The following is a 57,671-nucleotide window of genomic DNA, read 5'->3' as shown; positions in this document are numbered from 1 at the left end:
TTATCTCCACAGGCACGCATTCGTAGTGCGTCAGACCCAATTTCTCTCTATTAACTTCCTTCTCAGGACACAGGCAGCTTTTACCTACTTCGCAGTCAATTTTTTCTCCATCTAATTGTTTGCCGTGATATTTTTCTAATTTTTGTCGCTTCTGTTTCATACCATCCAAAACAAGAGCTACGTTGCTGTTTTCCAGGTAAACAACTGCTTGCAAGCCGTTTTCATCATCCAAAACCTTAAGCAGCTTCTCTGTTTGCTGCGCTTCGTAATAAGCTTCTTCGCAGCGTTTGGGGCGCGGTTCTCCAGGTTTTACCACTGAGTTAATAATGGATTGGCAGATCGGATCTTTAGCTAGATCCAACTTCGCATTCTCCTTCTTAGAAGGTTTCAAATCGAAGATAACGCCGGATACGGGAGCCTTCATAATTTGAGTATCGCGAACTTGCTGCGCTTTTTCTAGCTGAGCATTTACTTCGGACAGCTTTTTCAGGTTTTCCACTTTGAAGCGGCTGAGTTGAGAATCGCTGCTGGCAATTTGTTTCTGGTTTTCAGCAATTTTGGTGTAAAGTTCTTTTGCCCAGGCATCCTTGGTATTTTTCAACTGTTCTTGGGCGCGGGCGATCGACTCTTGAATGCGCGCTTGCTCTCCTTGCTGGCGCTGTACTTCAGCGGTTATTTTTTGGATGTCACCTTGACGCGCGTTAATTTCGCCTCGGCGGGTATTGATCTCACCTCTGCGGGTATTGATTTCGCCTCTACGGGCGTTGATTTCACCCTCGCGCTGCTTGATTTGATCTTGCTGTTTCAGAACGTCGCCTTGCCCTCTGAAAACATCTTGTTCCTGCTTTTCTCTTTGTAGTTCAGCGATCGCTCCTTGCTCCACCAGCGGGCCTAATCTGCCCAAAATGCCTTGATTTGACTTCAATACTTGTTGAGATTTGGCTAACTGTTCTTCGGCCAACTCTTTTTGAGCTAGAGCTGATTTGACTTGCTCTTGGGAAGAGGCTAACTGCTGCTGAGAGTAATTTAATTGGTTCTGAGCAAAACCCAATTGTTGCTGCGCTACCGTCATTTGATCGCCGGCGGCTTTCTCAGCATTCTCGGCTTGCTTGAGTTGTTTGTCCAACTCCTGAACTTGTCCTTGGGCGGCGGCTACCCGAGACAGATATTCCGATCGATAATTAACATACAGTCCTTGCTGGGCTGCATCAAAATTTCCGCTGGCTCCCCGGTTAAGGTATAGCTCGTCAATCAAAGCTTGCAGCACTTGATTTTGTGCTGCGAGGCTCTGTCTGTCTTTGATTGTCGATTCTAGGTTGGAAGGAATAGGGCCTTGAACTTTGCCACTAACGACATCTTCGTAAAATTTATTTTCTTTTTCCAGCGCTTCTTTCGTTTTCTTAATCGATGTTAAATCGGCACTGGGTGCAAGGGGGTTGAAAGTGAGCAGGGGCTGGTTTTTTTCGACCCGATCGCCATTTTCGACGTGCAGCCTCACCACAGCGCCCGTAGCAGGCGCTTGGATGTCTCTAGCACCATCTTTGAGTTCCAATTGGCCGACAGCGGGGACAGCTTGCTCTACGCTAGCAAAATAAGCCCAAACTACGGCAGAAGTGGTCATCAGCATGATCATCCACAAAAACAAGCGCGACCAAATCGCTGGTTTTTCCAGAATGACTGCTTGTTCAGAAAGGATTACCGATTTCATAGCCATTTGTTAGGTGTTAGTTGTTAGTTGTTAGTTGTTATTTGTTATTTGGGCATTGGGCATTGGGCATTGGGCGGAGCGTAGCGGAGGGATTGGGCATTGAGCATTTATTATTATAAAAGCTATTAACAAGCGATCGCTAACCACTAAGTATTACCAGAAAGAATTGGTTGAAAGCCGGAACCCTTTGAGGGAGAAATTAAAATCAGACGATTCATTACTCCAATCAGACGATTCATTACTCCAATCCTCTTCCTTAAGGATAGAGGTCGCTCTCAAACTGTCAACTGTCAACTGTCAACTGTCAACTGTTGAACGATGCCCCATGCCCCATCATTAGGTGTTCGATGACTCTTGTTGTTGGAAGAGACAGTAGTAACGCCCTTTAAGAGCCATTAATTCTTTATGCGTTCCCTGCTCGACTACAGAACCTTGATCCATCATAATAATGACATCAGCATTTTGGATTGTAGTCAGGCGGTGAGTGATGAAAAACACCGTGCGACCGGCGAACGCTTCGGCTAAGTTATTGCAAACTTGGCGTTCGGAATGGTAGTCCAGGGCGCTTGTAGCTTCGTCCAAAATCAGCAGTTTCGGGTTTTGCAAAATCGTCCGGGCGATCGCCAAACGCTGCCGTTGACCCCCAGAAAGCGATGAACCGCGTTCTCCCACCACCGTATTGTAACCAGCGGGCAAGCCCATGATAAAATCGTGAGCTACGGCTAATTTCGCTGCTCGCACAATTTCATCCGTACTCGCATCAGGATTGCTCAGAGCAATATTTTCTTGGACTGTACAGTTAAACAGCAAAGTATCTTGCAACACCACCCCAAGCTGAGCGCGGAGCGAATATAATTCCACTTTGGAAATGTCATAGCCGTCAATAAAAATGCGGCCCGACAGTGGCGGATAAAGACGCTGCAACAGCTTCATCGCCGTACTTTTTCCGGAACCGCTTCCCCCCACAATTCCCACAAAACTGCCAGCGGGAAAATCCAAGTTCACATTCGCCAATTGCAGGGCTCCACTCTCCAGGAATCGGAAGGAAACCTCTTCATAGGAAACCTGCCCTTGAATTGCCGGCAGCGGGATATTGCTCCGGTCTTCCTCGCTGGTTTCCGTGGGTTTATCGATGATATCCTTGAGCATATCGATCGACATCGAGACCTCTTGGAAACTCTGCCACACGCTCACAAACCTGAGGAGCGAACCAGTCACGTTACCGGAAATAATTCGGAAAGCAATCAACTGACCCAAAGTAATGTCATTGCTAAGTACCAAATAAGCTCCCACCCACAACTGAGCTAAGTTACCCACCTGGTTTAAAAAGCTGCTAATCGTACCTGCCGTAGTCCCGGTCAGAATTGTTTTAAAACTGGCTGTAATATATTTTGCGTAACGGCTAGACCACTCCCAGCGGGATTTCAATTCAATATTTTGAGCCTTAACAGTTTGAATTCCGCTGACTACTTCCACTAGATAGGATTGAGAGTCAGCAAAACGCATATTTCTTTGTTTGATCAGGCGCAGTACCAGCGGATTGATCAGAACAATCATCAGCGCCAGCACTGGTACGACTGCCAAAGATACGAAGGTTAGCTTCACGCTGTAGGAAAGCATCACGGCGACGTAAACCACCGAAAATACTGCATCAAGAACCACTGTTAAAGCGGTACCTGTCATGAATTCCCGAATCTGGCCCATCATGCTGAATTTGTAGACCAGATCTCCGACGCGCCGGTTGTCAAAGTAATTCTGAGGCAGCCGGAGCAAGTGGTCGATTACTTCCGCACTCAATTTGACATCGATGCGGTTGGAAGTATCTACAAATAAGAAGGTTCGTAAACCGTTGAGCAATCCTTCAAACAGGGCAACACCTAACAGAAACGCACCCAAAATATCCAAGGTGTCGATGCTGCGCTGACCTAATACTTTATCAATAATTACTTGGCTGATTAAAGGGTTGGCAAGACCAAATAGTTGCACAAAAAACGAGGCGAGCAATACCTCAATAAATACTGTTTTGTGTTCCATCAGCGCCGGCACAAACCACCAGAAGCTGAACTGCTCTTTTTGTTCGACTTGCGGCTCTTGGAGCAGCAGGACTTCTCCCTGTTCTCCCCAGTCTTCTCTAAACTGAGGTACCCGCATCCGCATCAGCCCCTTTTCTGGGCTGGCTAGTACCAATTCTTGCTCGGTGATGCTGTAAACAATGGCAAAGCTATCTAGGAATTTAATCATGACCGGAGCTTTGATCCGGTTGATCGCATCTGCTGGGACTTGCGCCAATTGAGGCGTCAGGCCGATGCTTTGGGCGATCGCCCCGCAGGCTTGCAGATTGATAACACCAGCGGTTTTTAACTGATTTTCTAGAACTTTGCGGATGATATCCCGACGAAATTTGATGCCGAAATACTTGCTCAACATTTGGAAGCAAGCTAGCGGGGCATCTATTTGCCCTTTGGCGCGGAAAACTGGATATTTCCCCGCCTCTGGTGTTGGGATTGGGTTTGGGGGGCGCTCGGGGGCGGGGGGTACATCGCCAAAAATGATGGGTGGCTTTTTCCCTAAGCCTCCTGTTCCTGTGGCTGTCGGGTCAGTTAAGGGATCTTCTAGCTCTGTTGGTGATGCTGAGGGTTCCCGGAAGCCGACCAAGCGGGCGCCGGCGCTGCCTTCTACTTTTAAGGATTTGGCTGCATTTTCAACAGAGAAGCGACTGCCGGTGGGAAACTCGCCCAAGACGCCGCTGCTGACTAGCCAAATTCGATCGGCATCTAGTTCGTTAGCGAGGTCTTGAGTTTTTTTGTTACCCTTTGGGACGTTGACAACTGTCGCGTCTTCCCAAGCTTGCCGAGTTAGCTCCTTGAGATCCGAAGTGCCGTCGGCTTGGCGCTGCAATTCCAGGCTCAACAGCTCAAACACTTCGCTCAAGGAAGAGTGAGCGTGAAAAGCTTCTCCAAATGTCGGCTGTTTTTCCAGTAAGTTCAGGAAATCTTCAGCAGGTAGGACGATCGCGATTACATCTGTAGAGGCGATCGCAGTTTCGCAGGGAACTCCTCTGAGCAAGCCAGCCCAGCCGAGAATTTCCTGCGACTGCACCAACCGCAAACTGACGTGGCGTTGCGATCGTTGGTCAAAGCCCAGCAGCCGGGCCTGACCTTGATAGATAATTGCCACCTGAGTCGGCATTTTTTCGCGTTCAAACAGGGGTTGCCCCGTCCGGTAGCCCAGGAGTTGGCATTTAGCCACCAAGGCTGTTAGATCCGTTTCTGACAGTCGGTCAAAGGGAGGTGTTTGAGCTAAGAAATCCTGAATTTGGGTGAGGGAAACAGCGGAAGAAGTCATGATATTGAAGACACCGAAGAGAGGGGCTGTAGCGGGCCAATTTGCGATATTTGTTCGGCGAGCCAGCTTTCAAAGAGTTCGTTAATCAGGTGCAGCCGCATCGATTCGTCGAGCTGGGCCGGCATGAACTTTTCTAGTCGAATAATTACCATCCATTCTGCCAGAGGACGCGGCGTCCAGAGTTGATTTGGCTGGCTGACTGATAAAAGTTTACTAATTGCCGGGTGAGGCTGACTGAGGGGTACTGGGCCCAACAGGCCGCCCGACTTTGACTCTGGGCCTTCTGAGAAGTCGCGAGCTACTTCAGCGAAGGTTTGTTCTCCTTCGAGGATGCGGAAGTAAAGTTCGTTTGCCAGTGCTGGATTTTTGGTGCGTACCAGGGAGTAGACTACGTGGTCTAGACTGGCTTTGCGGGTTAAAAAATAATTATCTACTTTAGGTCTCCAAGTCTCTTGCTTAAATTTTTCGATCAGCAAGGGCCTGACGGCCATCTCTTGAAGTTCTTCTTCTGTCATATTTTGACTCCGCAGCCAAGCTTCTCTGGCGTCGGGGGCTGTCAGTTGGTGCTGTACCAGAAAGTTCTCGACTGCTGATTGGCGTTCTTCGTCGCTGCAACTAAAGGATGCGATCGCTTGGTCGATGATTACACCCCGCAAGAATTGGGGCATCAACTGGTAACGCTTCAGGAGCGATGGCATATCCTGAGCTTGCAGTAATTTATCGCCTATTTGAAAAAGTCCTGTCATTTTTTAATCTCCAACTGACTTGCGCTTCCCCTTTTAATTTAGCTGTGGCAGGAAAAGAGCGACAACCACTAACCCCTCAATCTCCCGATGATAGCAGAGCGTTAAGAAACCTAGCGCTATTGCTGTCTAATTCTTGACGCTTTGCATCCAGACGGGGTTCCTTTCAAATAGTTTGCCTATTTGATGGGAGTAAGCGCGACTGTCAAGAATTTTGGGGTTGGCCGCCATTGTTTGCTGGATTCGATCCCGATAGCGCCGGCGCATTTCTGGGTTTGTTCCCAGTGCTGTACTCAGTTCTATATAAGAGTTCTCGCTATGTGCTACCAGTTCCGGAAGTTGTAGTTCTTCGAGGACTGCTGCAAATTGTCCCGATCGAGTTTTTTGCCCTTTTCTTGCCACTACAGGCAACCCGGCCAACAGCGGTTCTGCAAAGGGGCCGGCATCGCTGTATGGATAGGAGTCTAAATATATATCAGCCAATTCCAGACATTTTATGCAATCTGCACGATTTGATAGCGCTCGTATCACAACTAGCCGCTTTTTGTCAATTCCAAATTCCCCGAAGGTCGATCGAATTTGGTGGTAAAAAGGTACGGTCGGATAGTTTTCAGCGCGGGAACGAAAGGGATACAAAACTAAAATAGAATTCGGTACGCCGGCAATAATTTTTGCCCAAGTTTCTCGCAATTCTGGGATAATTGTCCCAGCCCGAGCACAGGACATGAACACTACAGATTGGTTGGTGGCTCCCCAACTGCTGCGAGTCGGTTCAACGGTGGCAGGAGCTAACTCTACAGGATAGCTGAAACAAACTCCCGAGCCTTCTAAGGTAATTAATTTTTCGCGATACTCTGCTGCATCTGCCGGCAATGCCAAATCTCCGACAATCAAACAATCGATATTGCGGGCTGCGGTAGTGGCGGGAGTGGATGCAGCGGTAGCAATTTGCACCCGCGCCAGTCGGTGCAAGCACAACAGCGCGCTGGGCCCGGAAGTGTCGGCGATATTGGTGCTAATTAGCAGAATATCTAAATCGTGCGATCGAATTTCCTGCACCTGCTGTGGCAAATTTGGCGGCAGTCGCACCAGCTTGTCAGCGCAACTTTCGCAATATTTCCCCAGTTGCTCGTCTTCTACCTGAAAACTGTACGCGATAACTTCAAATTTATCTCTATCTAAATATTCAAAACTCGGAATAGCAGCCCAAGTTTCCGATTCCGCACTAATTTTGTCGAGCAAAATCCCCAATCTAACTTTAATTGGCTTCGATACTCTTGGAGCAAAATCCCAGTTTATTTCACAGCCAATTTTTTCTAAATAAAATTCTAGAATATCAGCTCGCTGGCTCAAGACATTCAGCAAATTTGCATCGCTCAAGTACAAAGCTTTGAAGCTAACATTCTTCGCAATAAATCCGGCCACATAATACCAAACTTCCGCATCCGGAAAACTGGCGATATTCGCAGCAACATACTCGATCAAATCCTGGAAATATTCAGAATATCTTTCAACATCTCCCATTTGTTGAAAACAATTCGGAGACTGAAATAGAAATTTCAGAAAATCATCAAAAAACCACTGGGGAATCGCTGAATCTTTATACTCTAACGGCAACTGATAAGCCTCGCGGTACAGCATAGCTGCCAGACAATATGGCATCTTATCGGCAATTGTCCCTGCTGAGCCAAGTTTCGAGTATAACTGGCGGACAAAACTTTGTTCCGACTCGGTTAAAAGTTCATGTTTGAGGTGGCCCTCTAGTAGCAATTTATGAGCTTTCCCCGCTGCTTGCGAGTAAGCACTTTCTATTTTATCGACGGGACAATTTAGCCAAGCTTCAGCTAGTTGTTGGCGGCGTTGCCGCATTTGGAGCAAAATTGACTGGTTTGATGGCAATTTTTTGTACTTTTCAACCAGTGCTGACAAGTCAGATATATTAGGCTGGGTTCTCGATGCCAACTTTTGCCGGATTGTCTGTTTGATTTGTTGATTCAGGAAACTGTAATCAGGACTATTTAGAAGTTTCTTGTAAAATCTGACGACATCTTTATGATTTTCCCCAGCAGCGAAGTTTTTCCAGGTTTGTTGTTCGGGATGAATCCGCAGTGACGACAGTTTTTCGTCTACAAACCCGACGTGATAGTTTCCCATGATCCGCCACCACATATCTAAGTCTACATACTGAGATAATCCTGAATCAAACAATCCGATTTCGCCAAAAACTCGCGAGGCAATTAATACGGTACTCGGTTCGCCAATTTTGTTGATGGGGTTGTTCAAGCAGTTAGCATCTGCTAGCAAGTCTTTTCCGGGCTGAATTGATTTTAAATTCGACCAACTTTTGTGCAAATCTTTGATTGATTGGGAAGCTTTCCGCAAAATTGGGTGAGATTCATCTTCAGCGATGGTGATGCCGCGGGGGGAGAAAATCATACCTATGTCTGGGTTTTGTTGGGCGAGGGCGACCATTTTGGCGATACATTCCGGTGCGAGCAAGTCGTCTTGAAACAGAAATTTGATGTATTCACCTTTGGCTTGAGAGATGCAGAAGTTCCAGTTTTGCGATAAGCCGTAGTTGCGGTGCAGGATGATGCGGAAGTCGGCGGATGTTTGCGATAGGAAGGATTGGGCGATCGCAATTGTGCGGTCTGTGGAGCCGTCGTCGGATACAATCAGTTCTATATTAGGGTAAGTTTGGGCGATCGCGCTTTTGATTGTTTCCTCAATAAAAGCTTCTCCGTTGTACGTCGGAATGCAAATGCTCACCAAAGGCTGCCAGTTTCCCAGTTCTACTTTTGATTGAGTTTGTCGGTTTGACTGTGGGAATTCATGCTTAATTTTTGCAGACTCTGCTTTGGCAGTTCTTGACAGAGGCAAATTTTGAAAATTATCGGTAATCTCGGCAATATATTCGAGACGTTTCCTAATTTTACTTCCTGTAACTTCCGGGTTGAGTAAAGTCTGAATTTCCGCAGCAGCTACAACTCCAATTTTTTGAGATTCTTGGTAATTATTAAAAACATAGCCCATTAAATCAGCAGCGTGTCCGACATCCGGTTCGGCCCAAACATTGCCTTTTTTATAAGGCCCGCAATCTTCCTCGATTGGAACCAACTTATACTTCACTAAAAAGCTATTACCGACATTCATAAATTCTGTATTTGATGAATAACCGGTGGCAATTACAGGCTTGCCGTAAAACATCGCTTCAGCCATTGTCAAGCCGAATCCTTCGCAGCGGTGCAGCGACACGTAACAATCGGAATTATAAAGCAAACCGTTGATTTCATCTTTGGATAAATACCCGTCTTGATGTCTGATATTTGCAGAATCATCTATGGCAAAATTCAACAATTCTAAATCTTTAAGATTTTTGTCTGAGTTGGAAGATTTGATTACCAATAATACGCGGTCATCGTCACCAAAAGCTGTTTTAAATGCTTGGATAACTGCCAAAGGATTTTTGCGTTCGATGCGGCTGCAAAAGTCGAAGACAAACAGAAAAATAAATTTATCTTTAGGTAAATGCAGTTCTTCTCTGCTGAGGGAAGGTGCAGGTAAAAAAATACTGGGCATGATTTTGATGACGGGAATTGGCGAAACTTGAGAAATTGCTTCGGCACAAGAATTGCTGTAAGTCCAGATTTCGTGAAAGTGGTTAAATGCTGCCTGCCATTGAGGGGGAAATCCGGGAAGTTCCCAGGCCCAAAAGCCGATATTATATTTTTTATCAAAATAGCTGGAACCTCTATCTTTGATAAAAGTGTCAACTTCGTCGGCGTTGACTTGAATTAAATTTACCGGATGGGGATTGTCTGGGCTAAAGTTTTGATATGTGGTGTCTTTTTTACGGTGGGGACTGCGGGTAAAATTGTTGATAGCCAAGGTGATTCCGGCGGCTTCGGCGGCTCTGATGTTGGCTCTTACTCCTTCTCCTATGCCAAATTCGCCGTTGATGTAGCCGGCAATGTTTATTCCTAGATTAGGATTCATAATTTATAATGTATTTAGTACAGTGCTGTGTTTATTTTTGGGGTACGTTGTTGGGCTTGGGCCCTCTTATTCTAAGTGGTTATATAAGCTGTCAGTCATACCTCATTTTTTTGAGAACCGCTATATATCAATCTTTACACGATTGGTGAATAAGGTTTAATTGAAACGCAGAGTACGCAGAGTACGCAGAGTGAGAGAAGAGAGGGAAGAGAAAGAGTTGGTAACTGAAAATTTAGTCCTTGACAAATGTGCCGATCGCCATTGTATAATTGCATCGCCATGCTAACCTTCGGCTGGCTGTGGGTCGGCATGGGTTGTTCAGTTTTATTTTACAATAAACTAATCAGGAATTTTAGAGAAAGTGATCGATCGCGCCAACCACGACCTCTTCAAGCTGCTACCGCCGGATGCTAAAGTCATTGTTGAAATTGGCTGCGGTACTGGTTCTAGGGGCGAACACTACAAGCTGATCAATCCCCACTGTCAGTATATTGGCATTGAATGCGATCGCGAAAAAGCGAAAATTGCAGTCGATCGGCTAAACTGGGTGGCGGTAGCCGATATTGAAGAAATTGCGATCGCCAGTCTCGACATCGAACCCGAAACTGTCGATTGCTTGATTTTTGGCGACTTGTTACCCTATCTCAAAAACCCCTGGGAGATACTACAGCAGTACAGTGCTTTGCTCAAGCCGGAGGGGCAAGTTTTCGCCACAATTCCCAACGTTCAATACTGGCGGCGCATTGTCAATCTGTTGCGGGGACATTGGGAAAATCCCGACAGCAAGATGCAGCACTGGTTTACCCTGGAAAGTATTAAATCATTATTTGCTGGAGCCGGATTGCAGGTTTACGAATTGCAAGGGAAGGGACACAAAACCGAAAATTTTGCCCAATTCCAACAATTGCTGCATCCAATGGTGAAGGCTTTAGAGCTAAAATCCAGCGATTTTGCTACGGAAACTGGTGCTGAATATTATATTGTGCGATCGACCAAATCGACCGTACAGCCCCGCAGACTGCTGATCCAAACCATTATTATGGCTCCTACAGGGTGCGATCGCGTGCGAGTTCTGGAACCGGACAAATTTAGCGCCACAATTCCCGGTGTCCGCACCGTATCGGGAGTGAAAACAGCAGCATTAATTACCGAGTTTCCGGGAGAAGAAAAAGTCTTCGTCTGGCAACGGACAATCATGCAATATCCGGCTTACATTCCCAAACTCAAAGAACTACTAAAACAAGACTATTTAATAGTAGCCGAAATTGACGACAATCCCGTCCGCCGCCGCGAATACGCAGACAATAATTACCTCAGCTATCGCGGCTGTCACTGCGTTCAAACTACAACAGAACCGCTAGCCAAAATTTTGCGGCACTACAATCATAATGTTGCCGTATTTCCCAATCAACTAGCCTATCTACCACCGCCGCGAATCTATCCAGCAGAACATGCAGTCACAATATTTTTTGGCGCGCTCAACCGCGAAAATGATTGGCAGCCAATTATGGCAGCACTGAATCGAGTTTTAGTTGCACACAAACACCGAATTAGAGTTAAAGTTATCCACGACCGCAGATTTTTTGATTCCTTAGAAATACAGCAAAAGGAATTTGAATCATTTTGCACTTACGAACGGTATCAAGAAATCATGTACAGTTGCGATATAGCTTTGCTGCCGCTCGTTGCCAACCCGGTTAACGAAATGAAATCTGACTTAAAATTCATTGAATGTGCGGCGCGAGGAGTAGCGGTACTGGCGAGTCCAACCGTCTACGAACATTCGATAGTCGAAGGTGAAACCGGATTGATTTACAAACACGAAAAAGAGTTTGAAATCAAGCTAAATTCGCTGATTTCAGATACTTCTATGCGCCAAGAAATAGCCGCGAATGCTTACGAATGGGTGCGCGACAACCGCTTGCTGTGCGGACACTACCGGCAGCGCCGAGACTGGTACTTGCAAATGCGGGACGAGTTGCCGCGTTTAAATGCTGAGTTGCGATCGCGATTGCCCGAGTTGTTTGCAGACTGAATGCGGTAAGATTGATAGGGGTTTTTGTACAATACGGTTGGGAGCAGATAAGACGGCGGTTGAAACCGCGTCTACACAAACAATGTCTGCCTCCGCAGACTCAAGAATGAAGATTTGACCTAAGGTTGGAACCGATTGCTCTTCAACCTGCGGAGGCAGGTTTTGTCTGTATAGACGCGGTTTCAACCGCCCAGTCTTCCGTTTTATTGTTTAATTTTTAATTGTTGATACACACAAATGCGAATCCTATTCACTATTGCTCACTTCTACAATCCTAGCGGTGACGGGAAACACGCTTCCCAACGAAACGATCCCCAACCGCGCATCAATGCTTTAACTGCTTGCGTGACTTCGCTGCAAGCTTTGTATGGCCAATCTCAGTGCATGATTGACATTAGTGAATGTGCCACTATCCCAGCCAATAAATCTCAAAAGCACGAAATCGATATTGTTGTTTGCACTACTCAAGGTTATCACCTTTTGCCTCAACTGCCTGTCCAGCCGAGGTCTTTTATGCACCACGCTACTAAATGCGAACCGCTGCTGTTGGGGTTTGAGTGTCAGGCTGTTTTGCGTTCTTGCCTTAACAAATACGATTACTTCTGTTATTTGGAAGATGATTTAGTTCTCCACGATCCGTGGTTTTTTAGTAAATTAAATTGGTTTACGCATCATGGTGGACATGGAAATTTGTTGCAACCCAATCGCTATGAAGTATCGCCTCAAGGGGCTGTTTTTAAAGCATATATTGATGGTGATTTAGTGGCCGGAGCTACTGCTAAATTTCAAAATGTGGAGGAGCAGCCGCAGTTAGTAGGAAAAATTATGGAACAGCCAATCTCTTTTGAGCGGACTTTGAATCCTCATTCCGGTTGCTATTTTTTGAGTGCGGAACAGATGGCTCACTGGGCTAAGCAGTCTCATTTTTTGGACAGAGATACTAGCTTTGTTGGCCCGCTGGAAAGTGCGGCAACTTTGGGAATTATGCGGACTTTTAGAGTTTATAAGTCAACTCCTGCTTATGCTAATTTTTTGGAAATTCAACATTTTGGAGTGAGTTTTCTGAAGTTGATTGGTAATAAGGTGCGGATTTCGGAGGAAGTTGTAGACGGCGGTTGAAACCGCACCTACACAAACGAATTCCGCCTCCGCGGAATGAAGAGAAGATCAAACGACGGTTGAAGCCACCCCGTTTTCTTCAACCCGCGGAGGCGGGTTTTGTCTGTATAGACGCGGTTTCAACCGCCCGGTTTTCTAGGAATTCAATTTATCGCCGATGCTAACTGTACCGCTGTTGAGGATTTTGGCTAAAACTCCTGTTTGTGCGTGACCGAATTCTTGTTGCAGTAAACTGAGTAGGGCTATATCTCGATCGCCCGTTTGTGGATTTACTTCTACGTTGACACAGCGACCAATTCGTGCTGTAACTTCGATCCGTGCCGCACCTAATTGAAACTTTTTTCCGATTAACTCAAATTCCGACCAAGCTGAAATGCCCTCTAGCACAACGTTTGGGCGAAATCTGCCTACATCTATATTTTGCTGGGCGACTTCGGTTAATCGATCGAGTGTAGCTTGACTGAGGAGAGAAATATGTACCGGTTCTCGATCGGGATAACGAGTTTCCCCACTACTGTTACCGATTAACCGCAAAGGTGCAAGCTGCGGGTGTCTCGCTTCTTTTGTTGGTTGAATCGCCGCCAGATAGTCGGTAAAAAAAGTGCTGATGCGATCGCGCCCCGCTGCTGTGTTCGTTTCTGCCGATAATACTGCAACTCCTTGACGCTTGACTGTTAAAACAGCCGTTTCCGGTTGATAATGGCATTCCAAAGCTGCTAGCAGAGGCCAATCGTTTTGAACCGCCAAATATTTTTTGCTAATCCAAGACGCGCTATCGGCGGGCATCTTTGCACCTTCAAGATAATCTGTAAATAGCAGCGCAAAAGCGCGATCGCCCTTAATACCGTGTCCTTTCGTTAAAGCAAACTCCGACATTGCTTGCGGTGTTAGTCCTTTAATTGGATAAGTAAATAACTGTTTGACTGTTGCTACTATCATAAAAATCTCGGAAATTGCTACAATTTTAACTTGAGATCTTCTTCCACCTTTATTAAGGTTATGCAGGCTAGTTTGATTGTCATGCTTAAGGTATGTAGTTGCGCTTCAGCGCTCTTTATAATATTAGGAAAGAGGGCTAAAGTCCAACAACGTACCTATTTCTCTTTAATCAAGGTATGTAGTTGCGCTTCAGCGCTCTTTCCTAATATTATGAAAGAGGGCTAAAGCCCAACTACGTACCTGTTTCCATGATAACAATAAAACCACCGCAGACATTAATTTAACTCAACCTAAAAACCAATTAAGCTAGCAATTCATAGCGGCGAATATCTGGAGGTGCAACTGCTAAACCGTCTAATTTCTTCACGGCGGCTTGAATGTGAGTAGAAGCGAGATGCTGTTCGAGCAAAGCTGCACTTTCCCACTCTTCAACGAAGGTAAAATCTGTAGGATCAACTTTATTTTGGAGAAGTTCGTATTTGATGCAGCCTTCTTCTTGCCGAGTTGGCTCCATAATGCTCAGCAGTAGAGATTTAAGTTCTGCTACTTTGTCGGGAAAGGCTACGAGGCGTGCGACTACTCGCAAGTTTGGTGTGGACATAGGAGAAAAAATCAACAGATATGGCGATCGAATTTACCGAATATTTATCGGGCAAACTCTATTAAACACGATTTTATATCATGTCTGCGGTGACCACAACAATTAAATAGGTTCGTAGTGAGGACTTCAGTCCTCATCCAAGAAAGGACTGAAGTCCTCACTACAAACCTTTTTTCTTGGTGTATTCTACCTTCTTCCCTCTACCTTCTTCCCTCTACCTTCTTCCCTCTACCTTCTTCCTTCTACCTTCTTCTCAATCTTTGGGATAAAATCGCTTGTTGTCTGTAGAATATTCCCAGGCGATCGCCTCCGGGTCTTTTTCGCTACTCCACTGAGCAAACTCTGGCTTAACTTTCCATTTGCCGATCGTACTTGCATGAACCTTGAACCTGCGGGAAAGTTCCGTTTGGGTAAAAGAGATTTTGGGCTTTTGAGGAGTCTTGGTTTGAGCAATCGGAAATAAATTTGGTTTTTTATCTTGTGCTTTTTCCCGATTTGTGGGAGGCTCTTGAACAGCTACTGTTGCATTAGGTATTTCGCTTTGAGTGACAGTTGGAGCTATTTGAAAATAATACAAAATTCCGCCTTCTTCGGTTACTTGAAAATCGGCGGCAAACTCAAGAGCCCGTTCGTCGAGATATTCTTGAACCTTGTCTCCGGGGAGTTTCGCATTCATCGCCAAATCCAAGGCCGTAACTCGCCCTTGATTTTCCTTGATCAACCTGTAGAAAACCGAGTCTAAATGAGCGAGTCTGTGTTTTTGCTGCTGCTGGTAAAGCTTGTAAGCCCAAGCAATGCCCGCTGTGGTGGCGATCGCCCAAAACATCGTTCCCGACTCGAAACTGGCAACCGCCGTCAAGCAAATAGGCAAAAGCAGGGTAAGATATCCCCAAATGCTGCCCTTCTGTTGGTTATTGCTGTTTTTGACCATAGTTCCTAAACGGCTACGTAGTTTAGTTTAGCAGAGCGTGTCTGAAAGCCGCAGGAGTGTTTTGACACTGGATATCTCGATCGCCCTTGCCAAAAAACGGATACCGTCCAACGTACTCCTGTCAAGCGATCGCTTCCAATTTTACAGCCCAGTTCAAGCCCCCAGATTCAGATCGAGGAGTAAATCTCAAATCTAAAAATGGAAAATCGACTGAAACACTCTACTACAACATCCTATAATTTACTTTTTGCAACCGAGGATTCATGTACTTTTTTCGCAAACAGATTGCCATCCTGTTCGTAGTTTTTGCTTGCTGTACGCTGACGATTAGTTGCAGCGGCGATAACCGAACTGTCCAGTGTACCAAACTTATTGCAATTGTCACCAAAGGCAGCGCTCTCATCAATTTTAAGAACGGCACCTACGATGCTGCAACGAGCAAGAACTTAGCTAAAGATTTGAACCAGACAGCTAAAGAAATTGAAGCTTTGCGAATCACAGATGCAACCCTCAAAGAAATTCAGGGGCCGTCGGTTAAATATTTCCGGGACATGGGTCAAGGACTCGGCGATATAGGTAAAGCTCTTGAGGCAGGAAATCGGGCTTCTACAAGTATAGAAGGTCGAGAGCAAATCAAAACAGCTCAAGCAGATATTATCCAAGCCGGACAGCGGGCAAATCAAGCAGCCAAAAGTCAAGATGTTTTGACTGCCAAACTGATTAATTATTGTAAGAGCGATCGCTAATTCAACAGTTGACAGTTGACAGTTGACAGTTGACAGTTGTAGAGCGACCTCTACCTATAAGTCAGAGGATTGAAACAGTGAATAATTTTGTTTTATTTCCCCCTCGAAGGAGGAGGCTTTAAACAGTTGACAGTTGACAGTTGACAGTTGACCATGGGAAAGCGATCTCTACCTAAAAGTCAGAGTATTGGAGTAATGAATAGTCCGATCGTAATTTCTACGCCCAAGGGAGAGGCTTTCAATCAATTCTTTCTGGTAAACCCATTCTTCTTGGTAAGTAATTACAAAAACAAGCAGAACATCAATTAGACTACCCAGCAAGATGTTATTGTTTTTGGCGATCGCCTACATCACAACCAATCACCAATGACAAAATTCAATGATGAATTTCTAGATTCAAAATATAGGAACCGAGTTGTACTTTTTCCGACCACAACTCATATTCTAACCGCAGGTGTTCCGGTTCCGGCTTGCCTGTCAGGGTCAAGTTGCGGGTGAAGTTTCGGAGGCGCAACTGTTCGGGAGTCGCCAGCGATTCGCCCTGAAGCCAATAACGGCTCAAGCCGTACATTCCGCGTTCCCAGCAGTGGCGGTAACTGTACTTGCCGTTTCCTTGCATCGTCATAATCACTCGATAGGGCGAAACTTCCAGCCACAGCAACCGGGGTTTTGTAGTTGTGGGCAATATAGCGACTTGCTCGGCAGAGTCGTCGGATTCGTCGGCAACTTGGCGATCGAGTATTGCTGGTTCGTGCAACAACAAGTGAAAGCGATCGCGGTCTTTTTGATACAGGGTACCAGCGGTTTCAACAACTGACCACAAAGGTAAATCTGTGGATACCAGCGATAAACTTACGGGCTTGCGATGGTGCGTCAGCATAAATAAAAGTGTACGAGTTATTGTGGTTCGGGCAGTTTGAGATTTGAGATTTTAGAGTTTTGATTTTAGATTCTAGATTTTCTCGGCTCCAAATTCCGGAACTTTTGATTAAAAAACATACAAAATCTACAACTCGCAGTCAGAAACATAAATTTTTTCAGTCCAAAGTCAATTATCCGATCGATAACTCAGAGCTGAACCTGAAATCTCAGCAGATATACGGACTGTAATTGTGAAATTAAGGTAAAATCCATGCAGTGGTATCTCCTCTCCCCTGTAGCCCATCGCAGTTTTAGCAAATAATGGAACTGTATCCACCTGCTCCCAACCCTTATGCAGTCTGTCATTCCCCAATCTAAAATTTAAAATCTAAAATCTAAAATGGTATGACTTAGGACTGGGAAAAGGTTAGGATAGCTAACGCCGTCCCATCCTAGTCTATCTCATGCAAGCTGCCATTATAACTACTTCGCCCCAGAGCGAAAGTCAAACTTTAAGCATTCAAAAACCTGCCTCGGGCTTGTCGCTGCGAGGCAGGATTCGAGTTCCGGGCGATAAGTCGATTTCTCACCGCGCTTTGATGTTGGGTGCGATCGCCCGCGGTGAAACTACAATTGAGGGACTGCTGCTAGGAGAAGACCCCCGCAGCACTGCTAAATGTTTCTCCCTTCTGGGAGCATCGGTTTCGGAACTCAACGAGGAACGGGTGACTGTCCGGGGCGTTGGAATTGGTGAGTTACAGGAGCCTCTGGAAGTCTTGGACGCGGGTAATTCCGGCACGACGATGCGGTTGATGTTGGGAATTTTAGCCTCTCATCCGGGGCATTTTTATGCGGTAACGGGTGACAGTTCTTTGCGATCGCGCCCCATGTCACGGGTAATTAAGCCGCTGCAACAAATGGGCGCGCAAATTTGGGGTAGAAAGAGCAATTCTTTAGCTCCTTTAGGGATACTCGGACAGCAATTAAAGGGGATTCACTACCATTCTCCGATCGCCTCAGCTCAAGTTAAATCCTGCATTTTGCTAGCCGGTTTGATGGCCCATGGAGATACTACAGTCACAGAACCCTCTCTTTCGCGGGATCACAGCGAGCGGATGCTGCGGGCGTTTGGAGCTAAATTAACCGTCGATCCAGAAACTTGTAGCGTGACAGTCAGTGGCGGAGCGCAACTGCAAGGACAGAATGTAATTGTACCGGGAGATATTAGTTCGGCGGCATTTTGGCTAGTTGCTGGGGCGATCGTCCCAGGTTCCGAACTCGTAGTCGAAAACGTCGGCGTCAACCCAACTCGTACAGGTATTTTGGAAGCTTTGGAAATGATGGGCGCCGACATTGAACTGCAAAATCAGCGAGATGCTGCGGGGGAACCGGTAGCAGATATCTTGGTTCGCTTTTCCCCACAGTTGCGGGGATGCACCATTGCTGGCGACTTAATTCCCCGACTGATTGACGAAATCCCGATTTTGGCAGTAGCCGCAGCCTTTGCGTCGGGTACTACCATCATTCGAGATGCGGCCGAGTTGCGAGTCAAAGAGAGCGATCGGCTGGCCGTGACTGCTGCGGAACTCAACCGCATGGGAGCCAAAATTACCGAGTTACCAGACGGTTTGGAAATTACCGGGGGAACTCCGTTAACTGGCGCGGATGTTGACAGCTACACCGATCACAGAATAGCAATGAGTTTGGCGATCGCAGCCCTCAGCGCCACAGGCGTTACTAACATTCACCGGGCCGAAGCCGCTGCCATTTCCTACCCTGACTTTACCGCCACTTTGCAACAAGTTTGCCATCCTAATTGATAGTGGGCATTGGGCATTGGGCGGAGCGTAGCGGAGGGATTGGGCATTGGTTGCTGGTTACTTGTTATCGGTTATTGGTATACCCTCACAAATAACCACTGACTAATGCACTGATGACTAATGACTGATGACTTCGTCTAAGAATCTCGACCGACAACTTGTTCTTTTAAAGAATCAATTTCCGTTAACAACTCTTTGCGGCTAGTAGCATTGAGCAAATAGCGGTAGACAAACCAACCCGTATATCCGATACCAATCAACTCAAAAAAGGGAGCTACCAAAGGGACATCATTAAGAGCATCTAAAACTCCCAGCGTTACCTTAATACTAATAGCGCCTGCCAGGATTAAACCAATAGTTACCAGAGGTTTTTGATATTCAACAAAAAAGGTTGAGAGATAAGCTGGAAGCTCGGACAAAATTGTGAGAATTTGATCTTTAATATCTTGGGAGTGGCTCCCTGGAGTTTCTGAGGTCATTGTAGTAATGACCCCCGGCTGGTCACTCACTAGGTCTACTGTCACAACTTCAGTGATAGTTTGCGTGTCGTCAGAAAAGTTAGCTTGGGTCATGGGATAGTTCCTCCGTTGTCAAGTAAGATTGCACGCTTTGAGTTGCTGCCAATATAATTATCTGGCAATTAGCACAGCATTCAGGCTGCTGGGGCTAATTGATGAGATTAAGGCAGAGCTTCACCAATTGCAAGCAAAAATAACGATATGGGTTGATTTTAAACAATTCCCCCCGTTGAAAAATCGCTCTTTTGACTCATTTTTTGACTTCCCTGAGGTCGATTTGATTGGCACAAGTGCGTCCTTGTTCAAAATCGGTGATATTGCCGATCGTGGTTTCAGCGATATTTTGCAACGCTTCCTCGGTGAAAAAAGCTTGATGTCCGGTAATCAGGACGTTGGGGAAAGTCAGCAAGCGCTGAAATACATCGTCTTGAATCACCTGATTTGACAAATCCTCAAAAAACAGATCCGTCTCTTGTTCGTAAACATCTAAGCCGAGGTAGCCAATTCTACCAGACTTCAGTCCTTTGGTAACAGCTTTAGTGTCGATCAACTGACCGCGACTGGTATTGATCAACATCATCCCCGGTTTCATTTGCCCGATCGCCTCTGCACCGATTAAATGATAAGTTTCTGGTATCAGCGGACAGTGGAGGCTGACAATATCAGAGTTGGCGAACAGTTGGGCCAGCGCCACGTATTCCATCCCCAAGGCTAAGCAATCAGGGTTTGGGGAAACATCGTATCCCAGCAAGCGACAGCCGAATCCGTGCAGAATTTTGGCAGTTAGCGCCCCTATTTTGCCAGTTCCGACGATTCCCACCGTTTTACCGTGGAGGTCAAAGCCCAACAAGCCGTCTAGGGCAAAATTCCCTTCGCGGACTCGGTTGTAGGCGCGGTGGATTTTGCGGTTGAGGGACAAAATCATTGCGACTGCGTGTTCGGCGACGGCGTAGGGAGAATAAGCGGGAACTCGGAGAAGAGTTAAGCCTAAATCGCGGGCTGCTGCTAAATCGACGTGATTGAATCCGGCCGATCGCAAAGCCAACAACCGAACGCCATTTTGGGCGATCGCCCGGAGCGTTTTTGCGTCCAAAGAGTCGTTAACGAAGGCGCAGACTGCCGGAAATCCAGCAGTCAGAACGCTAGTTTCCAAGTTCAGGCGCGGTTCAAAAAACACCAACTCGTGTTTGTCGGCGTTGGCTGCTGTCAGAAAAGTGCGATCGTAGGATTTGGTGCTGAATACGGCTACCTTCATGATTTTTGCCTGCAAATCCAGTAATAGTTGGCGATTCCTTCCAGATTAACTCTCTTTCCTTACCACCACCCCATTCCCTCAAAAAACTTGGCTTCCCTGAGAAATATGGGGTTTCGTGACGATAGCATTTCTGAAGCAACCCGATTTTTAGCCCGATCGCAAATCCTGGTGACGTTAGAAAAAAAACTGCTTAAACTATAGTAAAGCACGAGCCTTCACTTACTAATTATTTAGGAGAAACTCAGATGCGAAAACAACTCAAAACAATAATTCATGAAATCTTAGAATCCTCAGAAAGCAGCAATTTCTACAGCTTAGCAGATGACATTTTTATCACCTGTTTGATTTTGATCAACGTCGCAGCTTTTATTGCTTCTACTTCGCCTCACTTGTTGCACGAACACAAAGTATTGTTGGAACACATCGAAATTATTTCATCCTTAGTGTTTACAATAGAATATGTTTTGAGGTTGTGGGTATGTACAGTAGATCGCAGATACAGCCACCCACTTTGGGGAAGATTTAGATACAGTCTGACACCGCTAAGCATAATCGATTTAATCTCAATTTTGCCATTTTACGCCTTGCTATTGTTTCCGAATTTAAGCTTCGTTAATTTAATTCGACTCCTCCGTTTGTTGCGCTTGCTAAAAATGAGCCGTTATTCAGAGTCTGTAAGAACTCTAGGAGCAGTATTGTATGCAAAAAAAGAGGAGTTAATCGCCACTGCATTTGCCGTTTTCATTCTGTTAATATTTGCATCTAGCGTCATGTATTTTGTTGAATACGAAGCGCATCCAAAAGCTTTTGGAAGTATCCTCGATTCAATGTGGTGGGGAGTTGTGACATTGACGACTGTCGGCTACGGCGATATTTATCCTATCACTCCTTTAGGTAAATTGTTAGGAGCAATGTTAGCATTTTTAGGTATAGGAATTTTTGCACTGCCGGCTGGGATAATTGCTTCGGGTTTTTCCGAGGAAGTGCAAAGGAGAAAACAAGAAAAAATTGGGGCAAATTTAGACCAATCTGCTAATTGTCAATCGGTACAAATGCTCGGGGAAGTCGAGATTGGTTTTGAACAACAGCAAAGGGCGATCGCGCTTTACGTCGAAAGTTCCGCCGAGTTAATGCAAATGTGCATCAACTCAGCGAAACAGAAGCTAGGAAGTCATATTGAGAATGAAGAAGTTCTTCGGGATTTAGCTATTCATCTGTACAACGAAACTGTTCGCAAATTCCAGCTTTAATCGAAGCTAAATATTATCTATCGATTACAGGTTCGTAGTGAGGACTTTAGTCCGCATTCCTGAAGGACTGAAGTCCTCACTACGAACCAATGATTAATTACCAATCTGGCGGTAAATTGTAATATTCAAGAGTCGATCGATCTTTGAGCAATTCTTGAGTTTGTTCATCCACCCGAATCTGACCATCAGCCAAGATTAACGCCCTTTGAGTCGTTTTCCCAATCCAGTTCAAATCGTGGGAAGCGATCAAAATTACCTCGATCGGCAATTGCGACAAAACCTTAGCCAAATGCCTACGCCACGATGGATCTAGTCCATTTGTTGGCTCGTCTAAAATTAAAATTGCCGGCTCTAATGCTAAAATAGCCGCTAATGCTGCTAACCTTCTTTGACCCCCAGAAAGCTCGTGGGCCGAACGGTTAGCAAATTCTACCAAACGGAATTCGTCTAATAAGCTTAAAGCCCGATCGCGCGCCATCTCCAAAGATACCCCATAATTGCGCGGTCCGAACATCACATCCTCTAAAATAGTTGGCATAAATAGCTGATCGTTAGCATCTTGAAAGCAAAACCCAATCTGCCTCCGCGCTTCCGATAAAGTTGCCTGTTCTAGCTTAATTCCCTGCACTCTAACCTCGCCAGATTGAGGCATTTTCAAGCCGATTAAATTTTCCAGTAAAGTGCTTTTGCCAGCACCTGTTAAACCAAGCAGAGCAACTCTTTCTCCCGGTTGTAAGGTGAAGGAAATTCCTTGCAATACAGGTTTTTGCTGCGGATATCCGAATACTAAGTCTTGCACTTCGATTGTTGGCGTCATTTTGAGATTAGTCAATTTTTGTTTACCTCGATTTTGGGATTAAGAGTTTTTAACCGCAGAGGGCGCAGAGAGCGCAGAGAGAGGAATTGAGAAGGTAAAAGGTAAAAAGTTAAAATATAGATGCACGAATTAATCAATTCCCAATGCCCTATGCCCAATTCCCATAAGAAGCTATTGTTAATCCGACTGCGGTTAAAATCGTGACTGTGAGCCAGAATCGCTCTTTTGATGTTGATTTTGACTCGGTGGGTAAAGTTCCTTTGTAGCCGCGAATTAGCATGGCTGCGTGGACTCTCTCGGCGCGATCGAGACTTCGCAAATAAAGAGCTCCTATCATTGAAGCACTGGCGTATCTCAGCCATCCTACGCTACCCGACAAACCTCGCAGTTGAGCGGATCGTTTCATCCGGTTGACTTCTGCGAGCAATATTTCTAAGTATTGTCCAGCTAAAAGCACAATCTCTTGTAAGCCTGCTGGTAGGGGCAATCCTTTCAGGGCAATTCCGAAACTGTGGGGCGGCAAAGTTAGCAGAAAACTGTTCATAATTAGCAGGCAAATGAGGGAACGCAGCAACAGAAAACTCGCTCGTTCCCAACCTTGGGGTAGCACTAATAAGGAGAGGAAAATTAATTCTGCTCCTAATAGTTGCAGCAGGGTTCGCAGCGGTGCTTTCAGCCAAAGTGACCAAAAAAGTGCGATCGCCCCATAGATGCCCAGCCACAGCCAAGCACCCATTTTCATAAAACCAATCCCAATCACAATCGTGAGAGACAGTCGCAATCGAAAAGGTATTGATAATTTAAGCATCTTTAGATTTCACCAACTGAGCAATCCCAAAAGCCGTACCGAAACAAATAGCAGAGCCTAAAACTCCAGCAATGCTAGTACCTATTGGTTGTTCTTCTAATCCTTTAACACCGTAACCAGCTAGAGGAGTTGGAATCTCAATCGCCACAGCTTCTTTATCTTTAAAACCGTATTGTTCTGCTACCGCTTCTAACCCATCAGGCCAACTTGAAGCAAACAGAGAAAGCACGCCACTAATTAATAAAACTCCAATTACTGGCACTAGCCATTTCTGTAATTGTGGCTGTTCTCCTGGTAACAAATCCGGCCGTACTTTCACGAGATAAGTTAAAACGCCGCCTGTAATTAGCCCTTCACCAATGCCAATTAAAATATGTATGCCTACCATTGCTGGCAATGCGATATTCAGCGGTACTGTACCAGAAATTGCCAATTCAATAGCCACACAAATTGAAGCGGACACAACACTGAGGGCGGCCGCAATCCCCGCAGCTAGCGGCAAACGATTTCTGGAACCTCCCAATAGTTGCTGCAATGGCTGCAACAGCCACCAGCCAACCCAAATTCCGACTAGCCCCATATTAAAAATATTCGCTCCCAGTGCGGTGATGCCCCCATCCGCAAACAAGACGCTCTGAATTATAAAAACCGTACTCATCGCCAGAGTTGCCGCCCAAGGGCTGCCCAAAACCACGGAAGCTAGCGCGCCTCCCAACAAGTGCCCGCTGGTGCCACCTGCTACAGGAAAGTTAATCATCTGGGCCGCAAACACAAAAGCCGTGGTTAAACCCATGACTGGAGCTTGTCGCAACCCAAGACTGGCGCGGGTTCGATTTAGGGCAACTGCAATAACTGCTGCGCTTGCTATGCCCGTGGCAATTGCTACGGGCGGTGAAAGAAAACCATCAGGTATGTGCATCGATATCTCCAAAACATGAGAACTCCCAACCTTTTAGTCAACTCTTTTTTACAAAACTTTACAATCCCCTCTGGGGGGATTTTTGCCGATTTTGGTTTCAGAAGCCACGTATTATCGGCTTTTTGATAACTATTATCAATAATTCGCGATCGACCAGGCAGTAAAATTCATGAACAGTAAGGCTTTTATGCAAATATTAAAATAAAATTAACAAAAGACTGAAAGTCAATAATTAGTTTTATTATCTGTTTTTGAGAATAACTTGCATTACTAGCTTTTTAAAAGAAGCAGCAAAAATGCTCATTAGCTAGTAAAACTAAAAGTTTTGGGTGCTCTAAAAACTAAAAAGCCGGATTCTATTGCTAGTTAATGTCCTTTTAGCAGTATTTTAAGGCGATCGATCGCGTGAATGTGCGATCGACTCCTCCGCACGGCTTGTATTCTCAAGAAACTCAAAATACTAATGCAACTATTCTCAAATACGTTCCCGAACAATCCAAACTCAATGAGGCCCGATAGCGGTGCAAAATTCAATCGAAAAATCAACTACCGATTTAGTTCCATCTGAATTTCCCAGACAATTAGATATTGCTCAAGTTTCTGTCTACGGGCTGAGCATTTTATCCGCTGGTTTATTTCTGTTTATGCCTTTCGTTAACGTACTCCATCCCAGCCCTTGGCAGCGATGGATGGGAACCATTCACGGCATGGGTTCAATGTTGGCATTAGTAGTCATGGCTTATACCGGACACTTAGCATTTCCCTTGCTACGGGGAGTCGGTAAAATCTTGCCACAAATGCGTACATTAGCCTTTTGGTCAACTCTTTTGAGTTTTTTAGCCATTGCTACTGGCAACTTATCATATATGCGCTATCGAGCAGGTGCAGATTTCGGTGGAGCTCGCGCTTGGCTGAAATCAAACTCGCCTTTAGTCCAGTATGTTTTGATGGAATACCACGAATTTACCGTGCTATTTACTTTGCCATTAGCAGCAGCTTGCACCTGGATTTTGTGGTACTACGGCGACTCAATTTTAGAGAAAAAAAATCGCCCCGTTTTAGCAGCTACTTCTGTAGCTTTGATGGGAATCATGTTTTTTGCAATGGGCGGCATGGTTACCGGACTTGGTGTTGCTAAAATTCACGCTCTTTAGTTAGTTTTTAGATTAACTAATGACTAGCAACTAACAACTCAATCTAGGAAATCCTGAAATGACTCGACAGTTATCCCGCGACAAATCAGCGACCAATGAACCTATTTACGGCAAAATCTGGAGCAATCTCAAAGAATTTCCACAAGGATTAGCTGAGGGAGCAGCAACTCCGCCGAGTAATTCTGGCCCGGCTGCTGCTGCATTAATTAGTGCTGGCATTGGTTGTTTCACAATGATGGTGAGTCACCACTTAGGGGACACATCCAAAGAGATAAACGAAATGCTTTGGAATCTCGGCACTTGGATTCCCGGAAGCAAGACTGGTAACGAAATGTGGGGCAATATCGGCAGCTATACCGGTAAGGAAACTATGTTGCTTATCGGTTGGCTAGTCAGTTGGCCAATACTGTATGCAATTTGGAAGAATAAAAGTGTTAAAAGTCGCACCATATTTTTCTGGATGTTTGCTTTGTTAATGGCTTCCACAGCTATGTCTTGGCATCCTTTGTTCCCCTATTTGCCGTTAACTTAAGTAATACGAGGTTTGATGATGGAAACAAAAAGTAAGCCACTCCCGGCGAGGGAGATGCACAAATTCGTTTGGGTTGGTGTAGGACTTTTTACTCTTGTATGCGTGACTTATCCCATTGCTATGTGGCGCGTCACTCAAATGGAAAAGTTTCGTGGTATTTATGTCAAGTCTTTGACAATTGAGGGCAAAGAACCCGCGAAGAAGGTGGCAGATGCTAGCATTGTTGCTAAGGTAGCGGAACCAGCTATTGCCAGTAGCCCAGCACCTTCGGCTTTAGTGGTTGATAGTACAAAAAAACTGCCTGAAAAGTCTCCTGAAATTGTGCCTGTTGCGAATAAGTCTCCTGAAACGGCTATTGCAAGTAGCCCTACAGATAAGACTGTCCAAGCATTGCCTGTGTCAGCGGGTAAGCAAGAAGTTCAGGCGGTGGAAGGAACTAATCAGACAGCGGAAATTACCGATCGCACCAAACTAGATGAGTTAGCTCTAAAAGTGTACGATCGCATCAATCAGACTTGGCAAGCTAACCCCACATTCACTCAAAATCTAGTCTATCGAGTCACTGCAAGTCAAGACGGGGCGATCGGCAACTTCGAGCCCCTCAACCAACCAGCCAAGGATTACACCCAAGAAACCCCCCTGCCAAATCTGCTCAAATCTGCCCAAACTACCAGCAGCAGTGCAATACCCGTAGCTAAATTGACAGTAGTATTTGCACCTACTGGAACCTTAGAAGTTAACCCCTAACTCAGATACAACATCCATCCCGTAAGGTGCATAATTTGCACCTTACTTTTGCTTGTTAACTAAAATGTGATATTATAAACACCACCCTGTTAAGCATTCTACCTCTCAGACAACAAATGAAAGAACTTGACGAGAAAAAAACCCAAGAACTGCTATGCACCATCATGGAATGGGAACTAGCAGGAGTAGTGCGCTACACCCACTATGCACTCATGGTGACAGGGCCAAACCGAATTCCCATCGTGCAGTTTTTTCAAGCACAAGCAACCGAATCCCTACTCCACGCCCAACAAGCCGGAGAAATTTTAACAGGTTTAGACGGACATCCCAGCCAAAAAATTGCCCCCATCGAAGAAACATACAAACACTCCATCAAAGACTTGTTGGAAGAAAGTTTAAATCACGAGAAAAAAGCGCTCAAAAAGTATAAATCCTTACTTGAAGTCGTCACAGACTCCAGCGTTTATCTCGAAGAATACGCCCGCACCCTAATTGGACAAGAAGAATTGCACCAAGTGGAACTAAAAAAAATGCTGCGGGATTATAGTTGAGTTAGTCATTAGTCATTAGTCATTAGTCATTAAGGGTAGGGTGCGTGGCTACCTTGAATCCCTTAAAAAAATAGATGATCTCGGAGCGACGCACCTTGCTATTGTTCAATACCCCGGACTGTTTTTTGAGCAGCGACCCAAAGCCTCATTCTACCGTTAATATTTCACAGAGGCTGGAGCCCAGAACCCCCATTCTACCGTTGGTCATTGAAAACTGTCCGGACTATTGATTGTTAGTTGTTATTGATTGCGATAGATAGCAGCTTCTGAATAACCTATGACTATTTGACTAATAACCAATAACCCTTCGACCCTTCGACTCCGCTCACGGTACTGCAAATAACTAATAACCAATAACTAATAACCAATAACTAATAACCAATAACCAATAACCATATAATGAACTTTACTGAAGCCATCCCAACCTTTGTAATTACTCTCCGTGAAGGCGTAGAAGCCGCCTTAGTCGTCGGAATTGTCCTAGCTTGCTTGAAAAAAGCCGACCAAACTCACCTCAATTCTTGGGTTTATGCAGGTATCGCAGCAGGCATTGCTGCTAGCGGTTTTGTCGGTGTTTTATTCAATGGATTGCTCGCAGCACTATCAACATCAAATCAGCCTTATGCACCCGTAATTAAACAGCTATTAGAAGGCGTATTGGGAATTTTTGCGATCGCCATGCTAAGCTGGATGCTAATTTGGATGACTCAGCAAGCCCGCTTTCTCAAAGCCGAAGTTGAAGGCGCACTTACCGCAGCTTTAAAATCAAACACGAATGCTGGCTGGGGCGTATTCGGCTTAATTTTTATCGCCGTACTTCGCGAAGGTTTTGAAACAGTTATATTTATCAGCGCTCAATTTCAACAAGGTTTAACTCCAGCTTTAGGTGCTGTGGGCGGTTTGCTTGGGGCTGCAATCATTGGTTCCCTAATTTTTAAATGGGGTGTCAAAATAGATATCCGCCAGTTTTTCAAATTTATGGGAATCTTATTATTGCTAATCGTCGCCGGTTTAGCAGTCTCTGCACTCAAACATTTTGACGCCTCCGCTGCCATTTTGTCCCAGACGGATAGCCAGTATGCAGCAATTTGTGTTTTTTACGATCGCACGGCACCAATCCACTCCTGTATTTTAGGCCCGATGCTGTGGAATGCAGCCGGAGTTTTGCCCGATCGGCAATTTCCGGGAGTGATTCTCAAAGCGCTCTTTGGATACCGCGATCGAATCTATCTTTTGCAAGCTGTTGGTTATACAATATTCTTACTAACAGTCGGCGGTCTTTACTTCCAAAAATTAACCCCTCAAGCGACTCTTCCTACCAAAAATACTCAGCCTGCTCGGCCTCAGTAGCCTTAGCCTTGCTAGCAGTTTTTATCCTTTGCTTGGCTGCTCGAAGGGCGATGTTCATTCAGTTGACAGTTGACAATTGACAGTTGACAGTTGACCGCTTGAGGGCAACCTCTACCTGGAAGTCCGAGTAGGGGAGTAATGAATCGTCTGATTTTAATTTATACGCCAAACCGAGAGGCTTTCAACCAATTATTTCTGGTAAAAAATTCCCATCAAAAAATCCCCTCCTATTTTCAGGTTCGGGGATTGATTATTTGAATTATGTATGATACCATTTAATAATGGCAACATAGTTTATTTTTTTGATAAATACTTATATTTCTATTATTTAATAATACCGTCAATAGCGACAAAAAGCAAGTGGCAATCTTCAAAAAAAAGAAAATTTTTTAACTAAACCTAACAAAATTTTAAAAGTTAACAACGAGCGGTTAACAGATGTCTCAAAAACCGGGCTTAAGTGTTACAGCATTTAAGCAGTATATTTCAATGACCCGTTATCGAGTCGCCAAATCCTCTATCCGAATTCCCCTGTCTGAGTCGATCGCCACAGACAATCTCTGGCACCCGCAGTAGCTTACCCTTAGCGCCATTGCCTGAAGTCGCAGGCAAACCCAGAAGAAACAGGAAGCTGTTCTTGCCGGCAAAAAATCGACTCCCAGCAAGATTTTTGGCGAACAGTTTTCTGATATGCGCTCAAGAGGGCTTATAATTAGTACAAGAATATTTACAGAACCCTAAAAGTTCTTAATGAACCTTATAATCCTTAATGCAGCTTAAAATTAAAAAATTGCTCCTTAAAGTTACCTGGAACCCCCAGAAGGCTGTAGCCTCCGCCATCTGGTTAGCGGTGAGATAAATGATGATGCCTCGGATACTTGTTATTGATGATGACGCGGCGATCGCCGAACTCGTAGCCGTCAACCTAGAAATGGCTGGCTACGAAGTCACCCAGGCAGAAGACGGCATCAAAGGTCAGGCACTAGCAATACAAATGCTCCCCGACCTGATCATGCTAGACCTGATGCTGCCTAGAGTAGACGGATTCACAGTGTGTCAGCGATTGCGGCGTGACGATCGCACAGCCGACATACCCGTCTTGATGTTGACAGCCTTAAGTCAAACTCAAGATAAAGTAGAAGGCTTCAACTCCGGCGCCGACGATTACCTGACCAAACCCTTTGAACTAGAAGAAATGCTGGCACGAGTGCGAGCCTTGCTGAGGCGCACAGACCGCATCCCCCAAGCTGCCAAACACTCAGAAATCCTGAATTACGGCCCGCTAACTCTTGTCCCCGAAAGGTTTGAAGCTGTTTGGTACGTTAATACCGTCAAACTGACTCACCTAGAGTTCGAGTTGCTGCACTGCTTGCTCCAGCGCCACGGTCAGACAGTCTCTCCCAGCGAAATTCTCAAAGAAGTCTGGGGCTACGACCCCGACGACGACATCGAAACAATTCGCGTACACATCAGACATCTGAGAACCAAGATGGAACCAGATCCCCGCCATCCTCGGTACATCAAAACCGTATACGGCGCGGGTTATTGTCTGGAATTGCCGAGCAACGAGCAAGTCGCCGAGGAAAGCAAATCCTCTGCTTGAGCTAGCGCCCCAGATGCGACGAGCAATTAAAAATCTAGCTAAAAAAGCCTGAGAGCAAGTGTTCTCAGGCTTTTGATTTGAAAGGAAGGAAGAAAGAAGAAGGAAGAGGCAAGAGGAAAGAGGGAAGAACTTGTATCGGCAGGGCTGTTTGATTCTCAGGAAAACCAGAATTTTGTAGGGTAGTGCCCCGTGCCTACCCCCCGCCCACGAGGGCAACCACGGGGGGATTGCCCCTACAAAGAATGAAACAGCCCTATGCCTGTACCGAGGGCTTTGTACCCTGGAGGTTTTTGGTCAATTGCAACACCTTAGTAAAATTCTTTATCAATAAATCTAGATATATTTCACGATCCCTAAATCCATACCAATCAGAAAAACTCTGGTTATCGATCCCTCCGACTCCATGAAACCCTTATAAAACAGTCTTTTCCGCAGCCTTGTTACATATCTAAACCAAACTTAATGAAAAACTTTATCAAAAAGACTTGACTCAGCCAGCAAAATTGTTGATTATCTATATCAATAAGCTCCACAAGCTTAAGACTCAATTGACACTGTTCTCAAGAGGTAACTCGCCGTGACAAGCATGGCCAAAAAATCCTTCCCAGCCGAAGGAGAAACCTTTCCCTGGTGGGCCGGCAACGCCCGCTTAATCAACCTTTCCGGTCGCTTGCTGGGCGCTCACGTCGCCCAAGCCGGCCTCATCGTCCTCTGGGCGGGAGCCTATAGCCTGTTTGAGCTTTCGCGATTCAACCCAGAATTACCCATGTACGAACAAGGCTTGATTCTGCTACCAAACCTAGCCAGACTCGGCTTAGGTGTCGGAGCCGGAGGCAAAATTGTCGATACTTATCCGTACTTTCAAATTGGTGTCGTACACCTCATCAGCTCAGCCTTTCTCGGCTTCGGCGGCATCTTCCACTCCCTCAAAGGGCCAGCCACCCTCGAAGAAAAAACTCCTTTCTTCGGCTACAGATGGGAAGACAAAGACAAAATGACCACCATCTTAGGCATCCACCTAGTTTTGTTAGGTATTGGAGCCTTCTTGTTGGTGGCCAAAGCAATGTATTTCGGTGGTTTGTATGATACCACGATCGGGCAAGTGCGCGTTATTTCGGAACCGACTTTCAACCCGACTGTGATTTTTGGCTACCTGTTCGGTGCAGGCGGCAAAAACTGGATTGCCTCTGTTAACAACCTCGAAGATGTTGTCGGCGGCCATATCTGGGTAGGAATTCTCTGCATAGTCGGCGGGTTGTGGCACATTCGCACCAAGCCTTTTGCCTGGACAGAAAACCTGTTCGTCTGGTCAGGAGAAGCTTATCTCTCTTACAGTCTCGGCGCTTTAGCTTTAATGGGCTTCATTGCCGCCTACTTTGTTTCAGTCAATACCCTGGTTTACCCAGTTGAATTCTTCGGCCCAGCTTTAAAAATTGGCATCCAGCAATATCCCTATTTCGATAGCGGAGAAGTTTTGACTTCTCGCGCTTGGCTGGCAAATTCCCACTTCTGGTTAGCCTTCTTCTTTTTGCAAGGACATATTTGGCACGCTTTACGATCAGCAGGATTTGACTTCCGCAAAGGCGAAGTCGCGAACCAAGTTGCAGCGAATGCGGCCAGTTAATCAGAATTTACGCGCGGGGGTCAAAAACCCGGTTTCTGCACCAACATTTCTCGAAAAAAGCGACAACTTTTGCGAGAAACCGGGTTTTTTGGGCAACTCCAATTCACCGAAATTAGAGGAAAGCGAAAATGCAAGCAATAGCTGAACCGAATTTACAACTAGAGCCGGAAAAGCCAGAAAGCGAGTACGGCTGGTGGGCTGGTAACGCCCGTTTCACAGAATTTTCAGGACGTATTTTAGGAGCTCACGTCGCTCACGCAGGTTTGATTGTACTCTGGGCCGGGGCGATGACCCTGTTTGAAATTTCCAATTTCAACCCGCAGCAGCCTATGTACGACCAAGGTTTAATCCTACTGCCGCATTTGGCAACTTTGGGTTTGGGAGTAGGAAAAGGCGGTCAAATTGTTGATACATATCCCTATTTTGCGATCGGAGTTGTGCATTTAATTAGCTCCGCAGTTCTCGGTGCCGGCGGGCTTTACCATTCCTTGCTCGGCCCGAAAGTATTGCCCCAAAACAACACTTTCTTTGGTTCCTTCGGCTACGACTGGGAAGACAAAGATAAGATGACCAGCATCATCGGCATTCACCTATTACTATTAGGTACTGGTGCTTGGCTGCTAGTCGCAAAAGCCTTATTTTGGGGAGGTCTTTACGATCCCCACGTCGCGGATGTACGGATAATTAGCGAACCAACCCTCAATCCCATCCGCATTTTTAGCTATCTCTTCCCCGTACACGGCCCGGAAGGAATGGCAGCAGTTGACAACTTAGAAGATGTTGTCGGCGGTCACATTTATGTTGGCTTGCTGTGCATCATTGGCGGTTTCTGGCATATCTTCACCAAGCCTTTTGCTTGGGCCAAGCGAGTGTTGTTTTGGTCGGGAGAAGCTTACCTTTCTTACAGTTTGGGCGCTTTGGCTTACATGGGCTTTTTGACTGCCTACTTTGTGACAGTAAACGACACTGTTTATCCAGAGATTTTCTACGGCCCTGTGGGTTTAACCGGCCCGGAAGCCACAGTAGTTTCTTCGCGGACTTGGCTGGCAACAAGCCACTTTATCTTAGCGATTTTGGCGCTTTCCGGTCATATTTGGCACGCCCTGCGCGTTCGTACAAAAGCGGCGGGGTTTGATTTTCGATCGGGCGAATTTGTAACGGCAACTCCTGCTATGGTTCCAGTTGCAAGTGCAACGACAACCGTAAGTTTTTCTGACACGACTGTAACTTTTTTGCGGAATTTGCCGATTTACCGCAAGGGATTGTCTCCCATAGTCAGGGGATTAGAAGTTAGCTTGGCTCACGGCTATTTCCTGGTAGGAGCTTTTGCAGTATTGCTGCCTTTGCAAGAAAAAGGTTTAGCACCTCTGGCAGCATTGCTGGCAACTCTGGCATTAGTCTTGATTTTGGCAATGGGCCTCTCGATTTACGAGAATCGGAACATCGAAGCAGGTAAAGTTCTTTACTGGCACAAAACCTCGGAAGATTGGAGTTTATTCCGGGGCGGTTTTTTGCTCGGAGGTACGAGCGGAGCTTTCCTTGCTTATTTGCTGCTAGACAATTTTGCTGGCATTGATGCAATTTTCCGAGGAGTTGTGAACTGAGTTCAAAATAGAATCTGAATCCAATTTAAGCAAGAAATTAGAACTTTGTTTCTTGCTTAAATTGGCTCATTTCTGGATTTGTATGTACTGTTGAGAAAATCACCCTATGACTGTTTTTATTTGCTGTTTCTGTATCGGGACTGTGATGGTTCTGTTTTTGTGCAGTATTTCGGTAGCGCTGCGAGAAGGATTCCACCAAATTCGGCGACTGCATCAAATTCCGTGTTCGGATTGCGAGTTTTTTACTAATGACTACCGTCTCAAGTGTACCGTGCGGCCGTCTGTTGCTTGTACTGAAGATGCCATCGGCTGTACTGACTTTGAACCGAAAACTTGTTTTGCCAATTCCTGTCAGCGACATTGCTCCAGACTTCACAAAGCTTATACAGAAATACCGACAACTAATTCTCCAATTACATCTGCCGAAATTCTTTCTTCCTAACATCCGTTAAATCCGTTACAGAATCCATTGCCGAACTTCCTGACATCCGTTAAATCCATTACAGAATCCGTTGCCGAACTTCTTCCTTCACAAATATGAATTTATACAGTCCTAACTCACTTAAACTCGAACTAAACCAGAGGGGTTGCCGCTTGACACCCCAGCGAGAAACTATTTTGAGCGTCTTTCAAAATCTGCGGCAAGGCAATCATTTGAGTGCCGAAGAGTTATATAAAACTTTACAGAATCAAGGAGAAGGAATTGGCTTATCTACTGTTTATAGAACACTGCATTTATTAGCCAGAATTGGAATTTTGCGCGAACTAGAATTAGCAGAAGGACACAAACACTACGAACTAAATTTGCCTGAATTGCACCACCACCATCACCTGGTTTGCATTCAGTGTCACAAGACTTTTGAGTTTAGCGATGAATCGATTTTAAAGATTGGTAAGAAACAAGTTGAAAAAGCTGGTGTAGAACTGCTAGACTGTCAATTAACTGTGCGTGCTGTTTGTTTGGAAGCCTTGCGGGAGGGATGGCCTTCTTTGTTGCCGAGCAATTGGTCGTGTCCGAGATATCATTCAGAACTTGAGGATAAGGTTAGTTAAGTTGGATGAAATAAACCACGGGAATTGGTTATTGGTCATTGATAATTGATAATTTCTTGTTAGTTATACCGTTTTGAAAAAAATCAACAAGAGATTTGCTGGGTTTGTTTCGTCCACCTAATGTGCAAGGTGCGTCGCTATGAGATTATAGGTTAAATTTACGGATTGTTCGCAAGCGACACACCCTACGAATACTAATGACTACTGCCAACTGCCAACTCACTAATGACTTAAGTTGTACTCAAGCAACCTCAGAATCGAAACGTTGGTGTTCCATCCGAAATACGTTAGCGTACAAACTAGCAACAATCTGTTTGCCTTCCTGCGTCAACTGCAAATAACCGAGAGATTCGCTGATATGAGGATAAATTCCACTCCAGTAAAACTTAGAGTAGCTTTGCAGCAAGTCGCCCGGATGTCGGTATCCCAAAACTTTAGTAGCACCGCTTTCTTCCAACTCGTAAAACAGCGCGCCAATTTTTTGTAAATATTGTGGGTTGCTGAGCTGACCTATCAAGTCAGCACCGCGAACTAAACTAGAATAATTACCTGCATCTTGGTCAATGTTGCCGTCAAGCACCGAGAAACGAGTTTGTTCTATGTTTTGCTTAATTATCTCAGCATTAATTAGCTTGTGGTTGCCGAAGCGCTCGTCAATGAATAGTTTTGCTCTGTCAACTCGGTAAGGAGATAAACTAGCCGCTGTTGCACCAGGAGCAAGTGCAATTCTCATGCCATCTTTTCCGGTAGCATACAATCCTGCTGATGCTTGGTCTTCTCGGCAAACTCCTTTGACATATCCGATATCTTGGCACAGCAAAGAAATGATGAAGTGCAGCCAATTTTCACAGGAGACTCCGCCCTTGCGAATGTGTTTTCCCCGCAAAATTTCTTGACCGACCAAGGTAATACAAATGGCGTGTTCTGTATTGTGATAAAGAGCGTCGCTGCTGGCAATGTTTTCTAACGCCATTGCCCCCACCCAGGCAATAATATCGGCATAGTCGGATTTGTAGCCTCCGTAAGTGCGGCTGTATCCGTTCTCTAGTTGTTTGATGAAAGCCTCGATCAGCAGTTCTGTAGAATTAAACATACCCTGTCCTTTTCCTTTAATATTGCCTGTCAAGTGTGATGAGTCTTATTTGAGTCTCTATATAATATAATTTATATATGATTTTATGGATGAGATTTTAACTCAAAACTCAAAACTCACTCACCTGCGTTGTTGGCGCTTGCCTTTGGAGGTAATATCAACACTCCAAACGCCACTTAGTCCATGACTAAAAGCCATCCCCGTCGGACTGCATAGAGCAGTCTGCTAACAATTTTTAGCTCGTCTGAACTTTTTAAAGTTTCAGAATTAATTTCGTATTGAATTTGGTGGAACACCGTCCGATCTATCTTACCGGATTTCCAAATATTCAAGTAAAGTTCGGAAATTGTACTTTCAGGAATATAAGTTTTGGTTTTCATCTGCGCTCAACTAAATGTATATTGCTTATTATCAGGTAATTTTATATAACTTTATGTGATGTCGATCTCTCTGAGGCTGTGATGCGAGCGGCTGTGATGCGATCGCACGGTAGAGTAGATGGGCGTCTCGGAAAAATGGTGGTTCGATATTTCGATCGCGATCGATTTTGCACCACTGCTGTGACCCTCTTCAAAGTTGGGCTTCAATATATAATGCCACATATGTATTGGTACGACGGGCGATCGCCGCATCCCAACTTCCAGCAAACAAGCAAGAAAGTTCGCCCGCCGTGGAAATTTCTTGCCAAAAAAACTCGAGTCGTGTACTATATAGAGTCTGGTATCCTCACTTACCCATAATTATTTTCATTTATCCCGTCCCCCCACAGGGGAAGGGACTTTCAGTGCGGATGCCGCCAAATCACTATATTCAGCAAAAAGCTAGAAATGCCGTAACTCATGCCCACTATTCAGCAACTCATCCGTTCAGCACGGGAACAAACGCAGAAAAAAACCAAATCGCCAGCTCTCAAGAGTTGCCCCCAGCGCCGCGGAGTTTGCACCAGAGTGTACACGACCACCCCGAAAAAACCCAACTCGGCGCTGCGGAAAGTGGCTCGGGTACGGCTGACCTCTGGTTTTGAAGTGACAGCCTACATCCCCGGGATCGGTCACAACTTGCAAGAACACTCGGTAGTAATGATCCGGGGCGGTAGGGTAAAAGATTTACCCGGAGTTAGATACCACATCATTCGCGGTACATTAGACACCGCCGGAGTGAAAGACCGCAAGCAAGGTCGTTCCAAGTACGGGGCCAAGCGTCCTAAAGAGAAAAAATAACGCGGATTTCGCCCGATCGCCAGAGTGAAAAAGCAAAAATAAGTTCGATCGTCGATCGAGATTTGAGCTAGAAACTCCAAATTCAATCAATCAAAATCAAAAATCGCAAATAGAACTATGTCTCGCCGCACAGTTATTCAAAAACGTCCAGTTCCGCCAGATCCAACCTACAACAGCCGGTTGGTAAGCATGATGGTGAGACGGATCATGCAGCACGGCAAAAAATCCGTGGCCTCCAGCATAGTCTACGACGCCCTCAAAACCATCCAGGAACGCACAGGAGCCGAACCGTTAGACTTGTTTGAAAAAGCAGTCAAAAACGCTACACCCCTGGTAGAAGTCAAAGCCCGCCGGGTAGGTGGCGCTACATACCAAGTGCCGATGGAAGTACGTTCCGATCGCGGAACTACCCTCGCCCTCCGTTGGCTGATCAGATTTGCCCGCGCCCGCACAGGCCGCTCGATGGCAGCTAAACTGGCTAACGAACTGATGGATGCAGCTAACGAAACCGGTAGTGCAATTCGCAAGCGCGAAGAAACACACCGTATGGCAGAAGCTAACAAGGCTTTTGCTCACTACCGTTACTAATTGCCAACTAGGGCATGGAGAAAAGGTCGATCGCGCAGCATAAAAGCATCGGGCGATCAATTAAAAAGTGTAAATTTTGAGTATTGAGATTGCTTCTCCAGGGACAATGCTGCCGGCCATTCGTGAAGCAAACTCAAAACTCCCAAAGTAAAAATTCACCCTGTCTCTGAATCCTCCATGTCGCATCCTTAATATTTTTGTAAACAAATGTTGCAAACAATATTAAAATGTAACAATAAGCTCAATAAACTTATGTTGTAAGTCGATTGGGAGTGCAAAATAAGGTTTCTGTGTAGTATTATAGTATTATAACAGCAACACAAGATTAAGGAGGTAGCTGTGGTACGTATCGTCCCGCTAGAAAAAACTCGCAACATCGGCATCGCCGCCCACATTGACGCGGGCAAAACAACAACAACAGAAAGAATTCTGTTCTATTCTGGCATGGTTCACAAAATGGGTGAAGTGCACGATGGAACAACAATTATGGACACGATGGCGCAAGAGCGAGAGCGGGGAATTACGATTACTGCTGCCGCTATCACCACCACTTGGAAAGAGCACAAAATCAACATCATCGACACTCCCGGACACGTAGACTTCACTATCGAAGTAGAACGTTCCATGCGAGTGCTTGACGGAGTGATCGCAGTATTCTGCTCGGTAGGCGGAGTGCAACCACAATCGGAAACAGTTTGGCGGCAAGCCGATCGGTATAAAGTACCGCGAATCGTGTTTGTCAACAAAATGGATCGGATGGGCGCGAACTTCTACAAAGTCTATGCTCAAATTTGCGATCGGATGAGAGCGAACGCTGTACCCATCCAAATCCCGATCGGCAGTGAGGAAAACTTCCGGGGAATTGTAGACATAGTGCAAATGAAAGCCTATATCTACAAGAACAACACGGGCACTGATATCGAGGAAGTAGAAATCCCCGATGAAGTCAAAGAGCTGGCCGCCCAATATCGCACGAAGCTGATCGAATCCGTAGCAGAAACCAGCGACGCCCTTACCGAGAAATACCTCGAAGGTGTAGAACTAACCGAAGACGAAATCCGTTTGGCCCTGCGCCACGGTACTGTCCAAGGTACGATCGTCCCCATGCTGTGCGGTTCGGCATTCAAAAACAAAGGCGTTCAGTTGTTGTTGGATGCAGTCATCGACTATCTGCCGTCGCCCTTGGAAGTTCCCCCAATTCAAGGACTCCTACCCAACGGCGAGACAGCAGAGCGCTTTGCCGACGACAACGCCCCGCTGTCAGCCCTGGCATTCAAAATCATGGCAGACCCCTACGGTCGCCTGACCTTCCTCCGCGTTTACTCCGGTGTCCTCAAAAAAGGTAGCTACGTCCTCAACTCCACCAAAGACAAAAAAGAGCGGGTTTCTCGCCTAATTGTACTCAAAGCGGACGATCGGATAGACGTAGAAGAACTCCGCGCCGGAGACTTGGGAGCAGCCTTGGGTCTGAAAGACACCTTCACAGGCGATACCATCTGTGAAGAAGGCTCGGAAGTGATTCTGGAGTCCCTGTTCATTCCCGAACCGGTCATTTCGGTGGCGGTGGAACCGAAAACCAAACAAGATATGGAGAAGCTCTCCAAAGCCCTCCAGTCCCTCTCGGAAGAAGACCCCACCTTCCGAGTCAATGTTGACCCAGAAACCAATCAGACAGTCATCGCCGGCATGGGCGAACTGCACTTGGAAATTTTGGTAGACAGGATGCTGCGCGAATTCAAAGTAGAAGCCAACGTGGGTCAGCCCCAAGTAGCCTACCGAGAAACCGTTCGCAAAGCCGTTCGCGCCGAAGGTAAATTTATCCGCCAAAGCGGTGGTAAAGGTCAGTACGGTCACGTCGTGATCGAACTAGAACCCGCTGAAGAGGGAACCGGCTTTGAATTTGTCTCCAAAATTGTCGGTGGCACTGTACCGAAAGAGTACATCAATCCGGCAGCACAAGGGATGAAAGAAGCCTGCGAATCAGGTATTCTAGCAGGATATCCCGTGATCGACCTCAGAGCTACTATGGTAGACGGGTCTTTCCACGATGTAGACTCTTCAGAAATGGCATTTAAGATCGCCGGTTCAATGGCAATCAAAGAAGCCGTGATGAAGGCGTCGCCAGTGCTGCTAGAGCCTATGATGAAGGTAGAGGTTGAAGTTCCCGAAGATTACATCGGGAACGTCATCGGAGACCTCAACTCGCGTCGGGGTCAGATCGAAGGTCAAGAGACGGATCAGGGAATTGCCAAAGTTTCTGTAAAAGTTCCACTAGCAGAAATGTTCGGTTACGCTACTGACATCCGCTCAAAAACCCAAGGTCGAGGCATCTTCACAATGGAATTCAGCCATTACGAAGAAGTGCCGCGAAATGTGGCTGAAGCCATTATCGCTAAGAACAAAGGGAACTAATGATTTAAGGTTTTAGATTTTGGATTTTGGATTGAATCCAAAATCTAGAATCTAAAATCTCAAGTCTAAAATCGCTAAAAAAAACAAGGAACAGATCGAGAATGGCACGCGCAAAATTTGAACGGACTAAACCCCACGTAAACATCGGCACAATCGGTCACGTTGACCACGGCAAAACAACTTTGACCGCGGCGATTACGATGACTCTATCTGCACTGGGTCAAGCAAAGGCTAAGAACTACGCCGATATCGACGCTGCGCCCGAAGAAAAAGCACGGGGTATTACGATTAATACCGCTCACGTAGAATACGAAACCACAGGTCGTCACTACGCCCACGTGGATTGCCCCGGACACGCTGACTATGTGAAAAACATGATCACCGGTGCTGCTCAAATGGACGGCGGCATCCTAGTAGTGTCAGCGGCAGACGGCCCCATGCCTCAAACTCGCGAACACATCCTGCTAGCTAAGCAAGTTGGCGTTCCCAGCTTGGTTGTCTTCTTGAACAAAGAAGACATGGTGGATGACGCTGAACTTTTGGAATTGGTAGAACTGGAAGTTCGCGAACTTTTGAGCTCTTACGATTTTCCTGGCGATGACATCCCCATCGTGACTGGTTCGGGCTTGAAAGCTCTCGAAGCAATGCTTGCTAATCCGAAGACTGTCAAGGGCGAAAATGAGTGGGTTGACAAGATTTACAAGCTGATGGAAGAAGTAGATGCTTACATCCCTACTCCAGAACGCGAAATTGACAAGCCTTTCTTGATGGCTGTAGAAGACGTATTCTCGATTACTGGTCGGGGTACTGTGGCTACTGGTCGGATTGAGCGCGGCAGTGTCAAAGTCGGCGAAACAGTCGAAGTGATTGGTCTTAAGGACACTCGCAGCACTACAGTGACTGGTGTGGAAATGTTCACCAAGTCCTTGGATGAAGGCTTGGCCGGCGACAACGTGGGTCTACTTCTCCGGGGTATTTTGAAGGCTGATATTGAAAGAGGCATGGTAATTGCCAAGCCAAAATCCATCAGTCCTCACACTCAGTTTGAATCTGAAGTTTACATTCTGAAGAAGGAAGAAGGCGGCCGTCACACGCCATTTTTCTCTGGCTACCGTCCTCAATTCTACGTCCGTACAACTGACGTAACCGGTACAATCATGCAGTTCACTGCTGATGACGGTTCGGAAGCTGAAATGGTGATGCCAGGTGACCGGATCAAAATGACTGTCGATCTGATTCACCCGATCGCGATCGAACAAGGAATGCGCTTCGCAATTCGTGAAGGCGGCCGCACCGTCGGCGCCGGCGTTGTTTCCAAAATCCTCAAGTAGGAATCCGCTAACAGCCGTGATAGCAGAAAAGCCGACAAAAGTCAATAGGCTTTTCTGCTATTTAGTGAGTAGTTAGTAGTTATTGGTTAGTAGTTATTGGTTAGTAGTTATTGGTTAGTAGTTATTGGTTAGTAGTTATTGATTAAATATTCGATAATAAAGAACAAATAACAAGTAACAAAGAACAAATAACAAGTAACAAAGAACAAATAACAAAGAACAAAAAATAAACTGAACCTAGAAAATTAAAGAAACCAAAATGGCAGCTATCCAACAACAAAAAATTCGCATTCGCCTCAAAGCTTTCGATCGCCGAATTCTCGACGCATCCTGCGAAAAGATTGTAGATACAGCAAATCGGACAGCAGCCACTGCGATCGGCCCGATTCCCCTACCGACAAAACGACGGATTTATTGCTTGCTGCGATCGCCCCACGTAGACAAAGATTCTCGCGAACACTTTGAAACCCGCACGCACCGCCGCATCATCGACATTCACCAGCCCTCGGCTAAAACAATTGACGCTTTGATGAAACTGGATTTGCCAGCCGGCGTAGATATTGAAGTCAAGCTGTAGATTGATGGATTAGGAAATAACAAGAGAAGGAACAATGGAAAAATACATTGTTCCTTTTTTTTATCCCTGGACGCAAGGATAGTCAGAAACCAGTTCTAAAGTTGAAAAGACGATCGAGGTGTTGTAAGCTGTTTTGCTGGTAATGTTATGGTTGATAAGATTGTTTTCTTTTTGAAGAAATTTGCTATGATAGTTTAAGCGATCGCTATTCGATATTCCTGCAATTACCAGCTATGAACATTCAGTTGGTTGACTCCTTAATTCAAGTCATAGAATCGCTGACACCTGAAGAGAGTTTGTTGTTCCAAGAAAAACTCTTAGCTAGGGCGATTCAGAGTACACCTGGAGTCTGTGGAGGAAATGCCCGGATTCGCAACACCCGCATTCCTGTTTGGACGCTCGTTTCACTTCACCAACAGGGGGCTGATGAGGCTGAGTTACTTCGGAATTATCCAGTTTTGGACGATCGCGATCTAGAGAATGCTTGGCGTTATTACGATCGCCACCGCGAAGAAATCGATCGTATTATTATGTCTCATCAAACAGATGATTGAAAGGGTGAGGCTTTATTCCAATGAAAATTTCCCGATCGCAATGGTCGAGCATTTGCGTAGTCTTGACAGTGATGTTTTAACTTCTTATGATGCCGGTCAAGCAAATCAAGGAATTCCTGATGACGAGGTTCTGCGCTTTGCGACTGCACAAAATCGGGCGGTAATTAGCTTCAATCGCGATGATTTTGTGGCGCTACACCGTGGTGGTTATCGCCACGCAGGAATTATTGTCTGTAAAGACGATCGAGATTACTTGGGACAAGTTACTATTCTTCATTCCTATCTGCAAGAGATTGATTCGCTGTGCGATCGTCTAATTCGGATCAAAAAGCAGAATCAGCGTGGGTTGAGTCATCCGGTTTTTGTGGTTCAAGAATACGTGCGGTAATTTATTTGATAAATTGTGACGCGCGGGTGGCTAGAAACCGGGTTTTTACGAAAATTGTTGGTGACAGTCGTAGAAACTCAAAAAAACCCGGTTTCTTGGATGGTGATGCGCGGGTTTCTTTGGTTGTGATGCGTAATAATACGAAGACTACCGAGAGAGAAAGGGTATGACGCGAGAAGAAGCACTGCGGCGAATTGACATAGCGGCGGCGGAACAATTGACTCAACTGGATTTGGCAAGGTTGGGGTTGAAGGAATTGCCGCCGGAGATTGGCAAACTGTCGAATTTGACACAGCTTAACCTCAGTAGAAATCAGATTACAGAAATTCCCGAAGTGCTGGGCAAACTGTCAAATTTGACACGACTTATCCTCAGAAGCAATCAGATTACAGAAATTCCCGAAGTGCTGGGCAAACTGTCGAATTTGACACAGCTTGACCTCAGTACCAATCAGATTACAGAAATTCCCGAAGTGCTGGGCAAACTGTCGAATTTGACACAGATTCACCTCAGTGCCAATCAGATTACAGAAATTCCCGAAGTGCTGGGAAAACTGTCGAATTTGACACAGCTTAACCTCAGTTTCAATCAGATTACAGAAATTCCCGAAGTTCTGGGGAAACTGTCGAATTTGACGCAGCTTGGCCTCGGTGGCAATCAGATTACAGAAATTCCCGAAGTTCTGGGGAAACTGTCGAATTTGACGCAGCTTGGCCTCATTGGCAATCAGATTACAGAAATTCCCGAAGTTCTGGGGAAACTGTCGAATTTGACGCAGCTTTACCTCAGTTTCAATCAGATTACAGAAATTCCCGAAGTTCTGGGGAAACTGTCGAATTTGACGCAGCTTTACCTCAGTTTCAATCAGATAACGGAAATTCCCGAATCTCTGTGCAAAATGAAGAAGCTGCAACAATTGGATTTGCGGGGTAATCCGATACCAATTCCGCCGGAAATCCTGGGCGAAAAGGAATTTTATAAAAATCCTGGCGATTTGCGTACCATCCTCGATTTCTACTTCCAAACTCGTGACCCCAATGCTACCGAAGAACTCAACGAAGCCAAACTTTTGATTGTCGGCGAAGGCGAAGCAGGCAAAACCACCCTAGCAAACAAACTCCTCAACCCCGACTACCAACTCAAAGAACGAGAACCCACCACCGAAGGCATCGATGTCCTATCCTGGGAATTCCCACAACCCAACGGCAAACCTTTCCGCGTTCACCTCTGGGACTTTGGCGGACAGGAAATCTACCACGCCACCCACCAATTTTTCCTCACCGAACGTTCTCTGTACGTCCTCCTCGTCGATAACCGCCGCCAAAACCCCAACCTCTGCTACTGGCTGAGTATCATCGAACTCCTCAGCAACGGCAGTCCCGTCTTCCTCGTCCACAACGAAAAACAAGACATTCGCTGCGAAATCAACCTTTCCCAACAGCGGCGGGACTTTCCAAACCTAGAAAAAAAATTCGCTACCAATCTCGCCACAAATCGCGGACTTGAAGCCCTCCAACGCGCCCTGCAAAACCGCATCGCCACCCTCGAACACATCAGCACGCCCATCCCCAAACGCTGGGCAAACGTCCGCTATGTTTTGGAAAACTATTCGCAACGCCAAACCCACATCGAAGTCGGTGAATTTTTCAACATCTGCGTTAGCCAAGGCTTCAAAAAGTTGGATAAACCCGCCATGCTGAGTCTCAGTAAATACCTCCACGACTTGGGTATTATCCTCCACTTCCAAAAAGACCCCATCCTCAAAAACATAGTCATCCTGCGTCCCGAATTGGCAACCAACGCTGTTTACAAACTCATCGGCAACAAAAAAGTCACCGACAATGGAGAAGTCACAGATAACGCAGAAATCATCGCTAACTGCGGGTATTTCACCCGAGAAAATCTCAAGCAAATCTGGCGCGACAGAGAATACCAAGACTTGCACGACGAACTGCTGCACTTGATGAAACACTTCAAATTGTGTTACGAAATCCCCTGCCAACCCGGACAATACATCGCGCCGCAACTTCTCCCCCTTGAAACGCCCAATTACGACTGGGACGACACCGATAACTTGATTTTGCGCTACGAATACGACTTCATGCCCAAAGGCATTATTACCCGCTTCATCGTAGAAATGCACTTGTTAATCTACCGCCCTCAATCCGATTTACCAAAGGGTAAGGGGGATATTGTCTGGCGTGATGGAGTCATCCTCGCCGACAATTACGCCAAAGCCGAAGTTATCGAAAATTACCACCAACGAGAAATCCGCATTCGAGTTTCCGGCAACCATAAAAAATCTCTTTTAGACCGCATCCGCCACGAACTCTGGAAAATTCATGCTACTTACGATAAACGCCTAAAATACCAAGAATTCATCCCCTGCAATTGTCACCAATGCCAAGGCAGCCAAGACCCTCACCTCTACGATTTTGAAAAGCTGCGCCGCCGTTTGGCAAACCACCGCTACGAAGTCGAATGCGAAAAATCTTATCAAATGGTTCAGGTGCGGCGCTTAATGGCAGATTTCCCCGATAATTTGGAACGATGGAAAGAAACAGAGCGAATTTCTGGAATTAAGCAAGCTGAATCTGTAGATCCTGCTACTAATGTTATGCTGAATATCAGCATCGACGGTAAAAAAATGACTCAAACTTCTCCTCAAAATAACAACTTTTCCGGCGCACAAATCGGCAGCGTAGCTATCGCCAATGAAGTCAAAGACAGCGCCCAACAAACATCATCTGGCGGCATTCAAATTAATAACGCCGATACGGCAGAAATTTTCAAACTAATTTCATCAATGCGCGAAACCGCAATGCAGTTTCCTGAAGATAGTCGAGATGATATAATTATCGATATTCAAGATGTCGAAACTGAAATTAATAAACCGAAAGATCAATGGGATAGACCCAGATTAAAGAAATGTTTAAAAGGTATTGTAGCGGGGGCGGCCGCGATCGGAGTTGGGATTGCAGGTGCTGTTGATTTGGCTAATAGTGCGATCGACCTTGGTGAAAAAGTAGGTATTGAAATTCAAGTACCTTGGGCGCGGTAAATTAGGTTTGAGGTAAGTTCGTAGTGCGGACTTTAGTCCGTAAAATTTCAGCGGACTGAAGTCCGCACTACAAACTGCACTACAAACTGCAAAATCTCAGCGGACTGAAGTCCGCACTACAAACTGCACTACAAACTGCCCGATCGCCCGCACTGCATTTTCCGCCGATCGCTCCTGCCCCGGAATTGCTCAAATCAGTTAAAGTAAGAAAAAGAAGCGCAAGTACCGTCACCTTTGAGCGACAATGGCATCCTCCTCCTCTGTAGCAGTTCGCGAACTCCCGTTATTTCCCTTGCCGGAAGTGGTTCTATTTCCAGGTAGACCTCTGCCGCTGCAAATTTTCGAGTTTCGCTATCGAATTATGATGAATACGATTCTGGAGGGCGATCGCCGTTTCGGTGTGCTCATGTGGGATCCGAACCAAAACAAAGTCTCAGCCGTTGGCTGTTGCGCCGAAGTCATTCACTGTCAGCGCCTCCCGGACGATCGCATGAAAATCATGACTCTCGGACAGCAACGGTTCCGAGTCCTCGACGCCGTTCGGGAAAAACCCTATTTAGTCGGTTTAGTAGAATGGATTGAAGACGAACCGCCGCAACAAGATCTCCGATCTTTGGGCAAAGAAGTCGAACAACTGCTGAGAGATGTAGTTCGCCTGTCTAGCAAATTGATGGATCAGCCGATCGACCTACCCGAAGACATTCCCAGTTTGCCAACAGAACTATCCTACTGGGTAGCCAGCTACCTTTACGGTGCAGCGACAGAACAGCAAACTCTCTTAGAATTGCAAGATACTGCTGCGAGATTGGAACGCGAAACCGAAATTTTAACTTCCACTCGCAATCACTTGGCCGCAAGGACTGTACTCAAAGATACCCTCAAGTAGTCAATTTTCATAGAACTGAAGCATCCTCAGTTCTGCCTCGGATAACAACTCTTTCCGAGGCGAGAGTCCCAAACATTGTGCGATCGCAAAAACGCCGATTTTCAACTTGTTGTTCCCAAAAGCAAAGGGAAGGGCTGGGAACTGTTAGCAGCCGACAGTGCTATAACTGTCAACTGTCAACTGTCAACTGTCAACTGCTATAAGTGCTTGTGTTAGAAAATCTCGACCAACCGAAACCCTACGATGCAGTTAGAGGCGGTCAACTGCCACCTCCGGTGGGCGGCCTCGTACTCGGCGGACTAGCAGGAGTCAGACACCGACTGTCTAGTTCAGTCAGCGAACATCGGATTGCAGCGCTAAAGGAAGCCTTCAATTACGGCGATGCAGGCTTAAAAATAGTCATCAAAATTTGTCAAAGCGAAACAGGGCCCGTGCAGCGGGTGGCCTGCGATTTGCTGCGAGAAAGGCTGAGTGCGATCGCCCGCGAAAAATTAGAAGCCTTCGTACCTGCAAGTTTAGATTCAGAAACAGCGGCAGACAGGACTCAAAAAATCTTAAAGAACTCAGCCAGTACAGTCTCAGAAAAAGGCGATCGGCAGTTATCAGAAGCACAGTTAATATTTGAGACAACTGTGCAGCAGATGGAACCCAATTTGTTGCTCTTAGAAGCATTAGTAGCCTCTGTAGAACGCCAAGACTTTACCAGCGAACTGATGAATTTTTGGGATTTATTAATCTTAGAAATTCAGGAACCTCTCAAAGAACTTCGTCAGGCTGTTGGTAGCGCGATTTCAGCCCAACTGCGGATTCAGTGGCAGTACAATCAATCTGAATCCCAAGCCAATCAGTGGCAGCAGCGAGCTTTGCTAGCTCTTCAGAAAGGCGATGAGAACTCCGTTCGACAAGCCTGGGTTCGCAAGCAAATAGAGTTGGATAAGGTAGCAAAAGTGAAGATTGATTTAGACGACCAAACTGTACGAGTAGAAACTCTCAACCGCAACTTACTAGCTTTGGAAAGTAAGATTGCCGAAGCTAATTCTAAGAAAGAAATACTCAAGATGCAGGTTCATTTTTCTAAGGTACAGGAGCAAATTAACTGCACTTTCAGCCAAATGAATACTATATTTTTTAGTCCTTAGCTGTTCGGATTGTGTGCGGATATATTGTTTGATTTCAGACTTGTCTGATGCAAAACTGAATCGCCCCGCTTAAATTTGTGGTGTCATCTAACTTAGCGCCTTCGCGGTTAGCTCCGCACAAAAATGCCCCGCTAAAATTAGCACCGCGCAAATCAGCTTCTCTCAAATCAGCATCCTGAAGGTTACTTTCAGACAAAAATGCTCCTCTCAAGTTGGCTCTTCTGAGACTTGCTCCCCGCAGTTTTACCTCACTGAGATTTGCTCCTTCAAGATTGGCTTCATCCAAGCAAGCATCTATCAGGTTGGCTTCCATCAGGTTGGCTTTATACAAGTTTGCCCCGGTTAAGTTGACACCAATCATTTTCGTGTCTCCCAAGTTGGCATTTGCCAGGTTTGCATTAATCAGCTCTGCCCCTGTTAATCTGGCACGAGTTAGCTTCGATCCCCTGAGATCTGCCCCATTCAGATCCGCCATGAGCAGACAAGCATTTTCGAGGTTTGCACCAATTAAGTTAGCCCCACTTAGGTCTGCTTCAGCTAGGATTATGTCTTTTAAGTTGGCACAGGCGAGGCAAATATGAAGGAGGGAAGCTTGTGACAGGGAAGCACCTATTAAGTTGCATTCGTGAAAATCTCTTTCTCCGGCTGCATATCGCTTGAGAAGTTCATCAGCATTCATCTCGCTAGCCCCCTAAGTATTAATACAATCATACTACTGACAGTACAGTGTAGCAACCAAAGATTTTTAAAGTTTCCGTGTGTTTTTTTAACTCTTCTAGTGCCGATCGCACTAATGTAGAACAAACATCGGCTTCCACGTCCATAAAGAAAATATATTCTCCGAGCGATCGCTTAGTCGGCCGAGATTCAATGCGACTTAAATTAATACCCCGACTGGCAAATACTTGCAAAGGTTTTACCAGTGTTCCAGGCATATTAGCAGGTACGCTAAAAGCTAGTGACGTGTGAGTACAATTCGCCGAAGTTGAATCTAGGTGCGAGTTAGCCGCTAGTGTGGCGCCGGATGTCATTGATGACTCGTGGGATTCTGCGAAGTTTCCTAATTTTCCTGCATCGGAGCCAAGTACCCAAAATCGAGTGTAATTGTCGGGATAATCATTAATCGGGCTCGCTAGCACGGGCAATTTGTAGAGTTCGGCGGCTCTTGGCGAAGAGATTGCCGCTATACTGCTATCTTCTAGATAGTGCAACGCTTCCGTCGTTGAATTAGCCGGAATCAACTGAGCCTGTGGGATAAACTCCGCCAACCACAATTGACACTGAGCTAGGGCTTGCGGGTGAGAGTAAACTTTTTGAATCTCGTTAAAATTTTGAGCATTTGACAGCAGCGCGTGGGAAATCGGCAAAACCAGGGCGTGTTTAATTCGCAGTGCATCCAGCCGCCACAGGGTATCGAGGGTGACAGTGACGCTACCTTCTATGGAATTTTCTACCGGCACAATTGAGCAATCAACCACCCCGGAGGCAGATGCCTCTAGTGCCTGAGATATGGTGGAATAAGGATACAGCGTGCATTCGGAGTTAGTTTCCCGGCTCAACCAATTGACATAAGCCTGAGCTGCTGTTTCTGCATTGGTACCTACAGGGCCGAGATGTGCAATGGAAATTTTCATAATAATCGGCAATTTTGCGTTACAAATGTTTGCTTTACTCTCATCAGCCAGCAAGTATGATGAAAAAAATAGCCTGAGTCCCGAAAGCTTTTATCAGTTATTTTTCGGATGACATGGCGGGAGTGAGCGAGTTAATGCGCGACTCATATCCCCTTAAAAAAGTTATAGTTTATCAGAAAACTGGGTTAAAAACCCCGTCTTTTAAGACGGCTTTGGATTTAAGTTTTTCTGTGATAACATACTATGAGTAGTTTGGTAAGGAAAATGTTGAAAGCGTTCAAGTACAAAATCTATCCGACAAATGTGCAGTCAATTTTGCTTGCGAAGTCGTTTGGATGTACTAGATGGTTTTACAACTACGCTCTCAATCTAACCTCTGAGACCTATAAGCAAACAGGAAAGGGGTTAAGCAGGAATGAAATAATCAACCTTTTACCTTCCCTAAAGAAAGAGTACGAATGGCTGACAGAAGCACCGTCACAAGTGTTGCAGCAAGCCGCCTTGAATCTTTCGAGTGCTTTTCTCAATTTCTTTGAAGGAAGGGCTAAGTATCCAAACTTCAAAAAGAAACAAAATCGACAATCGATTAGATTTCCTCAAGGATGTAAGTTAAAAGACGATACCCTGAAATTACCCAAAATTGGCGATGTTCATTGTAAGGTATCAAGGCAACCAGAAGGAAGTCTAAAGTCGGTCACGGTTTCAGTTAGCCCATCGGGAGAATATTTTGCGGCTTGTCTCTATGATGACGGGAAAGTGTTACCCGAAAAATCATCAGAAGGGAAAGCCATCGGGATAGACGTTGGGTTAACCCATTACGCTATTACTTCCAATGGAACTAAGCATGGAAATCCCAAATACTATCGAAAGTATGAAAAAAGATTAGCTAAAAGACAAAAGCAATTAAGCCGTAAGCTAAAAGAGTCTAATAACCGCAATAAAGCTAGAGTTAAAGTTGCTAAAGTTCACGCTAAGATTGTCCGATGTCGCGAAGATTTTTTACACAAACTAAGTCGTAAATTAGTTGACGAAAACCAAGTCATCGTTGTAGAAAATCTGGCAGTTAGAAATATGGTTAAAAACCACAGCCTAGCTAAATCTATTAGTGATGCTGGCTGGGGGCAATTTTGTACCATGTTGAAATACAAGGCCCAGTGGGCAGGAAAAACCTACATTGAAGTAGATAGATTTTTCCCTAGCTCCAAGACCTGTAATAACTGCTTAAATCGTGTAGATAGCTTGAGTTTGAATATTCGTAGCTGGCAATGTCCTAAGTGTGGAGAAAACCACGATAGAGATATTAACGCAGCTAAAAATATTCGAGATGAAGGTTTGCGAATTTTGACGGTAGGGCATACCGCTACTGCTTCGGGAGGGAGAGTAAGACCAAGTAAAGGCAATGCTTTTACAAGGCTTCTCCCTGTGAGCGAAGAATCCTCTCGCCTGATAGCAGAGGAGTGTCAATAAGATATGCTTACGAATCCTATATATTGACATATTCTCATGTATATCCGATTTCATGCTTCGCAATCCGTTGAGATCGCCGTACCAGATGAACGGGTTCCCATTCAACATTATCTGCGCCAGCCGAGGCGACTGGTGAATGCCCTAGTCGATCGTACTCGCACAGAGCAACTAAGCGATGACTGTTTCCGCCTGAAAATGCGACCGTTACAATTTATGATGCTGAGCATTCAACCCACAGTAGACATGAGGGTATGGGCGCAGTCGGAGGGCGCAATCAACTTGGAGTCCGTCGCCTGCTCGATTCTTGGTGTGGATTATATAAACGATCGCTTTGCTCTCAATCTTAAAGGAAAGCTTTACGTACACCAAAGCAGTGGGGTAACGTACTTGAAAGGAAAAGCAGATTTAGAGGTGCAAGTAGAGTTACCGCCACCGTTTTGGCTGACACCCAAACCAATTTTAGAAACAACGGGCAACGGTTTGCTCAAGAGCGTGCTGCTGGGCGTCAAACAGCGGTTAATGTATCAGTTGCTCTTAGATTACCGCCGTTGGGCAAGCAGCGAAACAGAAGTAATATCGAGCGATATCCCTCAAATCTTATCGGTTGAAGGTTGAGCGGATTCTAGAGAATGACGTTGCTTAATCAGGGTATGAAAATGGGGAACTTCAAAATTAAGCTATATTAACTGACCAGACGATCGAATGCAATGCAGCCTGAATTTTGTTGAAATTTCCTAGCTCCCATAGATAGCAGCGGGTCACTCAAAATCGATGTGAGTCAGCGCTCCATCATCGTCTTCCATGATTCCCCTAGGCCCAGACCAAGCTGTTGATTTGTCTTGTGAAACTTCTTCTTTTTTGTCGGCGAGTTCGCGCTGTGGTGGCCGAGTTATTTTGCTCGGTTGCACATTCGTCGCCCCCACCCGGATTCGGATTTTTGGTCCGGAATTGCCCAAGCGAATCGTCATCCCGTCCGCTACCGATAGCTGAGCGATCGGTTTATCATCTACATAAGTACCGTTAGCGCCAAAATTAATAATTTCCCAGCCATAAGAATGATTCCACAGCTCTACGTGGTGGCGGGAAACAACAGCGCTGTAAATAATTACATCATTGTCGTTCGATCGACCGATCCGAACCACAGATTCGGATTCAAAACACCAACTTTGAACCGGGACAGATTGAATAGGATGTAGCAAAGTTAAGGTAATCACTGATGTTTTGACACTCCGCCGCATGACAGAAACGGGGATGCTTCAAGAACCAATTTTTGGGATAAAACCGCAAAAGAGTTGATGCTTAAAGGCGTTGTCAGCGCGCCGCTACTCCCTCGCTTTGCCGTAAAAGTTGAACTTTTGACTGCTTGAGGCATTTGAGCAAACTTTTGATTGTGAGCTTGGACTCCAGGTGCAAACTTTGCCTGTCCTCGATCGCCACCAAACACGATCGTATTAATCTGGTGAACTTGGCCGCGATCGACAGCAGTGCGAAGTTCTCGATCGATTGAATCTCGGATGGAGCTACCCGGCCGATCGCCCATCTGGGCCCATCGAGCGGTGGAGTGACCATTTTCCCACAGGTCGATCGGAGAATTCAACTCAGACGAGTGCTGGTTGCACCGCTGATTCGAGTTGTCGATCGGGCGACAGTCTGCGACGATCGGCGAATTGCTGTTTGCCCCTACAGAAGTTAACCAATGATTAAGGCTGCGGGTTCTAGATAAAATAGGAGTTGGTTCTCTCAAACAGCATAGGTCTTTTAGGGTTGCTAACATTTTTCGTATTGATGCGATACCTTTAAAATACAATGCTTTGAGCACTAGAATTCCTCGCCCAGAAAGCCTCTATTTCGCGTACTCTGTACCGATCGACCTTTCGGGCGCCCGCCACCCCAAAAATGCGATCGGCAAGCAGCTACTTTCTCGATCGGGAAGGCCGCACTTCAGGGCAAATCCGACTCTGGCGGTTGGGCCGGATCGGGCGGTACAGATTCATCCTTTTGCCGCTTCAACTCTGCGACTTTTTCTTGAGCTACATCCCTGACCTCTAGAGCTTTATCTTGAAGTTTTTCCGCCAGATTTTGAGCGTTCCGCTTCACGCCAGCCACATTTTTAAGAGTTCTGTCAAGATCTTCCTGTAAAAACTCGGCTACCATGCCGACTTTATGGTGCAGTCCCTCCGCGTACTGCACGGGTTCGGATACAGCAGCCTCAGAGACGATCGCCCGCTTGCTGCCGATCGTCGAAATCGCCTGCACCGGCAACAAGTAAATCCCGTCTAAAACGCCACGCCAGCCGCTAGATTTAAACAGGTAATCCCTAACAGAACCAGTCCGGACATCAAATAGGTAGTCAACCACCGTACCTGCCTTATTTCCTGCGTCCGTAAGTACCTCAAGGCCGATCGGACAAACAGCTTGTTCCGGCTGATGCAATTCCGGAAGTTCCGGGTTAATCGTCACCAAAACATTTTCGCCCACCGTATCAACTTGCGCCCAAGCGAACCAGCGTTTTTTGTTGCCCAAAAGTCCCGACTTGCAAGTAAAGCCGATCGCCCGCTGGGAGTGAGGATCGAGCCAAAGCCGATCTACCCTGCCGACCTCTTCCGCCGTGCGGCGGTCGATCGTGCGGCGGTTGATCAGTTCGCTGCGCTTAACAATCTGTTGTGATTTACTCATAAATAAACTCCTGAGTGCCGCCTGCAAGAAAAATGTCGATCGTCCAAAGATGTCGATTTAATATTCTTCTTCTTCTTCTTTTTCTTCCGAATAATGGGGAGTATTTTCTGCCTCAGTTAACTCGTCTTCTTCCCTGGAAGTGCCAATTTCTTTTTGGCTGGGAATAGGAATCGTGCTAAGCAGTGCGCCCCCGGAGGGAGCGTGAATTGCCTTAGCATCCCTTGACTTGACGCTAGTTTGTGCTAACTGGGCTGAGGACTGATTCCCACCGACGTTGATTTGAATTTTCGGGCCCGAGCGAGCCAAGTGAACGATCAGACCGTCCACAACGGGAACCTTAGCGATCGGCTTACCATCGAGGTAAGTACCGTTGGTACCTAAATTGATCAGTTCCCAATTAATGCCGCTGCGTCGCAATTCGATGTGGCGACGAGAAACCACAGCGCTAAAAAGAACGACGTGGTTTTCCGTCGATCGCCCGATCCGGACGACCTGTTCGTCTTCAAAGATCCAACTGCGGACGGGAATAGACTGGAGTGGATGTAGCAAGGTCAGCTTAATCACATTGGCAGCATTGAGTTTTGGTAGAGCGCCTCAAGATGCGATTTTAGATTTTAGACTTTCGATCGCCCAATCCAAACTCGATCTAAGAGATTTGAAATAGAAACGTAACCAGGTCTCCTTTTCCCAGAGAGATGCGGTCTCCCGGTCGCAACCGATGTCGGTTTCCCTTGGGCAGGGGAGTATTGTTGACGTAAGTGCCGTTAGAACTGCCTACATCTTCTAGGTAGCAAGCATCTCCCTCCACCCGGAGATTTGCGTGTACCCGAGAAACTATCTCAGAATTAGCAAATCCCGAAACATCAATATCTGGGGGCACCAAGTCATTTGGCTTGCCGATGTGAATCACAGCGAGATTGTGAGGCAATTCCATCGGCGTATTTGTCTGAACGTGTATCAGTCGCGCCGACTGCTGTTGCAGTTGAGTTTTAGCCACACCCGCTGGCTGTGGGTCGGGAACCGGGGGAGAGGTATTTGGTGCTGTTGCCACCGATTCTGTTGTAACAGGAACCGAGAGCGACGGCGGGGGATCGGGAATTGTCGGAATGCTGGCGGGAGTTTTTTCTAAGTTCGGCCCCGGATCGGGGGTAACTAGAGGTTCCATTGCGATCGTCGGCGGTTCGGTTGCCCCTAAGTCCGGCACCAGTGGCGATACCACTGTGGGGCCCACAGGCGAGGCGGACGGTACGGTCGCCTCAACTTCTGGAACGTAGGAACCCGGACGCAAATTAAAGCCACACTGACCGCAAAATGCTGCATCTGTCTGAACCGCTGCACCGCAGTTAGAGCAACTGGCGGTAACGGGTAAAGGCGTGTAACAAGACTCGCACTGGCTGGCCCCGTCGGGGTTCTGGTGATTGCAATTGGGACAGACAATCATCGATTTCTCCTTGCTATCGGCCAGATTTTCCAATCAGCCTCATAAAATATAGTCGTGTATATGGTCAAATTTTAACTTTAACCGCCACAATTCTTATATTGCTTCGCTAATACTAGCAACTGAGTTATAGCGGTTATCAGAAAGATTCGCGGACGTTGTTGGGCTTGGGCCCTAAGAGTTTAAGGGTTATATAAGCTGTCAGTTATACCTCATCTTTTTGAGAAAGGCTATAGTTCCGTGACATTCGGAACTAAGGAAAAGAATTAGTTAGTGATACTGCTGACAGTGCTGACACTCTCAGCTCTCTCAGTTATTTTACTGCAACGCCTGCCGCAGCATCGAGCAGCCACCAAAGTTCGCCCTCTGGTTGAACGAGTCTGGCTGGATAGATTGTGGAGTCGGCTGCGGGGGCAAAAATTTGACTGAGGGCGGGTTGTTTGCTGGCTCCTGCCACCATGAAGATGACGCACCGGGCGCGGTTGATTAAGGGGAATGTAAAGGTGATGCGGGGTTGACCGTCTTTGTTGCCGACGGTTATTAGGGAGTCACGGACTTGTAAGGCTGGTGTGCCGGGGAATAGAGAGGCTGTGTGGGCGTCGTCTCCTATGCCCAATAGGATGATGTCGAAAGCGGGGAACTCGCCGTCGGATATTTTGAAGAATTGCTGCAATTCGGTTTGGTGTGTCGAGGCGTCGGCTGCTGGGTCAGCCGCGCCTGTGGGCATGGGGTGGATGTTGCTGGCGGGGATGTTTACTCGATCGAGCCAAGCGAGGCGCGCCATTTTTTGATTGCTGTCCGGGTGATCTGGCGCAACGTAGCGTTCGTCGCCCCAGAAAACGTGAATTTTGTCCCAAGGCAGGTCTTGGGTGGCGATCGCTCTGTAGAGCGGTTCTGGTGTGCTGCCACCGGCCAAGGCGATCGTGCAAATTCCACGTTCTGCGATCGCTGCTGGGATTTTGGATAGGACAACCGCGAGCGATCGCTCTATGAGTTCTTCCCGATTTGCTAATACTTCTACTACTTTTTTCATTAATTTCCTCTCAACTTTTCTCTTCGTCTGGAGCTGGGCAATTACCCAAATTTGGTCTTGACATTTTGCTTTGAGGTCGATCGGCTGATACGCTTGGAAGGCTCTACACAGCGTCAAGTCGGATTTTATCAGAAGAATGGGTTTAAAACCCCGTCTTTTAAGACAGCTTTGTATTTAATTTTTTTCTATGTTACCATAGTATTAGTAGTTTGGTAAGCAAAATGCTAAAAGCCTTCAAGTACAGAATATATCCGACCAGTGAGCAATCCATTTTGCTTGCGAAGTCGTTTGGCTGTGCAAGATGGTTTTACAACTACACGCTCAATCTAACGTCTGAAACCTATAAGCAAACAGGGAAAGGATTAAGTAGAAATGAAATAATCAATCTTCTACCTTCTCTTAACGGGACTTAAACAAATTTTAAGCCCAAACAAAGCCTAAACTGGCTTTATAAGCGGAGAATACGTCCCAATTTTGGTTCAACCATTTTATGAACCTAAAAGATATGGCTGTCCGAAATGCTTCGAGTGCCTGAGTAAAATTATTTAAAGGTTTGTTTGCCCATTGGCGCCTTAATCCTCCTGTTAACCTATGCCAGAGAATGAAAGTGTAGGCACAAAATACCAGAATGAAATGTCTTTTCAGGCTGGTTTCATCTCGCTCCTTGATATTCATTTAATCCCAACCATCCCTTGGCTTCCCGATAGAAAACTTCAACCCAATTTCTTTCTGAATAAGTTTTTACTATCCACTCCTCTGTCGCTATTGACGAGTCAGCATTACTCATCAAATAATCTATTTCAGTGGCGGTATCGAAAGTTTCTGCATTCATGACGATAGCCATTACTTTCTTACCCGTGCATTTTGATAATTCGACGAATTGAATTGCTACCCATACTGTTCTCGGTCGTTCTAAAGACAGTTGAATTTTTGTGAAAGCCTCTACAGGTAAGGATTTAGCTAAATTATCTACTCGAATCTCTTCTGTTTCCTCTACTGTTTTTTGAATTATTACTTTGCGATTCTTGGCAAGTCCTCCGATATATTTTAATTTGCGGTTTTCTAATTCTTGTAAAAAACTGGTGTTATTACCATACCCTGAATCCATCAAGACTATTCCTGGTTTATAGCCTCTCGAAGCAGGTCTTGTCGATTAAATTTATGGCTATTTCTGGCTTTTTCTTGAAGTCTGGATCATCTTTTCCGGAGGGTAATGAGTCGGCTTTTTTATACAATTCAATATCTAATGGCAGGCTCTTCTTACCATCATATAGATGACTGGTAACTACTACTACCCCATTATCAGTTTTTCCGATTTGTCCGATGTATTGTCTGCCTACAGCGTCGGTAAAATTACCACTTTTTCGGTGACCTGAATCATCTATTATCAGGCTAAATTCTCGACTAATCTTGGTTTGATTGGCTCTTCTGGCTTTTTGGTGAAAAGTGTATAATGAGATACTACTAATTGATTTCTACCGTATGGATCTTCATCTTGACAGACTGCTTAATCTACCCGATGTTACTGTTGAAAGTTGCATCCAA

53 protein-coding genes and 1 pseudogene (1 of these 54 running past the window's edge) are annotated in these 57,671 nt (G+C 45.9%); 29 read left to right on the top strand and 25 right to left on the bottom strand.

The features are described 5' to 3' along the window. The 4 genes from QZ938_RS16300 to QZ938_RS16285 form a co-directional block, all read right to left on the bottom strand. Positions 1–1,708, bottom strand: partial view of a chromosome partitioning protein ParA gene (locus QZ938_RS16300; protein WP_293153531.1) — the 5' portion only. Its footprint begins 293 nt before the window's first position; only the first 1,708 of its 2,001 coding nucleotides appear in the window; its start codon is at positions 1,706–1,708; its stop codon lies beyond the left edge, outside the window. 336 nt (positions 1,709–2,044) lie between these two features. Beyond that, positions 2,045–5,053 (bottom strand): peptidase domain-containing ABC transporter, encoded by a 3,009-nt coding sequence (locus QZ938_RS16295; protein ID WP_293352398.1) that lies wholly within the window; start codon positions 5,051–5,053, stop codon positions 2,045–2,047. Beyond that, on the bottom strand, positions 5,050–5,799 hold the full coding sequence (locus QZ938_RS16290; RefSeq protein WP_293153537.1) for a peptidylprolyl isomerase: 750 nt from the start codon (positions 5,797–5,799) through the stop codon (positions 5,050–5,052). The genes QZ938_RS16295 and QZ938_RS16290 overlap by 4 nt, the downstream gene beginning before the upstream one ends. Positions 5,800–5,925: 126 nt before the next feature. Further along, a complete protein-coding gene (locus QZ938_RS16285) occupies positions 5,926–9,792 on the bottom strand; it encodes a glycosyltransferase (RefSeq protein WP_293352400.1) in 3,867 nt (1,288 codons plus the stop codon). A 361-nt stretch (positions 9,793–10,153) separates the two neighbouring features. Here QZ938_RS16285 and QZ938_RS16280 point away from each other — a divergent pair, with 361 nt between their 5' ends. Together QZ938_RS16280 and QZ938_RS16275 are read left to right on the top strand one after the other, a co-directional pair. Then, the gene (locus QZ938_RS16280; protein ID WP_293352402.1) at positions 10,154–11,827 is read left to right on the top strand and encodes a methyltransferase domain-containing protein; all 1,674 of its coding nucleotides are present in this window, start codon (positions 10,154–10,156) and stop codon (positions 11,825–11,827) included. Positions 11,828–12,064: 237 nt separating this feature from the next. Further along, positions 12,065–12,946, top strand: coding sequence for a calcium-binding protein (locus QZ938_RS16275; protein WP_293153543.1), 882 nt, complete (start codon positions 12,065–12,067; stop codon positions 12,944–12,946). 135 nt (positions 12,947–13,081) lie between these two features. Here QZ938_RS16275 and QZ938_RS16270 read toward each other — a convergent pair whose 3' ends face one another. From QZ938_RS16270 to QZ938_RS16260, 3 genes are all read right to left on the bottom strand, one after another. Then, positions 13,082–13,885, bottom strand: a complete 804-nt coding sequence (locus QZ938_RS16270; RefSeq protein ID WP_293153545.1) for an MOSC domain-containing protein — start codon at positions 13,883–13,885, stop codon at positions 13,082–13,084. Between the two features lie 301 nt (positions 13,886–14,186). Then, complete coding sequence (locus tag QZ938_RS16265; protein ID WP_293153548.1) at positions 14,187–14,486, bottom strand: putative quinol monooxygenase; 300 nt, start codon at positions 14,484–14,486, stop codon at positions 14,187–14,189. A 253-nt stretch (positions 14,487–14,739) separates the two neighbouring features. Beyond that, the gene (locus QZ938_RS16260; RefSeq protein WP_293153551.1) at positions 14,740–15,417 is read right to left on the bottom strand and encodes a hypothetical protein; all 678 of its coding nucleotides are present in this window, start codon (positions 15,415–15,417) and stop codon (positions 14,740–14,742) included. 263 nt (positions 15,418–15,680) lie between these two features. Here QZ938_RS16260 and QZ938_RS16255 point away from each other — a divergent pair, with 263 nt between their 5' ends. Continuing rightward, complete coding sequence (locus QZ938_RS16255; RefSeq protein WP_293153554.1) at positions 15,681–16,163, top strand: hypothetical protein; 483 nt, start codon at positions 15,681–15,683, stop codon at positions 16,161–16,163. 376 nt (positions 16,164–16,539) lie between these two features. Here the strand turns inward: QZ938_RS16255 and QZ938_RS16250 are convergent, their stop codons facing one another. Continuing rightward, positions 16,540–17,043 carry a hypothetical protein gene (locus tag QZ938_RS16250; protein WP_293153557.1) on the bottom strand — a complete coding sequence of 168 codons (504 nt, stop codon included), beginning with the start codon at positions 17,041–17,043 and terminating at the stop codon, positions 16,540–16,542. A gap of 445 nt (positions 17,044–17,488) precedes the next feature. Here QZ938_RS16250 and aroA point away from each other — a divergent pair, with 445 nt between their 5' ends. After that, positions 17,489–18,844, top strand: a complete 1,356-nt coding sequence (gene aroA / locus QZ938_RS16245) for a 3-phosphoshikimate 1-carboxyvinyltransferase (protein WP_293153560.1) — start codon at positions 17,489–17,491, stop codon at positions 18,842–18,844. 137 nt (positions 18,845–18,981) lie between these two features. On the opposite strand, the gene QZ938_RS16240 is transcribed toward aroA, so the two are convergent. Both QZ938_RS16240 and QZ938_RS16235 read right to left on the bottom strand, forming a co-directional pair. Next, entirely contained in the window at positions 18,982–19,416 is a 435-nt protein-coding gene (locus QZ938_RS16240) for a CAAD domain-containing protein (RefSeq protein ID WP_293153563.1), read from the bottom strand. 196 nt (positions 19,417–19,612) lie between these two features. Next, positions 19,613–20,617, bottom strand: a complete 1,005-nt coding sequence (locus QZ938_RS16235; RefSeq protein ID WP_293352404.1) for a 2-hydroxyacid dehydrogenase — start codon at positions 20,615–20,617, stop codon at positions 19,613–19,615. Positions 20,618–20,862: 245 nt separating this feature from the next. Between QZ938_RS16235 and QZ938_RS16230 the strand changes: the two genes are divergently transcribed. Further along, entirely contained in the window at positions 20,863–21,867 is a 1,005-nt protein-coding gene (locus QZ938_RS16230) for an ion transporter (RefSeq protein WP_293352406.1), read from the top strand. Positions 21,868–21,964: 97 nt separating this feature from the next. Here the strand turns inward: QZ938_RS16230 and QZ938_RS16225 are convergent, their stop codons facing one another. The 3 genes from QZ938_RS16225 to QZ938_RS16215 form a co-directional block, all read right to left on the bottom strand. After that, positions 21,965–22,699 (bottom strand): energy-coupling factor ABC transporter ATP-binding protein, encoded by a 735-nt coding sequence (locus tag QZ938_RS16225; protein WP_293360022.1) that lies wholly within the window; start codon positions 22,697–22,699, stop codon positions 21,965–21,967. 133 nt (positions 22,700–22,832) lie between these two features. After that, positions 22,833–23,492: an energy-coupling factor transporter transmembrane protein EcfT gene (locus tag QZ938_RS16220; protein WP_293153575.1), complete on the bottom strand. Its 660-nt coding sequence runs from the start codon at positions 23,490–23,492 to the stop codon at positions 22,833–22,835. Next, positions 23,485–24,411 (bottom strand): energy-coupling factor ABC transporter permease, encoded by a 927-nt coding sequence (locus QZ938_RS16215; RefSeq protein WP_293153578.1) that lies wholly within the window; start codon positions 24,409–24,411, stop codon positions 23,485–23,487. Before QZ938_RS16215 ends, QZ938_RS16220 begins: the two co-directional genes overlap by 8 nt. Before the next feature lie 521 nt (positions 24,412–24,932). On the opposite strand from QZ938_RS16215, the gene QZ938_RS16210 reads away from it, so the two are divergent. From QZ938_RS16210 to QZ938_RS16160, 11 genes are all read left to right on the top strand, one after another. Continuing rightward, a complete protein-coding gene (locus QZ938_RS16210; protein WP_293153581.1) occupies positions 24,933–25,565 on the top strand; it encodes a hypothetical protein in 633 nt (210 codons plus the stop codon). A 58-nt stretch (positions 25,566–25,623) separates the two neighbouring features. Further along, positions 25,624–26,097 carry a hypothetical protein gene (locus QZ938_RS16205; protein ID WP_293153584.1) on the top strand — a complete coding sequence of 158 codons (474 nt, stop codon included), beginning with the start codon at positions 25,624–25,626 and terminating at the stop codon, positions 26,095–26,097. Positions 26,098–26,151: 54 nt separating this feature from the next. Further along, entirely contained in the window at positions 26,152–26,844 is a 693-nt protein-coding gene (locus QZ938_RS16200; protein ID WP_293352408.1) for a hypothetical protein, read from the top strand. Between the two features lie 116 nt (positions 26,845–26,960). Beyond that, positions 26,961–27,395, top strand: a complete 435-nt coding sequence (locus QZ938_RS16195; RefSeq protein WP_293153590.1) for a ferritin-like domain-containing protein — start codon at positions 26,961–26,963, stop codon at positions 27,393–27,395. Positions 27,396–27,794: 399 nt separating this feature from the next. Further along, positions 27,795–28,745 carry an FTR1 family protein gene (locus tag QZ938_RS16190; RefSeq protein ID WP_293153593.1) on the top strand — a complete coding sequence of 317 codons (951 nt, stop codon included), beginning with the start codon at positions 27,795–27,797 and terminating at the stop codon, positions 28,743–28,745. A gap of 438 nt (positions 28,746–29,183) precedes the next feature. Next, positions 29,184–29,321: a hypothetical protein gene (locus tag QZ938_RS16185; protein WP_293352410.1), complete on the top strand. Its 138-nt coding sequence runs from the start codon at positions 29,184–29,186 to the stop codon at positions 29,319–29,321. Between the two features lie 289 nt (positions 29,322–29,610). Continuing rightward, positions 29,611–30,348 (top strand): response regulator transcription factor, encoded by a 738-nt coding sequence (locus tag QZ938_RS16180; RefSeq protein WP_293153650.1) that lies wholly within the window; start codon positions 29,611–29,613, stop codon positions 30,346–30,348. A gap of 586 nt (positions 30,349–30,934) precedes the next feature. Beyond that, complete coding sequence (locus QZ938_RS16175; RefSeq protein ID WP_293153596.1) at positions 30,935–31,972, top strand: chlorophyll a/b binding light-harvesting protein; 1,038 nt, start codon at positions 30,935–30,937, stop codon at positions 31,970–31,972. A gap of 128 nt (positions 31,973–32,100) precedes the next feature. Then, complete coding sequence (locus tag QZ938_RS16170) at positions 32,101–33,576, top strand: chlorophyll a/b binding light-harvesting protein (RefSeq protein WP_293352411.1); 1,476 nt, start codon at positions 32,101–32,103, stop codon at positions 33,574–33,576. A gap of 106 nt (positions 33,577–33,682) precedes the next feature. Next, positions 33,683–34,018 (top strand): hypothetical protein, encoded by a 336-nt coding sequence (locus tag QZ938_RS16165; RefSeq protein WP_293153599.1) that lies wholly within the window; start codon positions 33,683–33,685, stop codon positions 34,016–34,018. A 95-nt stretch (positions 34,019–34,113) separates the two neighbouring features. Next, a complete protein-coding gene (locus QZ938_RS16160; RefSeq protein WP_293153601.1) occupies positions 34,114–34,629 on the top strand; it encodes a transcriptional repressor in 516 nt (171 codons plus the stop codon). Positions 34,630–34,870: 241 nt separating this feature from the next. Here QZ938_RS16160 and QZ938_RS16155 read toward each other — a convergent pair whose 3' ends face one another. From QZ938_RS16155 to QZ938_RS16145, 3 genes are all read right to left on the bottom strand, one after another. Further along, the gene (locus tag QZ938_RS16155; RefSeq protein ID WP_293186982.1) at positions 34,871–35,722 is read right to left on the bottom strand and encodes an Npun_R2479 family HD domain-containing metalloprotein; all 852 of its coding nucleotides are present in this window, start codon (positions 35,720–35,722) and stop codon (positions 34,871–34,873) included. 176 nt (positions 35,723–35,898) lie between these two features. After that, positions 35,899–36,102, bottom strand: coding sequence for a hypothetical protein (locus QZ938_RS16150; RefSeq protein WP_293153605.1), 204 nt, complete (start codon positions 36,100–36,102; stop codon positions 35,899–35,901). Between the two features lie 51 nt (positions 36,103–36,153). Further along, positions 36,154–36,369 (bottom strand): hypothetical protein, encoded by a 216-nt coding sequence (locus tag QZ938_RS16145; RefSeq protein WP_293352413.1) that lies wholly within the window; start codon positions 36,367–36,369, stop codon positions 36,154–36,156. Positions 36,370–36,561: 192 nt separating this feature from the next. Here QZ938_RS16145 and rpsL point away from each other — a divergent pair, with 192 nt between their 5' ends. The 10 genes from rpsL to QZ938_RS16095 all read left to right on the top strand — a co-directional run bounded on the left by rpsL (position 36,562) and on the right by QZ938_RS16095 (position 47,878). After that, the gene (rpsL, locus tag QZ938_RS16140; protein ID WP_006632197.1) at positions 36,562–36,942 is read left to right on the top strand and encodes a 30S ribosomal protein S12; all 381 of its coding nucleotides are present in this window, start codon (positions 36,562–36,564) and stop codon (positions 36,940–36,942) included. 117 nt (positions 36,943–37,059) lie between these two features. Continuing rightward, complete coding sequence (gene rpsG, locus QZ938_RS16135) at positions 37,060–37,530, top strand: 30S ribosomal protein S7 (RefSeq protein WP_006632196.1); 471 nt, start codon at positions 37,060–37,062, stop codon at positions 37,528–37,530. Between the two features lie 339 nt (positions 37,531–37,869). Next, positions 37,870–39,942, top strand: coding sequence for an elongation factor G (fusA, locus tag QZ938_RS16130; RefSeq protein ID WP_293122105.1), 2,073 nt, complete (start codon positions 37,870–37,872; stop codon positions 39,940–39,942). Positions 39,943–40,043: 101 nt separating this feature from the next. Continuing rightward, on the top strand, positions 40,044–41,273 hold the full coding sequence (gene tuf, locus QZ938_RS16125) for an elongation factor Tu (RefSeq protein WP_293153609.1): 1,230 nt from the start codon (positions 40,044–40,046) through the stop codon (positions 41,271–41,273). Positions 41,274–41,541: 268 nt separating this feature from the next. Continuing rightward, positions 41,542–41,850, top strand: a complete 309-nt coding sequence (gene rpsJ / locus QZ938_RS16120) for a 30S ribosomal protein S10 (protein WP_202798556.1) — start codon at positions 41,542–41,544, stop codon at positions 41,848–41,850. A 233-nt stretch (positions 41,851–42,083) separates the two neighbouring features. Further along, positions 42,084–42,404, top strand: a complete 321-nt coding sequence (locus QZ938_RS16115) for a DUF433 domain-containing protein (RefSeq protein ID WP_293352415.1) — start codon at positions 42,084–42,086, stop codon at positions 42,402–42,404. After that, a complete protein-coding gene (locus QZ938_RS16110; protein WP_293352417.1) occupies positions 42,331–42,792 on the top strand; it encodes a DUF5615 family PIN-like protein in 462 nt (153 codons plus the stop codon). The genes QZ938_RS16115 and QZ938_RS16110 overlap by 74 nt, the downstream gene beginning before the upstream one ends. A gap of 166 nt (positions 42,793–42,958) precedes the next feature. After that, positions 42,959–45,853 (top strand): COR domain-containing protein, encoded by a 2,895-nt coding sequence (locus QZ938_RS16105; protein ID WP_293352419.1) that lies wholly within the window; start codon positions 42,959–42,961, stop codon positions 45,851–45,853. A gap of 244 nt (positions 45,854–46,097) precedes the next feature. Then, a complete protein-coding gene (locus QZ938_RS16100; protein WP_293153621.1) occupies positions 46,098–46,739 on the top strand; it encodes an LON peptidase substrate-binding domain-containing protein in 642 nt (213 codons plus the stop codon). A gap of 203 nt (positions 46,740–46,942) precedes the next feature. Next, entirely contained in the window at positions 46,943–47,878 is a 936-nt protein-coding gene (locus tag QZ938_RS16095) for a PspA/IM30 family protein (RefSeq protein ID WP_293352421.1), read from the top strand. A gap of 34 nt (positions 47,879–47,912) precedes the next feature. On the opposite strand, the gene QZ938_RS16090 is transcribed toward QZ938_RS16095, so the two are convergent. Both QZ938_RS16090 and pheA read right to left on the bottom strand, forming a co-directional pair. Beyond that, the gene (locus tag QZ938_RS16090; protein ID WP_293153627.1) at positions 47,913–48,557 is read right to left on the bottom strand and encodes a pentapeptide repeat-containing protein; all 645 of its coding nucleotides are present in this window, start codon (positions 48,555–48,557) and stop codon (positions 47,913–47,915) included. 28 nt (positions 48,558–48,585) lie between these two features. Next, on the bottom strand, positions 48,586–49,512 hold the full coding sequence (pheA, locus tag QZ938_RS16085; protein ID WP_293153630.1) for a prephenate dehydratase: 927 nt from the start codon (positions 49,510–49,512) through the stop codon (positions 48,586–48,588). Positions 49,513–49,776: 264 nt separating this feature from the next. On the opposite strand from pheA, the gene tnpB reads away from it, so the two are divergent. Then, complete coding sequence (gene tnpB / locus QZ938_RS16080; RefSeq protein ID WP_293153667.1) at positions 49,777–50,979, top strand: IS200/IS605 family element RNA-guided endonuclease TnpB; 1,203 nt, start codon at positions 49,777–49,779, stop codon at positions 50,977–50,979. Positions 50,980–51,015: 36 nt separating this feature from the next. Further along, positions 51,016–51,594, top strand: a complete 579-nt coding sequence (locus QZ938_RS16075; RefSeq protein ID WP_293331637.1) for a DUF1997 domain-containing protein — start codon at positions 51,016–51,018, stop codon at positions 51,592–51,594. A 143-nt stretch (positions 51,595–51,737) separates the two neighbouring features. On the opposite strand, the gene QZ938_RS16070 is transcribed toward QZ938_RS16075, so the two are convergent. The 6 genes from QZ938_RS16070 to pgl all read right to left on the bottom strand — a co-directional run bounded on the left by QZ938_RS16070 (position 51,738) and on the right by pgl (position 56,126). After that, complete coding sequence (locus QZ938_RS16070; protein WP_293153636.1) at positions 51,738–52,193, bottom strand: FHA domain-containing protein; 456 nt, start codon at positions 52,191–52,193, stop codon at positions 51,738–51,740. After that, the gene (locus QZ938_RS16065; protein ID WP_293153639.1) at positions 52,190–52,753 is read right to left on the bottom strand and encodes a hypothetical protein; all 564 of its coding nucleotides are present in this window, start codon (positions 52,751–52,753) and stop codon (positions 52,190–52,192) included. Before QZ938_RS16065 ends, QZ938_RS16070 begins: the two co-directional genes overlap by 4 nt. A gap of 167 nt (positions 52,754–52,920) precedes the next feature. Next, positions 52,921–53,655: a PRC-barrel domain-containing protein gene (locus QZ938_RS16060; protein WP_293153642.1), complete on the bottom strand. Its 735-nt coding sequence runs from the start codon at positions 53,653–53,655 to the stop codon at positions 52,921–52,923. Between the two features lie 57 nt (positions 53,656–53,712). Then, positions 53,713–54,219 (bottom strand): FHA domain-containing protein, encoded by a 507-nt coding sequence (locus tag QZ938_RS16055; protein WP_293153644.1) that lies wholly within the window; start codon positions 54,217–54,219, stop codon positions 53,713–53,715. Between the two features lie 82 nt (positions 54,220–54,301). Then, a complete protein-coding gene (locus QZ938_RS16050; RefSeq protein ID WP_293331639.1) occupies positions 54,302–55,096 on the bottom strand; it encodes an FHA domain-containing protein in 795 nt (264 codons plus the stop codon). Between the two features lie 310 nt (positions 55,097–55,406). Beyond that, a complete protein-coding gene (pgl, locus tag QZ938_RS16045; protein WP_293153648.1) occupies positions 55,407–56,126 on the bottom strand; it encodes a 6-phosphogluconolactonase in 720 nt (239 codons plus the stop codon). 221 nt (positions 56,127–56,347) lie between these two features. On the opposite strand from pgl, the gene QZ938_RS16040 reads away from it, so the two are divergent. Continuing rightward, the gene (locus QZ938_RS16040) at positions 56,348–56,539 is read left to right on the top strand and encodes a helix-turn-helix domain-containing protein (protein WP_363318853.1); all 192 of its coding nucleotides are present in this window, start codon (positions 56,348–56,350) and stop codon (positions 56,537–56,539) included. A gap of 7 nt (positions 56,540–56,546) precedes the next feature. Here QZ938_RS16040 and QZ938_RS16035 read toward each other — a convergent pair. After that, a pseudogene (locus QZ938_RS16035) lies at positions 56,547–57,547 on the bottom strand (IS701 family transposase); the annotation flags it as partial. Between the last annotated feature and the right edge of the window lie 124 nt (positions 57,548–57,671).

Source organism: Microcoleus sp. CAWBG27 (genome assembly GCF_020883145.1).
Lineage (GTDB): Bacteria > Cyanobacteriota > Cyanobacteriia > Cyanobacteriales > Microcoleaceae > Microcoleus.
This window is presented reverse-complemented; position numbering and strand designations above follow the sequence as displayed.

Excerpts from the sequence above, each read along its gene's own strand:
- QZ938_RS16295 (WP_293352398.1), bottom strand. The coding sequence starts at position 5,053 with ATGACTTCTTCCGCTGTTTCCCTCACCCAAATTCAGGATTTCTTAGCT.
- QZ938_RS16290 (WP_293153537.1), bottom strand. The coding sequence starts at position 5,799 with ATGACAGGACTTTTTCAAATAGGCGATAAATTACTGCAAGCTCAGGAT.
- QZ938_RS16285 (WP_293352400.1), bottom strand. The coding sequence starts at position 9,792 with ATGAATCCTAATCTAGGAATAAACATTGCCGGCTACATCAACGGCGAA.
- QZ938_RS16275 (WP_293153543.1), top strand. The coding sequence starts at position 12,065 with ATGCGAATCCTATTCACTATTGCTCACTTCTACAATCCTAGCGGTGAC.
- QZ938_RS16270 (WP_293153545.1), bottom strand. The coding sequence starts at position 13,885 with ATGATAGTAGCAACAGTCAAACAGTTATTTACTTATCCAATTAAAGGA.
- QZ938_RS16265 (WP_293153548.1), bottom strand. The coding sequence starts at position 14,486 with ATGTCCACACCAAACTTGCGAGTAGTCGCACGCCTCGTAGCCTTTCCC.
- QZ938_RS16260 (WP_293153551.1), bottom strand. The coding sequence starts at position 15,417 with ATGGTCAAAAACAGCAATAACCAACAGAAGGGCAGCATTTGGGGATAT.
- QZ938_RS16255 (WP_293153554.1), top strand. The coding sequence starts at position 15,681 with ATGTACTTTTTTCGCAAACAGATTGCCATCCTGTTCGTAGTTTTTGCT.
- QZ938_RS16250 (WP_293153557.1), bottom strand. The coding sequence starts at position 17,043 with ATGCTGACGCACCATCGCAAGCCCGTAAGTTTATCGCTGGTATCCACA.
- aroA (WP_293153560.1), top strand. The coding sequence starts at position 17,489 with ATGCAAGCTGCCATTATAACTACTTCGCCCCAGAGCGAAAGTCAAACT.
- QZ938_RS16240 (WP_293153563.1), bottom strand. The coding sequence starts at position 19,416 with ATGACCCAAGCTAACTTTTCTGACGACACGCAAACTATCACTGAAGTT.
- QZ938_RS16235 (WP_293352404.1), bottom strand. The coding sequence starts at position 20,617 with ATGAAGGTAGCCGTATTCAGCACCAAATCCTACGATCGCACTTTTCTG.
- QZ938_RS16230 (WP_293352406.1), top strand. The coding sequence starts at position 20,863 with ATGCGAAAACAACTCAAAACAATAATTCATGAAATCTTAGAATCCTCA.
- QZ938_RS16220 (WP_293153575.1), bottom strand. The coding sequence starts at position 23,492 with ATGCTTAAATTATCAATACCTTTTCGATTGCGACTGTCTCTCACGATT.
- QZ938_RS16215 (WP_293153578.1), bottom strand. The coding sequence starts at position 24,411 with ATGCACATACCTGATGGTTTTCTTTCACCGCCCGTAGCAATTGCCACG.
- QZ938_RS16205 (WP_293153584.1), top strand. The coding sequence starts at position 25,624 with ATGACTCGACAGTTATCCCGCGACAAATCAGCGACCAATGAACCTATT.
- QZ938_RS16200 (WP_293352408.1), top strand. The coding sequence starts at position 26,152 with ATGCACAAATTCGTTTGGGTTGGTGTAGGACTTTTTACTCTTGTATGC.
- QZ938_RS16195 (WP_293153590.1), top strand. The coding sequence starts at position 26,961 with ATGAAAGAACTTGACGAGAAAAAAACCCAAGAACTGCTATGCACCATC.
- QZ938_RS16190 (WP_293153593.1), top strand. The coding sequence starts at position 27,795 with ATGAACTTTACTGAAGCCATCCCAACCTTTGTAATTACTCTCCGTGAA.
- QZ938_RS16185 (WP_293352410.1), top strand. The coding sequence starts at position 29,184 with ATGTCTCAAAAACCGGGCTTAAGTGTTACAGCATTTAAGCAGTATATT.
- QZ938_RS16180 (WP_293153650.1), top strand. The coding sequence starts at position 29,611 with ATGCCTCGGATACTTGTTATTGATGATGACGCGGCGATCGCCGAACTC.
- QZ938_RS16175 (WP_293153596.1), top strand. The coding sequence starts at position 30,935 with ATGGCCAAAAAATCCTTCCCAGCCGAAGGAGAAACCTTTCCCTGGTGG.
- QZ938_RS16170 (WP_293352411.1), top strand. The coding sequence starts at position 32,101 with ATGCAAGCAATAGCTGAACCGAATTTACAACTAGAGCCGGAAAAGCCA.
- QZ938_RS16165 (WP_293153599.1), top strand. The coding sequence starts at position 33,683 with ATGACTGTTTTTATTTGCTGTTTCTGTATCGGGACTGTGATGGTTCTG.
- QZ938_RS16160 (WP_293153601.1), top strand. The coding sequence starts at position 34,114 with ATGAATTTATACAGTCCTAACTCACTTAAACTCGAACTAAACCAGAGG.
- QZ938_RS16155 (WP_293186982.1), bottom strand. The coding sequence starts at position 35,722 with ATGTTTAATTCTACAGAACTGCTGATCGAGGCTTTCATCAAACAACTA.
- QZ938_RS16150 (WP_293153605.1), bottom strand. The coding sequence starts at position 36,102 with ATGAAAACCAAAACTTATATTCCTGAAAGTACAATTTCCGAACTTTAC.
- rpsL (WP_006632197.1), top strand. The coding sequence starts at position 36,562 with ATGCCCACTATTCAGCAACTCATCCGTTCAGCACGGGAACAAACGCAG.
- rpsG (WP_006632196.1), top strand. The coding sequence starts at position 37,060 with ATGTCTCGCCGCACAGTTATTCAAAAACGTCCAGTTCCGCCAGATCCA.
- tuf (WP_293153609.1), top strand. The coding sequence starts at position 40,044 with ATGGCACGCGCAAAATTTGAACGGACTAAACCCCACGTAAACATCGGC.
- QZ938_RS16115 (WP_293352415.1), top strand. The coding sequence starts at position 42,084 with ATGAACATTCAGTTGGTTGACTCCTTAATTCAAGTCATAGAATCGCTG.
- QZ938_RS16110 (WP_293352417.1), top strand. The coding sequence starts at position 42,331 with ATGCTTGGCGTTATTACGATCGCCACCGCGAAGAAATCGATCGTATTA.
- QZ938_RS16105 (WP_293352419.1), top strand. The coding sequence starts at position 42,959 with ATGACGCGAGAAGAAGCACTGCGGCGAATTGACATAGCGGCGGCGGAA.
- QZ938_RS16100 (WP_293153621.1), top strand. The coding sequence starts at position 46,098 with ATGGCATCCTCCTCCTCTGTAGCAGTTCGCGAACTCCCGTTATTTCCC.
- QZ938_RS16090 (WP_293153627.1), bottom strand. The coding sequence starts at position 48,557 with ATGAATGCTGATGAACTTCTCAAGCGATATGCAGCCGGAGAAAGAGAT.
- pheA (WP_293153630.1), bottom strand. The coding sequence starts at position 49,512 with ATGAAAATTTCCATTGCACATCTCGGCCCTGTAGGTACCAATGCAGAA.
- tnpB (WP_293153667.1), top strand. The coding sequence starts at position 49,777 with ATGTTGAAAGCGTTCAAGTACAAAATCTATCCGACAAATGTGCAGTCA.
- QZ938_RS16075 (WP_293331637.1), top strand. The coding sequence starts at position 51,016 with ATGTATATCCGATTTCATGCTTCGCAATCCGTTGAGATCGCCGTACCA.
- QZ938_RS16065 (WP_293153639.1), bottom strand. The coding sequence starts at position 52,753 with ATGTTAGCAACCCTAAAAGACCTATGCTGTTTGAGAGAACCAACTCCT.
- QZ938_RS16060 (WP_293153642.1), bottom strand. The coding sequence starts at position 53,655 with ATGAGTAAATCACAACAGATTGTTAAGCGCAGCGAACTGATCAACCGC.
- QZ938_RS16050 (WP_293331639.1), bottom strand. The coding sequence starts at position 55,096 with ATGATTGTCTGTCCCAATTGCAATCACCAGAACCCCGACGGGGCCAGC.
- pgl (WP_293153648.1), bottom strand. The coding sequence starts at position 56,126 with ATGAAAAAAGTAGTAGAAGTATTAGCAAATCGGGAAGAACTCATAGAG.
- QZ938_RS16040 (WP_363318853.1), top strand. The coding sequence starts at position 56,348 with ATGCTAAAAGCCTTCAAGTACAGAATATATCCGACCAGTGAGCAATCC.